Source organism: Microbulbifer jejuensis (assembly GCF_047289955.1).
In the GTDB taxonomy this organism is placed as follows: Bacteria; Pseudomonadota; Gammaproteobacteria; order Pseudomonadales; family Cellvibrionaceae; genus Microbulbifer.
Map to the genome: position 1 here is coordinate 57,672 of NZ_JBLBUB010000004.1, position 56,648 is coordinate 114,319.

59 protein-coding genes and 1 tRNA gene (2 of these 60 cut by a window edge) are annotated in these 56,648 nt (G+C 52.0%); 40 read left to right on the forward strand and 20 right to left on the reverse strand.

What is annotated here, in order from left to right; genetic code table 11:
• Positions 1-448 carry the 5' portion of an ATP-binding cassette domain-containing protein gene (locus ACL7TT_RS03635; protein ID WP_413393236.1) on the reverse strand. It extends 380 nt beyond the left edge of the window, so the window shows 448 of its 828 coding nt (coding positions 1-448); the start codon lies at positions 446-448; its stop codon lies off the left edge, out of view.
• A 215-nt stretch (positions 449-663) separates the two neighbouring features.
• Between ACL7TT_RS03635 and ACL7TT_RS03640 the strand changes: the two genes are divergently transcribed.
• Positions 664-1,449, forward strand: a complete 786-nt coding sequence (locus ACL7TT_RS03640) for a metal ABC transporter solute-binding protein, Zn/Mn family (protein WP_299940209.1) — start codon at positions 664-666, stop codon at positions 1,447-1,449.
• A gap of 88 nt (positions 1,450-1,537) precedes the next feature.
• On the opposite strand, the gene ACL7TT_RS03645 is transcribed toward ACL7TT_RS03640, so the two are convergent.
• Entirely contained in the window at positions 1,538-1,843 is a 306-nt protein-coding gene (locus ACL7TT_RS03645) for a hypothetical protein (RefSeq protein ID WP_413393238.1), read from the reverse strand.
• Between the two features lie 282 nt (positions 1,844-2,125).
• On the opposite strand from ACL7TT_RS03645, the gene polA reads away from it, so the two are divergent.
• From polA to ACL7TT_RS03665, 4 genes are all read left to right on the forward strand, one after another.
• Positions 2,126-4,864 (forward strand): DNA polymerase I, encoded by a 2,739-nt coding sequence (polA, locus tag ACL7TT_RS03650; protein ID WP_413393239.1) that lies wholly within the window; start codon positions 2,126-2,128, stop codon positions 4,862-4,864.
• Positions 4,865-5,593: 729 nt separating this feature from the next.
• Complete coding sequence (locus ACL7TT_RS03655) at positions 5,594-6,562, forward strand: ribose-phosphate diphosphokinase (RefSeq protein WP_413393241.1); 969 nt, start codon at positions 5,594-5,596, stop codon at positions 6,560-6,562.
• 617 nt (positions 6,563-7,179) lie between these two features.
• Positions 7,180-7,638 (forward strand): hypothetical protein, encoded by a 459-nt coding sequence (locus ACL7TT_RS03660; RefSeq protein ID WP_413393242.1) that lies wholly within the window; start codon positions 7,180-7,182, stop codon positions 7,636-7,638.
• A 4-nt stretch (positions 7,639-7,642) separates the two neighbouring features.
• On the forward strand, positions 7,643-7,852 hold the full coding sequence (locus ACL7TT_RS03665; protein ID WP_413393243.1) for a hypothetical protein: 210 nt from the start codon (positions 7,643-7,645) through the stop codon (positions 7,850-7,852).
• Between the two features lie 89 nt (positions 7,853-7,941).
• On the opposite strand, the gene yihA is transcribed toward ACL7TT_RS03665, so the two are convergent.
• Positions 7,942-8,601 (reverse strand): ribosome biogenesis GTP-binding protein YihA/YsxC, encoded by a 660-nt coding sequence (yihA, locus tag ACL7TT_RS03670; protein ID WP_413393244.1) that lies wholly within the window; start codon positions 8,599-8,601, stop codon positions 7,942-7,944.
• 121 nt (positions 8,602-8,722) lie between these two features.
• Here yihA and ACL7TT_RS03675 point away from each other — a divergent pair, with 121 nt between their 5' ends.
• From ACL7TT_RS03675 to ACL7TT_RS03705, 7 genes are all read left to right on the forward strand, one after another.
• Entirely contained in the window at positions 8,723-9,382 is a 660-nt protein-coding gene (locus tag ACL7TT_RS03675; protein ID WP_413393246.1) for a c-type cytochrome, read from the forward strand.
• Positions 9,383-9,572: 190 nt separating this feature from the next.
• Positions 9,573-10,259 carry a thiol:disulfide interchange protein DsbA/DsbL gene (locus ACL7TT_RS03680; protein ID WP_413393248.1) on the forward strand — a complete coding sequence of 229 codons (687 nt, stop codon included), beginning with the start codon at positions 9,573-9,575 and terminating at the stop codon, positions 10,257-10,259.
• A 392-nt stretch (positions 10,260-10,651) separates the two neighbouring features.
• Positions 10,652-11,116, forward strand: a complete 465-nt coding sequence (locus ACL7TT_RS03685; RefSeq protein WP_299940186.1) for an ecotin family protein — start codon at positions 10,652-10,654, stop codon at positions 11,114-11,116.
• 276 nt (positions 11,117-11,392) lie between these two features.
• Complete coding sequence (locus tag ACL7TT_RS03690; RefSeq protein ID WP_413393250.1) at positions 11,393-11,878, forward strand: hypothetical protein; 486 nt, start codon at positions 11,393-11,395, stop codon at positions 11,876-11,878.
• Positions 11,879-12,067: 189 nt separating this feature from the next.
• A complete protein-coding gene (locus ACL7TT_RS03695; protein ID WP_413393252.1) occupies positions 12,068-12,658 on the forward strand; it encodes a hypothetical protein in 591 nt (196 codons plus the stop codon).
• Between the two features lie 149 nt (positions 12,659-12,807).
• The gene (locus ACL7TT_RS03700; protein ID WP_413393253.1) at positions 12,808-13,218 is read left to right on the forward strand and encodes an ACT domain-containing protein; all 411 of its coding nucleotides are present in this window, start codon (positions 12,808-12,810) and stop codon (positions 13,216-13,218) included.
• Positions 13,219-13,230: 12 nt separating this feature from the next.
• Entirely contained in the window at positions 13,231-13,974 is a 744-nt protein-coding gene (locus tag ACL7TT_RS03705) for a hypothetical protein (RefSeq protein ID WP_413393255.1), read from the forward strand.
• A gap of 298 nt (positions 13,975-14,272) precedes the next feature.
• On the opposite strand, the gene ACL7TT_RS03710 is transcribed toward ACL7TT_RS03705, so the two are convergent.
• On the reverse strand, positions 14,273-14,998 hold the full coding sequence (locus ACL7TT_RS03710; RefSeq protein WP_413393257.1) for a 4'-phosphopantetheinyl transferase family protein: 726 nt from the start codon (positions 14,996-14,998) through the stop codon (positions 14,273-14,275).
• A 504-nt stretch (positions 14,999-15,502) separates the two neighbouring features.
• Between ACL7TT_RS03710 and ACL7TT_RS03715 the strand changes: the two genes are divergently transcribed.
• The 18 genes from ACL7TT_RS03715 to ACL7TT_RS03800 are packed head-to-tail and all read left to right on the forward strand — an operon-like array spanning position 15,503 to position 31,713.
• On the forward strand, positions 15,503-16,297 hold the full coding sequence (locus tag ACL7TT_RS03715) for a beta-ketoacyl synthase chain length factor (RefSeq protein ID WP_413393259.1): 795 nt from the start codon (positions 15,503-15,505) through the stop codon (positions 16,295-16,297).
• Positions 16,287-17,072, forward strand: coding sequence for a lysophospholipid acyltransferase family protein (locus ACL7TT_RS03720; protein ID WP_413393261.1), 786 nt, complete (start codon positions 16,287-16,289; stop codon positions 17,070-17,072). The genes ACL7TT_RS03715 and ACL7TT_RS03720 overlap by 11 nt, the downstream gene beginning before the upstream one ends.
• Positions 17,069-17,326, forward strand: a complete 258-nt coding sequence (locus ACL7TT_RS03725) for a phosphopantetheine-binding protein (protein WP_413393263.1) — start codon at positions 17,069-17,071, stop codon at positions 17,324-17,326. The genes ACL7TT_RS03720 and ACL7TT_RS03725 overlap by 4 nt, the downstream gene beginning before the upstream one ends.
• A gap of 10 nt (positions 17,327-17,336) precedes the next feature.
• The gene (locus tag ACL7TT_RS03730; RefSeq protein ID WP_413393265.1) at positions 17,337-17,591 is read left to right on the forward strand and encodes an acyl carrier protein; all 255 of its coding nucleotides are present in this window, start codon (positions 17,337-17,339) and stop codon (positions 17,589-17,591) included.
• Positions 17,588-18,139 (forward strand): COG4648 family protein, encoded by a 552-nt coding sequence (locus ACL7TT_RS03735; protein ID WP_413393266.1) that lies wholly within the window; start codon positions 17,588-17,590, stop codon positions 18,137-18,139. Before ACL7TT_RS03730 ends, ACL7TT_RS03735 begins: the two co-directional genes overlap by 4 nt.
• 8 nt (positions 18,140-18,147) lie before the next feature.
• Positions 18,148-19,854: an AMP-binding protein gene (locus ACL7TT_RS03740; RefSeq protein ID WP_413393267.1), complete on the forward strand. Its 1,707-nt coding sequence runs from the start codon at positions 18,148-18,150 to the stop codon at positions 19,852-19,854.
• Entirely contained in the window at positions 19,826-20,581 is a 756-nt protein-coding gene (locus ACL7TT_RS03745; protein ID WP_413393269.1) for a glycosyltransferase family 2 protein, read from the forward strand. The genes ACL7TT_RS03740 and ACL7TT_RS03745 overlap by 29 nt, the downstream gene beginning before the upstream one ends.
• A gap of 11 nt (positions 20,582-20,592) precedes the next feature.
• The gene (locus tag ACL7TT_RS03750) at positions 20,593-21,507 is read left to right on the forward strand and encodes an LpxL/LpxP family acyltransferase (protein ID WP_413393457.1); all 915 of its coding nucleotides are present in this window, start codon (positions 20,593-20,595) and stop codon (positions 21,505-21,507) included.
• Positions 21,504-23,063 carry an HAL/PAL/TAL family ammonia-lyase gene (locus ACL7TT_RS03755; RefSeq protein ID WP_413393271.1) on the forward strand — a complete coding sequence of 520 codons (1,560 nt, stop codon included), beginning with the start codon at positions 21,504-21,506 and terminating at the stop codon, positions 23,061-23,063. The genes ACL7TT_RS03750 and ACL7TT_RS03755 overlap by 4 nt, the downstream gene beginning before the upstream one ends.
• Positions 23,053-23,499, forward strand: a complete 447-nt coding sequence (locus ACL7TT_RS03760; protein ID WP_413393273.1) for an acyl-CoA thioesterase — start codon at positions 23,053-23,055, stop codon at positions 23,497-23,499. Before ACL7TT_RS03755 ends, ACL7TT_RS03760 begins: the two co-directional genes overlap by 11 nt.
• Complete coding sequence (locus tag ACL7TT_RS03765; RefSeq protein ID WP_413393274.1) at positions 23,487-24,098, forward strand: outer membrane lipoprotein carrier protein LolA; 612 nt, start codon at positions 23,487-23,489, stop codon at positions 24,096-24,098. Before ACL7TT_RS03760 ends, ACL7TT_RS03765 begins: the two co-directional genes overlap by 13 nt.
• A gap of 11 nt (positions 24,099-24,109) precedes the next feature.
• Positions 24,110-26,380, forward strand: a complete 2,271-nt coding sequence (locus tag ACL7TT_RS03770) for an MMPL family transporter (RefSeq protein WP_413393276.1) — start codon at positions 24,110-24,112, stop codon at positions 26,378-26,380.
• Positions 26,377-27,606, forward strand: a complete 1,230-nt coding sequence (locus tag ACL7TT_RS03775; protein WP_413393278.1) for an NAD(P)/FAD-dependent oxidoreductase — start codon at positions 26,377-26,379, stop codon at positions 27,604-27,606. The genes ACL7TT_RS03770 and ACL7TT_RS03775 overlap by 4 nt, the downstream gene beginning before the upstream one ends.
• A complete protein-coding gene (locus tag ACL7TT_RS03780; RefSeq protein WP_413393280.1) occupies positions 27,591-28,142 on the forward strand; it encodes a DUF3261 domain-containing protein in 552 nt (183 codons plus the stop codon). Before ACL7TT_RS03775 ends, ACL7TT_RS03780 begins: the two co-directional genes overlap by 16 nt.
• Positions 28,143-28,144: 2 nt before the next feature.
• Entirely contained in the window at positions 28,145-29,308 is a 1,164-nt protein-coding gene (locus tag ACL7TT_RS03785; protein WP_413393281.1) for a beta-ketoacyl-ACP synthase, read from the forward strand.
• Between the two features lie 3 nt (positions 29,309-29,311).
• Complete coding sequence (locus ACL7TT_RS03790) at positions 29,312-29,758, forward strand: ApeP family dehydratase (RefSeq protein WP_413393283.1); 447 nt, start codon at positions 29,312-29,314, stop codon at positions 29,756-29,758.
• Positions 29,759-30,487: a 3-oxoacyl-ACP reductase FabG gene (fabG, locus tag ACL7TT_RS03795; RefSeq protein ID WP_413393285.1), complete on the forward strand. Its 729-nt coding sequence runs from the start codon at positions 29,759-29,761 to the stop codon at positions 30,485-30,487.
• On the forward strand, positions 30,487-31,713 hold the full coding sequence (locus tag ACL7TT_RS03800; protein WP_413393286.1) for a beta-ketoacyl-ACP synthase: 1,227 nt from the start codon (positions 30,487-30,489) through the stop codon (positions 31,711-31,713). Before fabG ends, ACL7TT_RS03800 begins: the two co-directional genes overlap by 1 nt.
• Positions 31,714-31,896: 183 nt before the next feature.
• Here ACL7TT_RS03800 and ACL7TT_RS03805 read toward each other — a convergent pair whose 3' ends face one another.
• The 7 genes from ACL7TT_RS03805 to ACL7TT_RS03835 form a co-directional block, all read right to left on the reverse strand.
• Positions 31,897-32,295, reverse strand: coding sequence for an HlyD family secretion protein (locus ACL7TT_RS03805; RefSeq protein WP_413393288.1), 399 nt, complete (start codon positions 32,293-32,295; stop codon positions 31,897-31,899).
• A gap of 876 nt (positions 32,296-33,171) precedes the next feature.
• Positions 33,172-33,247 (reverse strand) — tRNA-Phe (locus ACL7TT_RS03810).
• 124 nt (positions 33,248-33,371) lie between these two features.
• The gene (locus ACL7TT_RS03815; protein ID WP_413393289.1) at positions 33,372-33,647 is read right to left on the reverse strand and encodes an oxidative damage protection protein; all 276 of its coding nucleotides are present in this window, start codon (positions 33,645-33,647) and stop codon (positions 33,372-33,374) included.
• Between the two features lie 16 nt (positions 33,648-33,663).
• A complete protein-coding gene (gene mutY, locus ACL7TT_RS03820; RefSeq protein ID WP_413393291.1) occupies positions 33,664-34,749 on the reverse strand; it encodes an A/G-specific adenine glycosylase in 1,086 nt (361 codons plus the stop codon).
• A gap of 69 nt (positions 34,750-34,818) precedes the next feature.
• On the reverse strand, positions 34,819-36,942 hold the full coding sequence (locus tag ACL7TT_RS03825; protein ID WP_413393293.1) for an AsmA family protein: 2,124 nt from the start codon (positions 36,940-36,942) through the stop codon (positions 34,819-34,821).
• 175 nt (positions 36,943-37,117) lie between these two features.
• Positions 37,118-39,241 carry a TonB-dependent receptor gene (locus tag ACL7TT_RS03830; RefSeq protein ID WP_413393294.1) on the reverse strand — a complete coding sequence of 708 codons (2,124 nt, stop codon included), beginning with the start codon at positions 39,239-39,241 and terminating at the stop codon, positions 37,118-37,120.
• An 85-nt stretch (positions 39,242-39,326) separates the two neighbouring features.
• The gene (locus tag ACL7TT_RS03835; protein WP_413393296.1) at positions 39,327-39,659 is read right to left on the reverse strand and encodes a hypothetical protein; all 333 of its coding nucleotides are present in this window, start codon (positions 39,657-39,659) and stop codon (positions 39,327-39,329) included.
• A gap of 83 nt (positions 39,660-39,742) precedes the next feature.
• Between ACL7TT_RS03835 and hisB the strand changes: the two genes are divergently transcribed.
• The 4 genes from hisB to hisF are packed head-to-tail and all read left to right on the forward strand — an operon-like array spanning position 39,743 to position 42,527.
• Positions 39,743-40,330 (forward strand): imidazoleglycerol-phosphate dehydratase HisB, encoded by a 588-nt coding sequence (gene hisB, locus ACL7TT_RS03840; protein WP_299940063.1) that lies wholly within the window; start codon positions 39,743-39,745, stop codon positions 40,328-40,330.
• Positions 40,330-40,980, forward strand: a complete 651-nt coding sequence (gene hisH, locus ACL7TT_RS03845; protein ID WP_413393298.1) for an imidazole glycerol phosphate synthase subunit HisH — start codon at positions 40,330-40,332, stop codon at positions 40,978-40,980. Before hisB ends, hisH begins: the two co-directional genes overlap by 1 nt.
• A gap of 54 nt (positions 40,981-41,034) precedes the next feature.
• A complete protein-coding gene (gene hisA, locus ACL7TT_RS03850) occupies positions 41,035-41,763 on the forward strand; it encodes a 1-(5-phosphoribosyl)-5-[(5-phosphoribosylamino)methylideneamino]imidazole-4-carboxamide isomerase (protein WP_413393299.1) in 729 nt (242 codons plus the stop codon).
• 2 nt (positions 41,764-41,765) lie between these two features.
• Complete coding sequence (gene hisF, locus ACL7TT_RS03855; RefSeq protein ID WP_413393300.1) at positions 41,766-42,527, forward strand: imidazole glycerol phosphate synthase subunit HisF; 762 nt, start codon at positions 41,766-41,768, stop codon at positions 42,525-42,527.
• A gap of 54 nt (positions 42,528-42,581) precedes the next feature.
• On the opposite strand, the gene ACL7TT_RS03860 is transcribed toward hisF, so the two are convergent.
• From ACL7TT_RS03860 to gpmI, 3 genes are all read right to left on the reverse strand, one after another.
• On the reverse strand, positions 42,582-43,940 hold the full coding sequence (locus ACL7TT_RS03860) for a S41 family peptidase (RefSeq protein WP_413393302.1): 1,359 nt from the start codon (positions 43,938-43,940) through the stop codon (positions 42,582-42,584).
• Positions 43,941-44,095: 155 nt separating this feature from the next.
• On the reverse strand, positions 44,096-45,223 hold the full coding sequence (locus ACL7TT_RS03865; protein WP_413393304.1) for a murein hydrolase activator EnvC family protein: 1,128 nt from the start codon (positions 45,221-45,223) through the stop codon (positions 44,096-44,098).
• Positions 45,223-46,770, reverse strand: a complete 1,548-nt coding sequence (gene gpmI / locus ACL7TT_RS03870) for a 2,3-bisphosphoglycerate-independent phosphoglycerate mutase (protein WP_413393306.1) — start codon at positions 46,768-46,770, stop codon at positions 45,223-45,225. The genes ACL7TT_RS03865 and gpmI overlap by 1 nt, the downstream gene beginning before the upstream one ends.
• 229 nt (positions 46,771-46,999) lie before the next feature.
• On the opposite strand from gpmI, the gene ACL7TT_RS03875 reads away from it, so the two are divergent.
• The 6 genes from ACL7TT_RS03875 to smrA all read left to right on the forward strand — a co-directional run bounded on the left by ACL7TT_RS03875 (position 47,000) and on the right by smrA (position 50,464).
• Positions 47,000-47,416 (forward strand): rhodanese-like domain-containing protein, encoded by a 417-nt coding sequence (locus ACL7TT_RS03875; RefSeq protein ID WP_413393308.1) that lies wholly within the window; start codon positions 47,000-47,002, stop codon positions 47,414-47,416.
• A 46-nt stretch (positions 47,417-47,462) separates the two neighbouring features.
• Positions 47,463-47,723 (forward strand): glutaredoxin 3, encoded by a 261-nt coding sequence (gene grxC / locus ACL7TT_RS03880; protein ID WP_299940043.1) that lies wholly within the window; start codon positions 47,463-47,465, stop codon positions 47,721-47,723.
• Positions 47,724-47,883: 160 nt separating this feature from the next.
• Positions 47,884-48,381 (forward strand): protein-export chaperone SecB, encoded by a 498-nt coding sequence (gene secB, locus ACL7TT_RS03885; protein ID WP_413393310.1) that lies wholly within the window; start codon positions 47,884-47,886, stop codon positions 48,379-48,381.
• A gap of 167 nt (positions 48,382-48,548) precedes the next feature.
• A complete protein-coding gene (locus tag ACL7TT_RS03890) occupies positions 48,549-49,001 on the forward strand; it encodes an acyl-CoA thioesterase (RefSeq protein ID WP_413393312.1) in 453 nt (150 codons plus the stop codon).
• A complete protein-coding gene (locus ACL7TT_RS03895; RefSeq protein WP_413393314.1) occupies positions 48,994-49,857 on the forward strand; it encodes an SDR family oxidoreductase in 864 nt (287 codons plus the stop codon). Before ACL7TT_RS03890 ends, ACL7TT_RS03895 begins: the two co-directional genes overlap by 8 nt.
• 19 nt (positions 49,858-49,876) lie before the next feature.
• A complete protein-coding gene (gene smrA, locus ACL7TT_RS03900; protein WP_413393316.1) occupies positions 49,877-50,464 on the forward strand; it encodes a DNA endonuclease SmrA in 588 nt (195 codons plus the stop codon).
• A 162-nt stretch (positions 50,465-50,626) separates the two neighbouring features.
• On the opposite strand, the gene ACL7TT_RS03905 is transcribed toward smrA, so the two are convergent.
• The 6 genes from ACL7TT_RS03905 to hemC all read right to left on the reverse strand — a co-directional run.
• A complete protein-coding gene (locus ACL7TT_RS03905) occupies positions 50,627-51,121 on the reverse strand; it encodes an META domain-containing protein (protein WP_413393317.1) in 495 nt (164 codons plus the stop codon).
• A 63-nt stretch (positions 51,122-51,184) separates the two neighbouring features.
• Positions 51,185-51,658, reverse strand: a complete 474-nt coding sequence (locus ACL7TT_RS03910) for an META domain-containing protein (protein ID WP_413393319.1) — start codon at positions 51,656-51,658, stop codon at positions 51,185-51,187.
• A 1,454-nt stretch (positions 51,659-53,112) separates the two neighbouring features.
• Entirely contained in the window at positions 53,113-54,363 is a 1,251-nt protein-coding gene (locus ACL7TT_RS03915; RefSeq protein WP_413393321.1) for a heme biosynthesis HemY N-terminal domain-containing protein, read from the reverse strand.
• On the reverse strand, positions 54,360-55,703 hold the full coding sequence (locus ACL7TT_RS03920; protein ID WP_413393323.1) for a uroporphyrinogen-III C-methyltransferase: 1,344 nt from the start codon (positions 55,701-55,703) through the stop codon (positions 54,360-54,362). The genes ACL7TT_RS03915 and ACL7TT_RS03920 overlap by 4 nt, the downstream gene beginning before the upstream one ends.
• 120 nt (positions 55,704-55,823) lie before the next feature.
• A complete protein-coding gene (locus ACL7TT_RS03925; RefSeq protein ID WP_413393325.1) occupies positions 55,824-56,594 on the reverse strand; it encodes a uroporphyrinogen-III synthase in 771 nt (256 codons plus the stop codon).
• Positions 56,595-56,607: 13 nt separating this feature from the next.
• Positions 56,608-56,648: the 3' end of a hydroxymethylbilane synthase gene (gene hemC / locus ACL7TT_RS03930; RefSeq protein WP_299940010.1), read on the reverse strand. 877 nt of this gene lie beyond the right edge of the window; only the last 41 of its 918 coding nucleotides appear in the window; the start codon falls outside the window, past its right edge — the gene reads right to left on this strand; the stop codon is at positions 56,608-56,610.

Here is a 56,648-nt window from a genome sequence, read left to right on the forward strand (position 1 = left end):
CACGGGCCAGCAGTACTCTCTGCATCTCTCCGCCGGAGAGGTTGGACAGGCTGGTATTTTTTAGCTGCCCGGCCCCGACTCTGTCCAGTGCGGCCTGCGCCTGGGAAGGCTTCAAATGCCGCTGACCCAATAATAAAAAGCGTTCGACCGACATAGGCATGGCGCTGTCAATGTGCAGTCGCTGGGGCATATAGCCGATACGCAGCCCCTGTTTGCGCCAAATGATGCCGCTGCTGGGTCTGGACAGGCCCAGCAGCAGTCGCAGCAGCGTGGTTTTGCCGGCACCGTTTGGGCCGATAAGGGTGACTATGTCGTCCTGTCTCAACTCTAAAGTAATGTCCTTTAGCAGTTGCCGACCGGCGAGCTGCAGAGAGACATTGTCGGCAGTAATGAGCGACTCAGAAGGGCTCAGGGTGAAATCTCCGGGGCTGGCATGGGCAAGAGGCATGGGTGTTCCGGCGTTGCTGCGAGCCCGTTGGGTTGGGAGTTGGCCAATCGGGCTGGCGGCTTAAAGCCGGTTGTGATTATATCGCAGTTTTGCGTTGCCATTTATCTTCCATGTTTCCCTCTACGCGTATTTTCCCTTTATCCGTTTTGGCCCTGCTCGGTTTTTGCCTCCTGGCCTGTGGTGATCCGAAACCTTCCCCTGGGGGGGAGCTGGTGGTGAGCGTGCGCCCGCTGGCTTTGATCGCACAGGAGATTACCAAGGGTGAGATACCTATTCGGATATTGATCGAGGGAAGGGATCCACACCACTATGCACCCAGTATCCCTGAACGGGCAGCTCTGGAGCGGGCATTATTGATCGTGTGGCTGGGCCCGCAGATGGAGGGTGTTATGGCCGGGCAGATGGCATCTCTACCCGCTGAGAGGCAGTTGCAGCTGTTGACCAATAGTACTTTTGAATATCAGGGCGCCAGCGCTGCGGACATGCACCTGTGGCTGCGCCCGCGCAACGCGGCCATTGCGGCGGCGCAAATTGCCGAGCGTCTGGCACAGCTGCGGCCGCAAAGCGCCGAGTTGTATCGACGTCGCGCGCGGGATTTCTCGCGCTCCATGGCCAACCTGCAGAAAGTACTGGATCGCGCCCTATGGGGCTATCGTAACGTGCCTATAGTGGTGACCCACGACGCCTACGGGCATTTCTTTGGTTCCGCCGGGATAGAGACACGCGCGCTGGCCTACGGCAGCGATAGGGGGTACGGTGCCAGAGCCATGCTTGATCTCTCTGGTGCGGGGGAGGGCTGTCTGTTTGGCGATGTCCCGGAAAACGCGCGCGACAGACAGCTGGCCAGGCACCTGGGCCTGCACTATGGGACCCTGGACTCCCTCGGTGCGCAGTTGGGCCCGGATGCCAGCTACCGGGATCTGATTGAATCCCTGCTGGCCCAGGCCCGCGGGTGTCTGAGCCGGATTCCCGACGCGTCCACCCGCGGCTCCCGGAATTGAATACAATTCGGTTGGTTTTGGATTTTTGATGGGAGAGGGCGCCCAGCGGTGTTGACGCTGGGCGAAGAGCTGTGTTGGTATGATCCGCTCAGTCGGGGGGATTGGCACTGCTCTTTAATTGTTGTAATTTTTTTGCGCGGTCGGCATCCCGTCTGGCCTGCTGACGCAGCTTTTCCAGTTGACGCATCTGGCGTTGAAACAGCCGCTTTTCCTGTGCCTGCCGGGCCTCCTTGAGCATCAACTCATGATTTGATGCGGTGGTGTGTTTTGAGGGAAACCCCTCTGTGTCCGAGTGCCTGTCCCGAGCCTCCTCAGCTTCACCGGCCAAAACAGCGCCTGCCGAAGCTTGTATGCAGGTGATCATTAATAGAGCGGTGCCGATCACTCCTCTCATGGTTGGATTCCTTCCTTCATCATCTGTTGGGTCCTATTTTCATGGGAATAAAAGTGCCTGTGCCGCCTGATGGCAGCCTGGCGCATTTGGTTCCCGGGGGAGTTAGCGAGCGGTGAAAGTCGCTATCGAGAAGACTAGCCCAGTGTGTGGTTCTGATGCGGTTGGTGCGCCAATAGTTGTTATGTGCAGGTTGAGCGGAAAATCTGCGTGAAGGGCGTTATCCTATTGGCCAGCCCGCCTCCTGTGGGTGCAAATAAAGCCCAACAACAGACCCCTTGACTTATGAGCAAACAAAGCCCCGATGCCGCCCCACTGATTTTGGTGGACGGTTCCTCATACCTGTATCGCGCCTACCATGCCCTGCCGCCGCTGACCACCAGCCAGGGAAAACCCACCGGTGCAGTTCGCGGCGTCATCAGCATGTTGCGCCGCCACTTGAAGGAGCACGTCGACAGTACTGTGGTAGTGGTCTTTGATGCCAAGGGCAAAACCTTCCGCGACGAGATGTTTGCTGAGTACAAGTCCCACCGCCCGCCGATGCCCGATGACCTGCGCGAGCAGATTCAGCCGATACACGACATTGTCGACGCTATGGGCCTGCCTCGTCTGGTAGTGGATGGGGTTGAGGCAGACGATGTGATCGGCACTCTGGCATTGGAGGCACAGCGCAGCGGCCAGGAGGTGATCATTTCCACTGGCGACAAAGATATGGCGCAACTGGTGCGTCCAGGGATTAGTCTGGTCAACACCATGTCCAATACTGAGATGGACAGAGAAGGTGTGGTAAAAAAGTTTGGCATAGGGCCGGAGCTGATTATCGATTTCCTCGCTTTGATGGGGGATAAATCCGACAACATTCCCGGCGTGCCGGGCGTCGGGGAAAAGACGGCGTTGGCGTTATTGCAGAACCTTGGCGGCCTTAAAGAGATTTACGCCGATCTGGGTGCCATTGCCACTTTGGGCTTTCGCGGTGCCAAGACCCTTGGCAGTAAAATGGCCGAACATCGCGCGGCAGCACAGCTCTCTTACAGGCTCGCCACCATCAAAACCGACGTGGAAATGCCCTATCACCCCCAGAACCTGCACAACTCGGCACCGAATACCGGGAAGTTGATCGAGTTATTCGAACAAAACGAGTTTCGCACCTGGCTGGAAGAGCTGACCAGCGACAAGGTCGAGGAGGCCATGGCCGAGGCGGTGGAACGGGACTATGTGGTTGTGACAGCAATGGCCGAGCTGGATGCCTGGCTGCAGCAGCTCAAAAAGTCAGAAATCTTTGCCTTCGATACGGAGACCACCAGCCTCAACTATATGCAGGCCAAGCTGGTGGGGGTGTCCTTTGCGGTTGAGCCCTACCGCGCCGCCTACGTGCCGCTGGCCCACGATTATATGGGCACACCTGAGCAGCTGCCATTTGAACAGGTACTGCAGAAACTAAAGCCGCTTCTGGAAGACGAGAAGCAAAGGAAAGTGGGGCAGAACTTAAAATACGACAGCCATATCCTGGCAAACTATGGCATTGGGCTGCGCGGTATTGCGCGGGATACCATGCTGGAATCCTATGTGCTCGACAGCACCGCCAGCCGTCACGATATGGACAGCCTCGCGCTCAAATACTTGGGAGAGCACACGGTGCATTTTGAGGATATTGCCGGCAAGGGCGCCAAGCAGCTGACCTTTAATCAGATAGCGCTGGACAAAGCCGGCCCCTACGCGGCGGAGGATGCCGATATCACCCTGCGCCTGCACCGGGCATTGAGCGATCGGCTGGCGCGGGAGCCCTCTCTGGTAAAGGTCCTCGATGAAATTGAGATGCCCCTGTTGCCGGTGCTTGTACGCATGGAGCGCAACGGTGCCTACATAGACGCAAAAATGCTCGCGGCACAGAGTGCCGAACTGGAACAGGAGATGCGTGAGCTGGAGCAGCAGGCCTACGCGGTGGCAGGAGAGGAATTCAATCTGAGTTCCACCAAGCAGCTGGGAGCGATTCTTTTTGAAAAGTTACAGATCCCGGTGATCAAGAAAACCCCCAAGGGGGCGCCTTCCACAGCGGAAGCGGTGTTGCAGGAGCTGGCCCACAATCACGAGTTACCGGCGCTGATCATGCAGTATCGGGGCTTGGCCAAGCTGAAAAACACCTATACCGACAAGCTGCCGAAAATGATTGATCCTGTCAGTGGCCGTGTGCACACTTCCTACCACCAGGCGGTGACGGCCACTGGACGCCTCTCTTCCAGCGATCCCAACCTGCAGAATATCCCGATTCGAACCGAGGAGGGCCGCCGAATCCGCCGGGCCTTCACAGCGGATCCGCGGTTCAATGGTGGCAGTAAGATCATCGCTGCGGACTATTCACAAATCGAGTTGCGCATTATGGCGCACCTGTCTGCAGATAAAGGGCTGGTGAATGCCTTTGAGCGCGGCGCAGATATCCACCGGGCCACTGCCGCAGAAGTGTTTGAAGTGGCTTTGGATGAGGTCAGCGACGAGCAGCGTCGCCGCGCCAAGGCCATCAACTTCGGCCTGATTTACGGTATGTCGGCCTACGGTTTGGCCAGGCAACTGGGCATTCCCCGCGCAGATGCACAGACCTATATAAACCGTTACTTCGAGCGCTATCCGGGGGTTCTGCGCTATATGGAGAACACCCGTAAACAGGCTGCAGAAAAGGGCTATGTGGAAACCCTGTTTGGCCGCCGCCTGTACCTGCCGCAGATCCACTCTCGCAATGCCATGCAGCGCCAGGCCGCCGAGCGCACTGCGATCAATGCGCCCATGCAGGGCTCGGCCGCAGATATTATCAAGCGCGCCATGATTGCAGTGGACACCAGGCTGACAGGGCAAAACCTGAACAGCAAGCTGATCCTGCAGGTACATGACGAACTGGTGCTGGAGGTCCCCGAGCCGGAAATAGAGACTGTTGCAACTGCTGTGACGGAATTGATGCAGGGCGCCGCGCAATTGCGTGTACCGCTGATCGTCGATCTGGGGCGCGGCAAGGACTGGGACCAGGCGCATTGAAGCCCCGGCCGTTAGAGGTTTTTTACGCCTACAGGGATGTTCAAGGCAGTGCCGATGTAAACAAGTGGTTTCCGTCGATGCCTGATTGGTGAAAGGCGCGCCAATATTTGTGTTTTTACTGCCATTTTTACAATCTTTAGCGAAATCCGTGGAACTGTTCCGGCGACAGCCTCTCTAAAATGGCAAGATTGTTGGAATGCGTCATCATCCCCCAAGGAAGTCAGATGTTTGCCCCGGAACTCCCCCAAGTCCGGGGCATTTTTTTGTCCCCCTCAAGTTGAATTTTGCTCGTCGGGCGTCCTTTTGCGGCTTTTTTCTTCTATTGCATAACACAGGCCCGACCGGCAGACCCGCCGGGCGTTAACTGGACTAGTCTGAGCACTGCGGAGACCCAATTCCCGCGGGGGCATTTTCAGGTGCCTGTACCCAGCTTCCACTAACCTGCGGTTTTACGTGTTGTGAAAAAAGAGAATATTTGGGTTTTGCTTGCCTAGTGAATATCGGTGCAGGCCCCGCCAAGTTGAGTAAGTCTTTCAAGGGCGCCGATCAATGGATGATGGAACCTCCATTGGGTTGCCGAGTTTATCAATAAAGAGACTTTGGTACGGATGCATAGGCTGAACGAGCAACAATCGCCCAGTATTCCCCGTGCTATTCACCAGCCTGAGGAGCCAGTTGCATGATTGATAGAGTCGGCCTGACTATCCGGCGGTTTTTGGCAGGTTGGCGATGAGCCGATTGAAACTTTTTAGCCTGGATATTGGCGCCGATTTTTGTGGACGCGTAGCCGCTGCCCTGGGAGAGCCCATTTCCCGGCACGAGGAACACAGTTTTGTCGATGGTGAACACAAAGTACGCCCCCTGGATGACGTGGAGGGGGCCGATGTGTTTCTTGTGCAGTCTCTGTATGCCGATACGTGTAGCAGTCTCGATGAAAAACTGTTGCGCAGCCTGTTTTTTATCGGTGCCCTCAAGGATGCTGGAGCGTCGCGTATTACTTCAGTGATGCCCTATCTGTGTTATGGGCGCAAAGATCGGCGCACAAAGTTGCATGACCCCTTACCGACGCGGTATTTGGCCAGCTTTCTGGAGGCAGCAGGTACCCACACGGTAATGACGATGGACGCTCACAACCTGTCCGCCTTTGAGAATGCGTTCCGCTGTCGCACCGTCCATTTGCTCGCCCGGCCTCTTCTGGTGGCGTTTGCCGCAGGGCGGCTGGCTGGCGAGCAGCGGCCACTGGTAGTGTTGTCCCCGGACGAGGGTGGCATCAAGCGCGCGGAGAGGTTGCGCCTGGCACTGAGTGAGCGCTTGCAAAGAGCGATCGGCAGAGTTTTTGTAGAGAAATATCGCAGTGGCGAGCAGATCAGCGGTGGCACCTTGATTGGTGACGTTCAAGGAGCGGTAGTGCTGATTGTGGATGATCTGATCGCCAGCAGTGCAACCCTCTGCCGGGCAACGCTGGCCGCTGAGGCTGCGGGGGCTGCGCGTATCATCGCACTCACTAGTCACGGCCAGTTCAGTGGAGATGCCAGGGCCCTGGTGTCGCGCCTTCCAGTGGAGGTCGTTGCCCTGACCAACTCCCTACCCCAGACAGACTTGCCGAGCAAGTGCGAACTGCTCGATTGTGCGCCCCTTCTGGCAGAGGGAATCCGCCGCCTTCACGACAACGGCCCGGTATGTGAATTGACGATTTGAAGGGCCTTTCCCCGTGAATGCCGGCTACAGACCCCGGTTATTGGAAAAAATCCATCGTTTACATTTATTTACTCAAACCCTGGGAACAAAAGAATCTTCAGGCGTATCCAAACGACCAGATCATTGTTACTCCCTAACCCCAAAGCGTTCAGCTTTTTCACCCCGGATTATCCCCAACTCCGGGGTTTTTTTCTGCCTGATAGTCTCTCGGGGCGCGGGTGGCAGGTCCCGGCCTCCAGGCATCAATCCGGATTGGTTGACGAGATTGGAATCTATTTCCGGAAATTCAGGGGCGGGCGAGTATAGTATTCACATTCCTCGGGCTATTTTGCCTGCCGGGTGGGAATGCCAACGGCAGCAACCTAAGCTTCCCGGTGTGGGAAGAGATCGCATTGAAGAGGAACCCTCAGGCGTACCCGTCCCCCTGGGTGCGCTTGGCAAGTGCCCCTCCCCAAAGGGCACTGACTCCTAGCCGGCAGACCCCATCTGCCGGCTTTTTTTATGTAGTAAAAAACCTCTTCAGGCTTCTTCAAACAAGGATTAAAAGTTTATTTTAATTATTTGCAAATGATAATTGTTCGCATTACACTAAATAGGTTTTAAGCAAGGGGGTTATCGTGAATTTACGTTACCTATGCGCAAACCACCGCCAGTGGTTGGTTGCTGACACGGATCGTGCAGAAAAGGCGTGGCTGGACTGGATAGAGCTTGGCAAGATCCTCTCTGAGGAGGGCAATGAGAAAGACGCGATTCCCTACTTGGGCTGCGCTTTTGACCTGGCGGGTTTTCTGCTGGCAAAGCAGTGGCCCAGCTATGCCGTGTCCGCGACACGCTTTAGTGAGAACGCCATCTGGCTGATGGCAGCCTACCGGGAGCTGGGGGATGAAAAATTACACCGCTATATTCTCGCCGGCGCCAGTTCAATCCTCGCGCGCCAACTTGGAGATGGCCACAAGCAGCGGATTGCCGCTGACTGTATCAGCGCCCTCTACCCAACGCATACCGGCGAGTCAGAGCAAAAACCCGCGCAAGCCAAGCAGCCCGTCCGCTTTGACAGAGACCTCCGGCTGCACTGAGAAAATGGGCGGTGTAAAGCCTGCAGAAACCCCGCGGCTGCTTACTATTGCCATTTGTGAGGACACCTTGGTCGCGCTATTGGCGCAACGCTGCCTGTGCATTGAGGAGCTGCATTGCCCGACGCTCCAAACGCGTCAGCAGTTGCGGCGGGTATTGTTGCGCTCCCTGCTGTCCTCGGGGGGGCCGGGGCGCGCGCCGGGCAAAGCGGGCTGATTTAGCCGGTTATTGCACGCCGGGTAGGCACCGTCCAACTTCAGTGCGGGCTGATAATAGTACCTTGGAGGGGGCTCCGGGGCGGGAGGTCAGTTGCCTGCAACGAGGGGCTCAATTCGCGGTGCGAGCCATTCATTCAGTTTGCGCTCCAGCGTGTCGATGCCTGTCTTTTTGGTGGAGGAAAACGTCTGCAGGGTAACGCCCCGGTCCAGACCCTGCTCCCTGAGGGCTTTCTCTATGGCAAAGCGGGTATTGTTGGCGGGGCCATTTTTCAGTTTGTCCGCTTTGGTGAGCAGGAGATGCACCGGCAGGCCCGCCTCAACTGCCCAGGTCAGCATATGAGTGTCGAATTCCTTGAGGGGCTGGCGTATGTCCATCAACAGCACCAGGCCGCGCAGGCAGTGGCGCTGCTCCAGGTAGACGGCCAGGTGGCGCTGCCACTCGTCCTTCATGGCGCGGGCCACCTTGGCATAGCCGTACCCCGGTAGGTCCACCAGGCGCTGCTGTTCGGACAGGCTGAAGAAGTTGATCAGCTGGGTGCGTCCGGGTGTCTTGGAGGTCCGCGCCAGCTTGCTGTTGCCGGTCAAGGCGTTGATGGCGCTGGATTTTCCCGCATTGGAGCGGCCGGCAAAGGCCACTTCGGCACCTGAATCCTCCGGGCACTCGGCCAGGGTGGGCGCACTGGTCAGAAACTGTATGGTACGGTAGTTCAGTTTTTGCGGCTGAGTATTAAGTTTGGCAATTGACATCGTTTAAGTCCGCTGATCCGGTACACTCGTTTGGCGCGCAAGTATATAATGCCGCAGTTTTCGCCTCGCGGGACTACCGGAGGCGCAGAACACCATATCACAGCGCGCAACGGGACGATGTATGAACAGCTTTTTCAAGAACATTGCTCTGGTACTTGGTTTGGTTATCGCCTTGGGAACCATACCCTTTGCTATGGCTATGGGTAATGCTGCTGAGGGCAAGGTGAAGGCCGTCCAGTGTGCAGCCTGCCACGGTACTGACGGCAACAGTCCGGTGTCTGCCTTTCCCAAAATCGCCGGTCTTGGGGAGAAATACCTGCTCAAGCAGCTTGAGGATATCAAAGAGGGCAAGCGCAATGTGCCGCAGATGGTCGGCCAGCTGGACAACTTCAACGAACAGGATCTGCAGGATATCGCCGCCTATTTCGCCGCCCAACCGATGCAGTTGACTGGCTCCGAAGCCATTGCAGTCAGACTCAATAATGGCGAAAGTGTCGATGGCCTCATCTTTGGGCAAAAATTGTACCGTGCGGGGAATATGGAAACCGGCGTGCCCGGTTGTATGGGCTGTCACTCCCCCACCGGTCAGGGCAATGCACCGGCAGGATATCCGCGACTTTCCGGTCAGTATCCGGAGTACATCGAAGTCCAGTTGAAAGCCTTCCGTGCAGGCACCCGCACAAATGACGGGGATACCCGCACCATGCGCACGGTAGCAAGTCAGCTGTCCGATGCCGAAATCACCGCTGTCGCCAACTATGTTGCCGGTTTGACGGAATAACGGGCTGGTCCCAGCAACAGGTGACCGGTCAAACAGAGGGGAATCGGGTAAAGTAGTAGCACTTTTGTCGCGTTCCCTTGCCTGGTGCAACGGGAACTTCAATAATCTGCGTTGTCTATTGTGCCTCTGTGACCCGGCAGCCTGCCGCTAACAGGCCTCGAACAATGAAGGTTTAAGCTGGAGAAGACTTATGAGAGCAGTTCTCGCCCCTATAACAATGGTTTTAGCTGTATTGTTCAGCCTTGCCGCCTGCGCACAGGAAAGCAGTGGGTTCAAAGCCGGTCAACACTATCAGGTGCTGCCCCAGGCGGTACCGCAGAAAGACGATAGCAAAATCGAAGTGACCGAGATGTTCTGGTATGGCTGTGCCCATTGCTACCACTTCGAGCCGACCCTGGAGCGCTGGAAAAAGAATATGCCTGGCGATGTCGCCCTGTTGAAGCTGCCCGCCATCTGGCAGCCGGTGATGGATGTCCATGCGCGCCTATTCTATGTGGCTGATGCGATGGGTGTCCTGGAAAAGATGCACACCCCCATCTTCAATACCATTTACAACCAACGCCAGATGCTCGCGGTTCGCGAAGGCCGCAACTGGAAGCCGGACCTGTCGGCCATTGAGGCTTTGTTCAACAAGCATGGCGCCGACGGCACCAGAGCTGCCAAATTGATGAACTCCTTTGCCATTAACAGCAGGGTCAAGCAGGGTGTGGCCAGCCAGCGGGCCTATAAGATGACCGGTACTCCAGAGGTGGTTGTAGCCGGTAAGTACCGCATCAGCGCCTCCCTGCCGGGCCTTAAAGGCAAGAGCAACGGCCAGGAACTGATGCTGCAGGTGGCTGACTACCTGATTGCCAAGGAGCGTGCTGAGCGCGGTTAATTTTCGCTGTATCTGAGCCGACCCCGCCTTGAGCGGGGTTTTGTATCCGGCTGTCCTGGCAGCTGCGGTAATTTGTTAGGGTTTTACGCCTACCCTTCCACTGGCAAATAACTGCCGAGGGTCAGGCGATCTTGCCACCGTTTTTTTTGTTCCGCCCTCCCTTCTCAAGCGCTTCCAGGCGCAGAAATCACCTGCGAGCGATAGCCATCGTGCCTGCCTGTGGTTTGTTAGCACGCGATAGCCTCAGGGCCTGGTGAGAGGCAGGTAAACGCTGTGCCGCTCTATCTTGGCGCGGTTTTCCCTTTTTTGGCGCCTGCTGCACTGGAGAAAGCTGACTAGACTGTAAAAAGGTTTATACGCCAGAAACGTGTTCCCGAGGTGAGCAATTCGCCATGAAAAAATCCCTCTTCGCAGCGCTGATCCTTTTTGGTATGACCTTCGTACAGGCGGCTGAGCCTCTCGACGCTTTTCCGACAGAAGTGGATGGCAATCAGCGCCACGTTATCCAACTGCCAAAAGTGAAGGATGAAAGTCGCTTTATGATTGAACTGGTGCCTGGGCGGCGTGAAATTGCTGACTGCAATTTGCGTAGCTTTACCGCCCCTTTGCATCGCGAAGTTTTAGCCGGTTGGGGCTATCCCTATTACGTCCTGTCCGACCTGAAGCCCACTCCCGGCACACGCAAGATCTGCGCCCCCGGTTCAGACTCCCGGCGTTTTATCCGTGTGCGCGGGGATAGCCTGATACTCCCCTACAGCAGCCGCCTGCCACTGGTTGTTTACCTGCCAGAGGGCGTGCTGCTCAAATACCGTGTTTGGCGTGCCGATAAAAATCTGTCCGACGCGCGTACCCAATAAACACAGCCAAAGGTGGCCACTACGTAGCTTGTCCTATTCCAGCAACTGCGCTGGCGCCTCTGTTAATATTTTTAATGCTTCTAATGCCACTGTGGGATTTTGTGTCTAGCCTTACTAACAGAGGATGTGAAAAAGAACGCCTGAGCAATTTTTCACGCCGGTTTCGGGGGCCTCAGCTCCGCACCGGACAGGAAAATTGGCGGTGCTTTCAGCCGCCTTCTACAGCAACCCGCGCCCGTGAAAATGGTTTCGGGAGCAGATACAGTAGAGCAGCGCATGAAGTATTTGTGTCAGTCCCTGCCGAAAGGTGTTATTGCTTCCTCCCTACAGGCTTATGCCGTCGTTCTTTTACTTTTTCTATCTGTCCCCCTGGCTGCCGCGGCGGAATCGGCGCAGGTGCAGTGGGCGGGCAACTGGCTGGTGGTCAGCGAGGGCGATGACCAGTTGGTTTGGCAGCTCAATGCGGACGGCTCCGGTTATGCCTATGGCTTTAATGACGGGGGACGATTGACACACGGTTTTGCTATCAACTGGCAGCTGGAGGGTGATCGCGTGCGGGTGCGTACCGGAGCCTCGGTACGTTGCAAAGGCGGTGTGGTATCGGTGGCATTCCGTGGCTGGAGCCGCTCCACACTGCTGTTTGCCGTTATTGACGGGCGTCACTGGCTGCAGGCCGGCGGTGGCCTGTTAAGTTTTCAGCGCCGCCTGAGTAACTGGAGAACGCCACAGGCCGGCAGCAATTGCCCGGATCTAGCCAGTTAAACTGGCCCCGTGCCGATGCCGTTCACAAATGGCAGAAATACCCAGGGCGCATGCCGAAAGGGGCAGTGCGCACTTTGTGCTCAAGCCGTAAAGCGGTGGCATTTAACACTTGTCCTGCTTTTTTTACTCACCTGTACCCCAGTATTGGCGGTTGAGGGCAAAGAAAAAAGTGGACATGATGGCTGGCATGTGCAATCGCGCCTTGATGCAAGCCAGTGGGTTGGTGCTTGGCTTATTTCCCGCGATGGTGAAGCGCGCCATGTCTGGAGCCTGAAGTCCGATGGTACTGGCCGCTCCTATGCATTTCTCAAGCGCAATGGAAAAATGCAGTTTGTGTTTGGCTATGATATTCACTGGTATTTTGACCCCTTCACCCAGATGGCAAACATCAAAACCGGGCGCAGGCTTATTTGTAGGCGCGGAAAAATATATCCCTATTTTCTCACCTTGAAATCCTATGAGAGCGATTATGCGGTGCGGGGAAAGTTTGCCTGGCAGACAACCTGGACAGAAGTCAGTATTGGACGTAACCGACTGCATAAATCCCTGGTGGTATTTGTGGCACCCCTCTCCGCTTGGCACGATCCCGGGCGCGATGCCCCCTGCCCGGAGTTCCCCAGCCTGCATCTGGAAAGGGATATTGATATGGCCCTGCAGCGTTGGAAAGAAGAGGAGTCGCCGGATTCTGAAATGAATAATACATCAGCACCGGGTGAAACAGAGTCCAGTGAATTAATGGAATCGAAAAAAAAAGGCGTGAACAAGCGCAAGCGAAATTAAAATAAGTGGCCGGTAAGGCAGAGAACTTTCTCAATATACGGCCTCAGCTTTGGGCAACGACCACCTATTCTCGGCGGCAGCCGCAAGAGAATGGTTGGTCAACCTCGGCGTCCCTACTGTGGATAAGGTATTTTGTATGGCAATAGGGTATGAGCGCTGAATCCCCTTCCGCAGAGATTTTGTGGAATATGTACCCCAGGCTGCAGGAGGAAACCTACGTTTTTTGCCAGGTGGCGGATGCCCGCCTAACGGATGTGATTGCGAACAGCCTGTGTATTTTTCGCGAAGGTGAGGGTATGTGTGTAATTTTGCCCCAGTATCTGGCCCGACAACACGGTCTCGCTGCCAGCATACCGTTTCGTCAAATCACGCTGCAGATATTATCTGGCTTTAGTACGATTCAATTGACAGCGATTGTCACTGGAGCGCTGGCTGATGCCGGTATCGCTGCCAATGTGATAACTGCGCTGCGCCATGATCATATCTTTGTGCCGGAAGACAGTGCCGAACGCGCGCTGCAACTTCTGTGCGGTATCAGCAACCGGGCGCACTACACCTGAGCTGCAACGGTTGTGCGCATTGATTATCCACCACCTCAGCCCCACGGAGAAATCCGTCAGCTCCTGCCCGATCTGTTCTATGTACCCGGGACGGTGGCGCTGGTCCCAGCAGTCACAATTAATCGCAATATGGCCATAGTGCGTTGGGGAGGGGATCTTATTCTGGTTAACCCGATGCGTTTGCGCCCACAGCAGGAAGAGAAATTACGGGATATGGGCAGGGTTCGCCACGCAGTACGCCTGGGTTATCACCATGGCCAGGACGACCTCTACTACCGAGATCATTTCGATCTCACCTTCTGGCGGCAGGCGGGATCTGATTTATATCCCCCCAGCGCGGATCAATTGCTGGGAGAGGGGGGGGAATGTCCGGTACCTGGAGGCCGCTTTCTGGAGTTTTCCTGCAGCCGATTCCCAGAAGCGGTACTGTGGTTGCCCTTCAGTGGTGGTCTGCTATTGGGCTGCGATGCACTCCAGTACTGGGGCAATTGGCGAGGCTGCAACTGGAGTGGCCGGTGCCTGTTGCGATTTGCCGGGATGCGCTCTGGTATGCAGGTGGTACCGGCCTGGCGCGCGCGCATGAGTCCCCAGGGAAAAGATACATGGCAGGGGCTGCAGAAGGATTTCGAGCGCCTGTTAAAGCTGCCTTTCCTACACCTCCTCGCCGCCCATGGCGAGTTTTGTGCCGATAGTGCCCACGAAGCCGTAGTCGCCGCAGTGGGCAGGGCTTTCCCGGAACTTGGAAGAGCAGCATAGACAGGCTCCTGATTACCGGTCGCGAGGCCCAGGATACGGTTAATGATGGCATCGCGAAACAGGAGGCTTTTCTACGTAAACGCTACCATAAGCCTGGAGGTTCTGCGGATGCGGGTATCGACTATGTAGCAGCCAGGCAGTTTTGAACTATCTGATTGACAGAAAAGTAGGGGGTACGCTGGATAAGCCCTTCTGGTATACGGGAGACTTCTTTGGTTACGGCTTGGGCGGGAATGAGTGCGATTCGTGCTATGACCTTAGAGCATGATAAGCAACGAACCTGATTGTATAGTGATAGCTAACTCAAATGTGAGGCACCAAACCTGAACAGCCGGACTTCCCTGCCTCCTGAATCGTTGAAGTTGGCTCTGTAAGTACCGTTCAAGTGAGAGGATGGCGGGGGCGGCCCGTCCTTACCAACCAGGGCAAGATAGGCTCCTCCTTCAATCCCGCCTCTCCAACAGTGAAATTCCGCAAGCCTTGTCGGCCATGGACAAACATCATTGATAATGGAAGTGGTGTTTAATAATTTACCAAGATCCTCTCCTGAGCACTTGGAGAGCGCTTCCTTGGCTGTCCAAATACGTAGAAACGCCCGAGTCAATCCAGACTTGGGCTGTTTTTGCAACCAGGAAATTTCCTCATTATGGAAGTAGCTTTTTGCTATTGCCAGCCAATCCCTTGATGGGTATTCCAACTCGCAGTCGATGCCAAGCATATCTTTGCCTATAGCGACAGCCAGACAATCAGCCGAGTGGCTGAGTGAAACATTCACAAGATGATAACCTCCGCATGAGGCAAATGTCGGTGCCACAGCGGCAAGATTCACTTTTCTGGGCTCACAAGCAAAGTGCTCAGAAACAAAGGCACGGACGAGCAATCGTCCTGCTAAGAATTGTGTTTGTCGCCTTGGGCTGCGCATCTGGTTTAAGCGTGAAAGCTCCTCTTTGCTTAATAAACTGATTGATGTGGACTGCCAGTCATTGGACCAATGAGAAGAAGAAGAGCAAGTAAAGTTAAGCATGAAATCCTATCTAACCGATTGTTCTATTGCCCATCAAAAGACAATCGTAATGATAGGCTGTTATCCCTCTTATGCAATTGTCGATGGAGGGTATATCCAGATTCCTTGTGTAGCGGAGCAAGTACCCAGGGGAAAAGCTACAAAAGAGCGGATTTGCCTCAGTGAGGAAAAGTGACTTAAAACTGCGGTAGATCCAGCATCCAAATCTCGATAAACAGGACTTTTTCCCATTAAAAGAGGATTTTAAGAATTATAGACTCAATAAAGGATTTAAAATATGCTTTTTATGCTTGAAGACTCTCTATAAGTAGTGACTAAGCAAGAATAAAACTGAACAATGATACGAAAGGGTGTTCTTTATGGAAAGGATCTGTGCTCACTTGTAATTTAACCGGCCTTCCAGCTCCAAATTACTTTCTCTTTTGCTAGCGGGGGTTGATCATTTTGTGTACCATTCCCGCCCTGTTACTAGTCGCGCAATGCCCAAAAAGCCAGATTAAAGCAATGGCAGAGTTGGTTGGTTGCAGAGAATGGATATTGGGGGGTGGAGCGCAGCTCCATGATTGTTGTTTGTCTATCGAGTTTCTAATCACCGCTTGGCGAGCATGGTATTCGGGGATATCAGAGCTTTCCGATTGGCAACGTTGGCGTTGTGAGAAAGTATTGCCCGCGGGTGAAGGCCAGGCCGATGTTTCCTTCCTTACCGCTATGCAACGTCGTCGCTTGAGTCCATTGTCTAAAGCGGCACTTCATGCTGCTTATCCGCTTATCAAGCATCGAGATATACCCCTGCTTTGTTGTTCTGTACACGGTGAGTCGGTGAGAACTCACTCCCTGTTAAAGAGCGTTGCCGCTGGCGAGGATTTATCACCCACCGCCTTTGGACTCTCTGTTCACAACGCGGTTGCTGGCCAACTTTCAATCCTATGCTCAGTACAATCCCCTGCATTGGCTTTGGCCGGCGGTGACTTTCCACTGCTTGCTGGCTTATTGGAGGCTGCTGGTATATTGCGAGATGGAGCTGAGGAGCTGTTGCTGATATTTTATGAAGAACCGTTACCGGAAATGTATCAGTCCAGTGCGCAGAGTCCAACCCATATCTGTGTAACTACTATGCGCCTATCTAAAGGGACAAATGCGCAGGGTAAAAAATCCGCTCTGGTGTCATCTACAGGTACTAAGATTGAATCGGCATTTGAGGCGCCAGATTATCAGCTCCCGCTAATTAGTGCGCTTATAGAGGGAAGTGGAGTTGTCCCGCTGGGGCAAGGGTGGGAGTTACACTTAAATGCAGCCTAAATTTCTTTCTACCGAGCGAAGGGATAAATACTGGTTGAGGTTGTTGGCTACTGCTACAGCCTTTAGCTTGTTTGGCCTTGGCGGGTTAGTTTTAAGGTTTATTGTTTTTCCGCCTCTCAAAATAATTTATCGGGATCAGGAAATGCGTAAAAGAAAGGCAAGGTTTTGCATTCATCTTGCTTTTCGTATGTTCATTGGTTTCATGCATAAGGCAGGCATTTATACATATAATTTTCAAGATCAAGAGAAGTTATGTATACCCGGCCAGCTGATATTGGCTAACCATCCATCTCTCATTGACGTTGTTTTCCTGATATCTCGTATTCCTAATGCAAACTGTATTGTAAAAGCAAACCTGTTTCGTAATCCGTTTATGCGTGGAGCAGTAAATACCGCCGGCTATATTCCCAATGATGATCCAGAAAAAATGATAGAAATGGCTGCAAAGTCACTAGAAAATGGCGAGTCAATAGTACTGTTCCCTGAAGGTACGCGCTCTGTACCGGGAAGACCTCTTAAGTTCCAACGTGGTGCCGCCTATATGGCACTGCGCTCCGGTGTTACTCCTACGCTGGTTACAATCCGCTGTAATCCGCCGATGCTGATGAAGAATCTTCCATGGTATAATATTCCATTTTCCCGACCTCATTTCCAATTTAATATCACTGAATCTGGTAGCTTTCTACAAGTTGGAGAAAAAGAGGAGACTCCTTTAGTGGCTCGTAAAATTATTCAAGAATTAAAAGCATTTTTTACCGAGGGGTATACTGCGTGAGTGAATTAATTAAAGAACTTAAGGTTCTGATTATAGAAGTTCTTAATTTGGAGGATGTTACACCTTCGGATATCGCAATTAATGAGCCACTATTTGGAGATGGGCTCGGTCTTGATTCCATTGATGCCCTTGAATTAGGTCTTGCGCTACAGAAAAAATATAATATCTCGATAGATGCAGAAAATGAAGATACAAAGCTATATTTTTCCAGCGTGAACAACCTGGCAAAATTCATCGATAGCGGTCGTACTTAATGAGGTAGCTATGTTGAGTAACAAAGATGAGATTCTGCAAAAACTAGCAGAAATTATGGCAGAGATGTTTGAAGTTGACGAGGAAGATGTTAAAGAAGACGCACATCTCTCTGATGACCTGGATATAGATAGTATTGATGCCATTGATTTGATCGTTCGTTTGAAAGAACTCACTGGAAAGAAAATTGCTCCTGAAGAATTCAAGAGTGTTAGAACTGTTGGTGATGTGGTAAAAGCTATTCAAAAAGTTATGGCGAAACAATGAAACGCTTCGCGAAACTGTTAGTTACAGTATTATTGATTCTGTATCCTCTGGCGGTTTACTTCGGTATCCAGTACCTACCTTTAAATAGCATTCTGATATTATTACTCTTTATTATAATAATGCGGTTAGTGTTCAGTGGTGTTAATGGAAAACAAGTGGGAAGTATGGTTACTCTCGCTCTGGCGATAGTGCTCGCCCTTTCATGGCTCCGTGATGACCCAAAAGGATTACTCTGGTATCCAGTCCTTTGCAACCTAATTTTATTTTTCTTATTTGCTTACAGCCTTAAACAGCCCAAAAGTATAATAGAGCGTATCGCTCGGATAAAAGAACCTGACTTGCCTTACAAAGGTATAGTATATACCAGGAAAGTTACAAAAGTATGGTGTATCTTCTTTTTGATTAATGGGTCTTTAGCCACAGCAACAGTAATTAGTGGAAATATGCAAGTCTGGGTATTTTATAATGGCTTGGTTTCATATGTGTTAATGGGAATGATAATAGCTGCTGAATGGCTTGTACGCAGCCGTATTTATCGCGAAGTGTGAATGTTACTGTGAGTGAAGTCCAATTTAATAATATATTTGGATACCGAGATGATCATGAAATAGTGAGTTATAGGCTTACTGGTAAAGTTAATTTTCGGCAATTCAAACTAGAGCTTGCTTGGGTCAGTCATCAATTAAGAAATATAATAATTAAAAAAGGGGTATTTCGGGTTGCTATCTTCTGTGAGGATAGTTATGAATTTTCTCTTTTATTCTTTGCGGCCTTATCTTGTGCAAAAATTGTTGTCATACCCGGCAATAACAAAAGAGTTACTGCCAATTCTTTGGAAGAACCGATATTGCTGCTCGGTGAGTGGAATAAAAAAAATGCAATAAAGTTGGAGAATTTACTCACCGATATTGAGGAGCAAAAACTACCACAGTTTTTTACTGGCGGTATTCAGTTATTTACCTCTGGTAGTAGCGGAAAACCGCAAGTCATATCCAAGAAAATTGAACACCTACTTAGAGAAGTTGAGGAACATGAACAAAAATGGAATTCATTGAATCGTAAAATCACTACACTGGCTACTGTCAGTCATCAGCATATTTATGGTCTCTTATTTAAGTTACTGTGGCCTTTAATGGGGGGGCGAACCTTCGTCAGTAAAACCTATGCTGATATTGCTAAGTTACTGGAAGATGCGGCTAATTGGGCTCCCGTAATGTGGATTGCAAGCCCGGCTCAGTTGAGTCGCAGAATGCCAACCTGGCCTTGGCACCTTGGCAAGGCTTTTACTGACATCTTCTCATCTGGAGGGGCGCTACAACTAGAGGACGCTCAGGCTATTGAGAGACTCTGCGGAATTTTACCAACAGAAATTTATGGCAGTACAGAAACAGGGGGAATTGCCTGGCGTTGCCAACAAGCTGAACCAAGTTGGACCCCATTGACCAAAGTCAATCTATCCGCAACAAGTCAAGGGCTACTGAGGGTTATTTCACCTTGGCTGGATTTCCCATTTATCTGCCATGACAGGGTAGAATTTCTTCGAAACGGAAATTTTAAACTTCTAGGCAGGATAGATCGCATTGTTAAAATTGAAGAAAAGAGAATTTCTCTTTCTCAAATTGAATCCATGTTAATTTCTCATGATTATATTATTACAGCGAAGGTCTTAATTGTTGAACGTAAACGAAAAAGCATTGCTGTAGTAGCCAAGCTTTCCGAGACAGGACTAAAGCTACTAAAAACAGAGGGCAAAGCCCGACTTATAAGAAAGGTACGTGAATGCTTGGCCTTAGACCTGGAAGGAGTGGCCTTACCACGGCTTTGGCGTTTTGTTGATGAAATTCCAACCAATCAACAGGGGAAGACAGCAAGAGAGACATTAATGCGAATTTTTGATGCAACACCAGACGCTATGGTACCTCGTGTAGAAAAGCGTGAACAGATAGGCAATATGGGTAAAATTGTGTTCAAAATTAATCCAGACTTGCCGTGTTTACCAGGTCATTTTTCTGAAGCGCCAGTTGTGCCCGGCGTTGTTCAAATAGATTGGGCAATGCACTTTGGTAGGGAACTATTTGGGATTAGTGATATATTTTCACATATGGAAGTCATCAAATTTAAACAGTTAATGCTGCCTGAAGACTTGGTTTCATTAAATATTGAATTTAATTCAGATAAAAATAAATTGACCTTTTGCTTCCATGATTTTAATAAAAGAAATAAAGAATATAGTTGTGGAAAACTGTGTTTCCGTCATGACTAATTATTGCTTTGTGATCCCAATCTATAACCATGAAATAGCTATAGCTAAAACGCTTGCGTCCCTGGATTCATTTAAGATTCCGTATATTTTAGTGGATGATGGTAGTAATAAAGAATGCCAGGAAGTACTTAAGGCTATAGAAAAAAAATACGGTGAGCAGGTTCGTTTGATTGTGAGAGAAGTAAATGGTGGAAAAGGTGCTGCAGTAAAAACTGGATTAAGGGCTGCTAGAGAACTTGGGTTTAGCCACGCCATACAAATTGATGCCGATGGGCAGCATTGCCCGACCGATATTCCCCGGATACTTGATGAAAGCCGAAAGCAACCTGATGCTTTTATCTGTGGGTATCCGGTTTATGATGAATCGGTGCCTAAAATTCGGCTTTGGGCCCGATATCTGACTCATGCCTGGGTATGGATTAATACTCTTTCCCTGGAAATTAAAGACTCAATGTGTGGACTGAGATGTTATCCATTATGCACAATTGTAAAGCTTTTAAATACAGAATATGTGGGTAATCGTATGGACTTTGATCCTGAAATATTAGTGCGATGGTATTGGCAGAAAAAACAGTTAAAGCAAGTACCTGTTATGGTCCGTTACCCAGAAGATGGCATTTCCCACTTTAGAGGCTTTAAGGATAACCTGCTAATTTCCGCCATGCATACAAGATTATTTTTCGGGATGATTTTACGTCTATTCCGGATTAATAAAATGGAGAACTGATCTTGTTTAGTTTGCATTGGTCCCAGTATAGAGAACAAGGTTTTTTCCTGGGTATCCGTCTTCTATTTTGGGTACATCATAGGATTGGACCTTATGCTTTTAAGGTGACAGTGTATCCCGTAGTCCTTTTTTACTATTTGAAGAATCGAAGTGGCCGCAAAGCAGTAAGGGAATACCTGGAATTTTTTTCAAGGCGCTTTCCAAACAGTAGTACTCGATCAAACTGGAAAACTGGATTTCAGATTTTTTTGAATTTTGCGAATAGCGCAAGAGAAAAGCTCGAGGCATGGTTTGTAGGAATTCCAGATAATCTAGTAAATTTTCCCGACAGATCAGAGTTACATCAATTGGTTTCAAGCAGACAAGGCGGACTGATTATTGGCTCGCATCTGGGAAACCTGGAAGTTTCCCGTGCACTAGGAAGCCTGACTGAAGTGCGTGTTAATGTCCTTGTGCACACCAAGCATGCAGTGAAATTCAATAAGATGATGAAAATGTTGAACCCTCTCAGCCAAGTGCGGCTGATACAGGTAACGGACATTTCACCAGCTTTGATAATTCACCTTTCAGAGGCGATTGAAGATGGAGAGTTAATTGTTATTGTAGGTGATCGAATACCGATTAACTCTGTTGGGAGAACCTGTGATGCTGATTTTCTCGGCAGGAAAGCACCCTTTCCCCAAGGACCATATATCCTTGCGTCATTGCTAAAGTGCCCAGTCTATACGCTTTTTTGTCTTAGCAGTCCAGATGGTTACGATATATATATGGAAAAGCTTTGTGATCGTGTTTTGATGAAGCGTGGTGATAGAGAAGGCCATATTCATTTTCTGGTATCGGAATTTGCTAAGAGGTTGGAGCGCTACTGTCGTATGGCGCCTCTACAGTGGTATAACTTCTACCCATTCTGGGATCAACAAAAATGAATTCAGCAGTGTTACAGGGTACCCAAGTAATTTTTGATGGTACTGATTTAACAATTGACCAGATAAATAGCATTGCTAAGCGTCGTGTGGAAGTCTGTCTGTCAGAGGAAGAGGAATTTATTTCCAGAATCAACCGTGGATCTGAATTTCTAGATAATCTCTGGAAAAAAGAAGGTGTTATCTATGGTGTTACCACTGGGTATGGCGATTCATGTACTGAAAGTATCCCCACTGACTTAGTAGAAGAACTCCCCTACCACTTATTCACCTTTCATGGTTGTGGGATGGGAGAAATGTTCACCCTCGAGCAGAGTAGAGCGATTTTGGCTGTTCGTATCGTGAGTCTTGCAAAAGGCTTCTCAGGTATTCGTTACAAGCTGCTTCAACAATTGGTTTATCTTCTGCAGAAAGATGTGATCCCGGTAATTCCCCAAGAGGGATCTGTTGGAGCGAGTGGGGATTTGACTCCTTTATCCTATGTCTCTGCAGTGTTGTGTGGTAAACGCAAGGTATGGTATCGAGGTCAACAGGCGTATACAGAAAAGATCTTTGATGCTCTTGAAATAGCGCCGCTAAAGCTACGTCCTAAAGAGGGCTTGGCAATAATGAATGGCACAGCAGCGATGACAGGCCTTGCATGTTTAGCTTTTAAACGTGCTGAATACTTGTCGCAGATAAGTGCTCGTATCACTTCAATGATGTGTATTGCATTACAGGGTAATGCTTATCATTATGATAATTCCTTGTTTTCTGTAAAGCCTCACCCAGGCCAAAACCAGATTGCCCAATGGATACATGATGACCTAAATGTAGGAACGGCACCTAAGCACAACAACCGCCTACAAGATCGCTATTCACTACGCTGTGCTCCTCATGTTATAGGTGTTCTTCAGGATTCTCTACCTTGGTTAAGTCAGTTTATTGGTAACGAGCTTAACAGCGCAAATGATAATCCGATTATTGATGGTGAAAATGAAAAGGTTCTACATGGTGGACATTTCTATGGAGGTCATATTGCCTTTGCCATGGATAGTCTGAAAAATACTGTGGCTAATCTTGCAGACTTACTTGATCGGCAAATCGCTCAATTATCCGATGTGAAATTTAACAATGGGTTGCCCGCTAATTTGTCTGGGGTAGTGGGAGTGCGAAGTTCAATTAACCATGGGTTCAAGGCTGTACAAATTGGTGCCAGTGCCTGGACAGCTGAAGCATTAAAACAGACTATGCCTGCCAGCGTATTTTCAAGATCAACTGAATGCCACAACCAGGATAAAGTCAGCATGGGAACAATTGCTGCAAGAGATTGCCTCAGGGTCCTACAATTAACTGAACAAGTTGCTGCTTCGGCGTTAATGGTAGCCTGGCAAGGAATTCAACTCCGCTTACGTGATAGTTCTGTATTGTGGGATAGCCTTTCTTCTCCACTGCAAAACACAATAAAGCAGGTTTCTGGTCAATTCACTCTTCTCGAGGAAGATAGAGAGCTTGAAGATACTCTGAGGGAATTTGTAAGCTTAATCCAGAAAAGACACTGGAGATTATATGAAGCCTAGTAAAAATAAAATACCAGAGAAGTGGCGTGCTAAAACAGAAATACAGATACCTTTTCACGACGTTGACGTAATGGAAGTTGCCTGGCATGGGCATTTTACCAAGTATTTTGAAATTGCCCGTTGTGCCCTCTTAGATCAGCTTGATTACAATTATCCACAAATGCGTGAATCAGGTTATGCTTGGCCGGTTATTGAATTAAAAATCCGATACATAAAACCGCTGATGTTTCGACAATGGATTGTGGTACATGCTGAGATTTCAGAATATGAAAATCGTCTGAAAATAAAATATACTGTGAACGACAGAGATAGTGATACACGCCTTAGCAAGGGCCACACAATACAGGTAGCAGTGGAAATGAAGAGTGGAGAAATGTGCTTTGTATCGCCTTCATTACTACTGAAAAAACTCGGGATTAATAAATGTCAGCGTTAAACTGTTTGCTGCTTTATGTGGCTATGTTCCTCATGCCAACCCATCTACTTGCTCTCAATCCAGAACAACGCCAAATACTGGAAATGATAGAAAATAAAATAGAGCCAACAGCGCAAATGATAGGAAGTTTTTCTCAAAAAAAAACAATTCCACAGTTGCCACGTCCTTTGATTTCTAAGGGCATAATGGCAGTTTCTGAAGATATGGGGGTAAGCTGGAGAATAGAAAGCCCTGTAGACTCTCACCGAATTTTTTGGAATCCTGATTATGATAATAGAAAGAATTACTCAACAAATCCAATAGACAGTCAGATAGCTTACCCGCTTTTACAGATTATCAAAGGCAAATTCTCTACTCTAGAAGATTTCTTCTTCTTGAATGCACAGATAGATCAAGAGCACTGGCAAGTTCGCCTTCTACCTAAGAAGAAATCTTTTAGCAAGATTATAACTTCAATAGAGATTTTTGGTGATGACCATATCAGGAGAATTGTATTAGCAGAAGCCAATCAATCGGTGACAGAAATGGAAATCTATAATTTTCGTCCAGTTAGCCAAGAGAACAATAAGTTTTTGTCTGAATTTTCGAAGAGTAAATAGGAATAGGCCTAATGAAACTTCGAATCGTATCTTGGTTATTGTTGGTTATCTCTATATCTATTTTGACAGTTTCCCGCTATCACAGTGAATGGATTCAAACAGATATTTTATTATTGGCTAGTAATGATGGGTTTCCAAAAGACATAGAAAAAATTCAAAGCCAAGTAAACCAGAAGCTGCAAGGTGCTGTACTGTGGGTACTGGTAAGCCCTTCAGAAGAGGCTTCTACTTTGGCAAAGGATACACAACAGCTAGCAGGAAAACTAAAGAATAGTAGTGTTTTATCATCCGTAGAGTTTCGCTGGGCTAATGATAAAAGCTTAAGCAGTGAATGGAACTTTCTCTATCCGTTTAGATATCAACTGCTTAACTCGAATGATAGAGCTTTGTTATACAGGGAGCCAGAGAAGTTAATTCAGCAACAGATAAATGCTATTTATGGGCCTGGAAGCGTGGCTATCGATTTAAATGGAGACCCTTTTTCTATTTTTCGTCGCTATTTTACCTTTCCCATAGATTCTCAAATCGAGATATTTGACGGTATACCGATAAATAAAGTGGGAGAAAAAAAATATACCATAATTTATAGCGTTGCTACGCCTTTTGATCTTGGAGGGAACGCTAATACACCGCTGTTATCTTTACAAAAGAAATTGAAAGATTGGGCTGGAAATAATGGATACCATCTACTCATTGCAGGCTCACCTTTGCATACAGAATATGCTGCCAGTAGAGCGCAACGAGAAATTCGTATTATAGGAGGGATCTCTATAATTGCTATTTGTGCTTTATGTATTTTCATGTTTCGCTCTTTATTTCCGCTACTGGCATCGATGTTTTCAATCTTATTGGGAATATTTTCTGGTATAGCCGGGGTGATTATTGTTCTTGGACAGATGCATATTCTTGCCTTTGTATTTGGAACAGTCGTATCTGGATTGGCAATTGATTACGCATTTCATTTCATTTGTAATAGATTGCGTCCAGGCCCCCCTGGGGACAGTGATATTTTTCATGGGCTTTTGCTTGGACTAGTGTCGAGTTGTTTGGCATTTTTTTCTTTATGTTTAACTCCGTTTCCATTATTAAAGCAAATTGGCGTCTTCGTCGGCTTCGGATTATTAGGCGCATGGCTTACTGTTTTTTTACTATTTCCTGCTATTATAAAACTGGATTCCAGGCCCGTAACCTTTTTTGATAATATCCCAAAAATAAACCCAAAAATATATTATTTGATAATATCTGGAATTCTCATACTTGCGACTGTGGTTATTCCGCAAGTAAAATTTTCACATGATCTTAATTTATTTTACCAGGCACCAGAATTTCTTGTGTCGGATGAGAAAGCTCTGAATACACTGGTTCAGTCCCGCCCTGAGTCAAGTTATTTTCTTGTTTCGGGTAATACTGAGCAACAGGTCTTATCACGTGAGTGGATGTTACGAAGCTATCTTGAAAAATTGAAGAAGCAAAATATTATAAAAAATTTTCGAGGAGTCACTGACCGATTTCCACCAAACAAAGTTCAATTGAAAGATTGGCAACTTTTAAAAGATTTTTATAAAAAAAATTTAGTAAAAGACTTCTACCATAAACTTGGATTCAAAGCGGATGAGGTTAGTCATAAAATCAAGGAAACGAACCAGCCATTTTACACGGCAAGTTTAATGGAGTGGTCAGCAGTGGCGGGGAATTTATTTAAGGGATTTTGGCTGGGCTGCGATGGAAATAGATGTCACTCTGTAGTTCGTATCTACGGTTTGAAAAGTACTATGCCTGATCTAAAGGAAATTCCCGGAGTTATTTATATTGACCCGACGAGTACTATTGCTGAAATTATTTCACAGCAAAGGGATCAATTGATAAGTCTTTTACCTATAATATTAATTGTTGTCTTGGCTGTTACAGTATTACGGCTCGGTCCGATGCAGGCGATAGGCGTAGTGATTCTCCCTTTGAGCGCAGTTTTTGCGACAGTATCAATTATTATTTTAATGGGATACTCAATAAACCTTTTTCACGTTGCTGCTTTATTACTTATTTTTGGCATTGGCATGGATTATGCAGTTTTTAGTCATACAAGCCATAGGAAAGAACAACATTATACGCAACTTTCTATTACAATGGCTGGATCAACAACTCTCTTGGGATTTGGATTATTGGCATTATCGGATACACAGGCAATAGCAGATTTTGGCTTGGTTTTGACCATCGGATTATTATTAAGCTTAATTTTGACATTTTTATATTTTTGCACTAGAGGCGAAAGTAAAAATACATGAAAAGAATCATCTCAGACGTTTTAATAATTGGTGCAGGCCCGGCTGGAGCTATTGCTGGAGCTTTGTTAGCAAAACGAGGTTGGGCCGTTAATGTGATTGAGCGAGAAGAGTTTCCCCGTTTTTCTATAGGTGAAAGCTTACTGGCACAATGTATGAAATCACTTGAGCGTGCGGATATGTTAAAGGCTGTGAAGTCTGCTGGATTTCAGATAAAAAATGGGGCTGCATTTGAATGGAATGGTGCAAGAACATCATTTGAATTTTCCGATAAATTCTCTACTGGTCCGGGAACAACTTTTCAGGTGCAAAGAGCATATTTTGATAAAATTTTAGCAGATGATGCAGAGCGTCAAGGTGTAAAAATATATTATAAACACACAATTAAAACGGCTGAAGTCTATAAACAGGAAGTAAGATTAATTGCAAAACATGAAGGTAAAAGCTTGGTTTTTCAGGCTCGATTTGTGTTGGATGCGAGCGGATTTGGTAGAGTTTTACCGAAATTACTTAAGCTAGATATACCCTCAGAATTTCCTGTGCGTGAATCGGTATTTACTCATATTGAAGATAATATCAAAGAGAATCGGTTTGATAGAAATAAAATTTTAATCACAGTTCATCCAAAAGAAAGAGATATATGGTACTGGTTAATACCTTTTTCCGATGGCCGTGCTTCAATAGGTGTAGTTGGAGATAAAAATAAACTTGCGTTATGGGGTGATGCTCCTGGTGATATTTTAAGCAATGCAATTTTATCTGCTCCAACACTTGCAAAAACTCTTGTTAATGCAAAATTTGATATGCCAATTCAAAGAATCCATGGTTATTCAAGTAATGTATCCAAGCTTGCTGGACCGGGCTTCGCCTTGTTAGGCAATGCAGGTGAGTTTCTTGATCCTGTTTTTTCATCTGGCGTCACTATAGCTATGAAGTCATCTGAGTTAGCTGTAGATTGTTTGCATAAACAACTATCAGGTGAAACAGTTGATTGGGATAAAGAGTTTTCTACACCTCTCAAGGAGGGTATAGAGGTTTTCAAAACTTTTGTAAAAGCCTGGTATGACGGTAATTTTCAGGACGTTATATTTTACCAAACTGAGAAAAAAGAAATTAAACGCATGATCTGCTCTATTCTAGCTGGCTATGCCTGGGATAAAAGTAATCCCTTTGTTGCTGCTCCTGAGCGAAGGTTAAATGCGCTGGTGGAAATATGTTCGATAGATTAGTAATTGTTCTCTGCCTAATATTGTTTACCGGTTGTACAAATATTTCTTTGACTAAAGGAAAATATAATACCTTACCTTTGGTACCCTTATTGGTTGATCATAAACGACAATTAAGCCAGCATATTAAAATAGATTACCTTGGCGAACACTATGATATTATCGCAGCATCTTTGCTTTCACCTACTGAGGTTAGGATAAGTATTCTGAGCCTTGAAGGCATAAATTTACTGGATGTTTCTTATGATGGGCATAATGTAAATGTGCAATATTATTTAGAAAAATCTATTCAGATACCACCCGAAGTATTATTGACAAATATCCAACTTGTCTATTGGCCCATTGACAAACTGCGTAGACAGTTACCGTCAAATTGGACGTTAAATGAATTATCGGCTGATAATACCTATCAGCGCCAGTTAATCATCGATGGGAAAGTAAATTCTGAAGTTCACTATAGTACTGCTGATATTTGGAGTGCCAGCGTTCAGCTTGAGCATATGGTATTTGGTTATAAGCTGAGTATCAGGAATTTATAGCTATGAATAAATTTTTCCTTAATTGTATGGGCTTGATCTGTGCACTTGGGGGGGCGGAGAAAGAAATTATACAGCCTTTGTTTAAGGGTAATAATTCCTTTATGCAGCCAGATCCTGATCGAATGCCGGGCTATCAAGGATGTTTTGGCATAGTGGATTTTCCACTGCCAGAGATACCTAGTTTATATAAGGCTTACGATTGCCGTAATAATCGGTTAGCTTTGGCTGTTTTACAGCAGATTGAAGCTGAAATTGCCAATTCCATTACCCGTTACGGTGCTAATCGTATTGGTGTGGTTATGGGAACTTCAACCTCGGGGATTGCTGCTGGAGAGAATCATCTTAAGGGCCTTGAAGGTGATAACTTTAATTATCGATTTCAACAGCAGATGGGCGGATTGAGTTCATTTATAGCAAAGTATCTGGGAATTTATGGGCCTCAGATTACTGTTTCCACAGCCTGCTCATCCAGTGCCAATGCTTTTGCCTCTGCGCGGCGCCTTTTATCTTTGGATATTTGTGATGCAGTAATTGTTGGAGGGGTTGACTCCCTGTGTGATATGACAATTAGAGGGTTTCGTAGCTTAGGAGCTCTAAGCACTGGCCAAACCAACCCATTCAGCATTAATCGAGATGGTATTAACTTAGGAGAAGCTGGTGCGGTTTTTTTGATGAGCAGAGAACCGGGTGAGGTTTCCTTATCGGGTATTGCCGCCTCATCAGATGCCTATCACATGTCAGCACCTCACCCTGAGGGACGCGGTGCTGAAATATGTATGCGAAAAGCACTAATCGATGCTAGTCTAGATTCTTTTGCGATAGACTATTTGAATCTCCATGGCACGGGCACTCATCACAATGACTCAATGGAAGCAACTGCCGTTTGGAATGTGTTTGGCAGAAATATTCTTTGTTCTTCTACAAAATCCCTGACAGGACATACATTAGGTGCGGCTGGAGCTCTTGAAGTGGCCTTTTGTTGGTTGGCGCTCAAGTACGGTCGAGTCTTTCCCCATTATTTCGATGGTAATTTTGACCCTCATATATCACCTGTACAGCTATGTCGATACGGGGGAAATAGCAAGAATGTACGCTATGTTATGAGTAATTCTTTTGCGTTTGGTGGCAATAACTGCTCAGTGATTCTCGGCAAATGGGAGGTTTAATAGATGCAGAAGTATACAGCTGAAGAATTGGTTCCACACAGCGGAGACATGTCACTTCTGGATGAGATTGTTTTGGTCGAGGAAGACAAGCTAATGGCTAAGCTAAGGGTACGTGATGATGGATTATTTTCACGTGACAAGCGAGTTCCAGCATACGTTGGCATTGAGTATATGGCACAGGCAATTGCGGCTTTTTCTGGTTACCATGCAAAAGAAAAAGGTGAGGATGTTCGCTTGGGATTTCTGCTTGGGACCAGGAAATTTCTAACTAACTTTGAAAATTATCAATGTGGGGAAGAAATCACTGTTCAGATTGAGCGTCTGTTGCAGGCTGAAAATGGTATGGCTACATTTGAATGCTGGATAAGCGGTTCGGGAGTGGAACAGAATGCACGCCTAAACGTATATCAGCCTGATAATGTAACAGCATATTTGAAGGAAACAAGCTAAATGTCTAAGTGGGTTTTAGTTACAGGTTCTAGTCGTGGTATAGGTCGGGCGATCGCAATTGAGTTAGCTAAAGATGGTTTTAATATCGTTTTGCACTGTCGTAGCCGCCGTGACCGGGCAGAAGAAGTCGCTGAAGAGATAACCAGGTTAGGGCGTAGTTATCGGATACTGCAATTTGATATATCCGAACGTGAATCCGCAAGAGAGAGTTTACTGGCAGATGTTGGAAGCTACGGTTGCTGCTATGGTATTGTGTGTAATGCCGGGGTCACTTCCGACAATGCATTTCCTGCTATGCCAGGTAAGGATTGGGACAATGTAATACATACTAATCTGGATGGCTTTTATAATGTCTTACAGCCATTGACCATGCCAATGGTACGGCGGCGGGCTCCTGGTCGAATAGTGGTCATGACATCAGTATCCGGAATTATAGGCAATCGGGGACAAGTTAATTACTCTGCTTCTAAAGCCGGGCTGATTGGTGCAAGTAAAGCTCTGGCCCTGGAATTGGCAAAAAGAAAAATTACGGTAAACTGCGTTGCTCCCGGCCTTATTGACACTGATCTGTTGAGTGAAGAATTGCCGATAGATGAAATCCTGAAGATGGTACCTGCTAGGCGGCTTGGTAAACCTGAAGAAGTCGCTGCAACCGTATCTTTTCTTATGCACGAGCGTGCTGAATATATTACTCGACAAGTAATTTCTGTAAATGGTGGTCTCTGCTGATGAAGCGTGTAGTTATTACCGGTATGGCAGGAATTAGTCCTATTGGACAGGGGTGGGACGCAGTCAATAATTCCCTGCGTAATCGCCTCTCAGGCGTTACCTACATGCAAGATTGGGACAAATATGAAGGACTGGAAACCCGTCTTGGAGCACCTGTAGCAGGCTTTAAAAAACCGGCTCATTATGGACGAAAGCGTATCCGTAGTATGGGGCGGGTATCTTTAATGGCTGTCTTTGCCAGTGAGCTGGCCCTGATAGATGCGGGCCTTTTAGATGACCCAGTATTGAAGGGTGGTTCTGTAGGTATCTCCTATGGATCTTCGGCGGGTACACCAGCGGCAATGGCTGATTTTGGTAATATGCTCCTCAATTACCGTACCGATGGTTTAAATGCGACTAGCTACATTAAAATGATGGCCCATACTGCAGCGGTAAACATCGGTGTTTTTTTTGGGGTGTGTGGGCGTATATATACTACCAGTTCTGCTTGTACCTCTGGTAGCCAAGGAATTGGTTACGCCTATGAAGCTATTCGAAATAATACACAAAAAATAATGATTGCTGGTGGTGCAGAAGAACTTTGTGCAACAGAAGCTGCCGTTTTTGATACCCTCTATGCAACATCTACCAGAAATGACTTCCCAGAGACTTCTCCTCGACCGTTTGATCGAAGCAGGGATGGGCTTGTTATTGGCGAAGGGGCGGGTACTCTAATTTTGGAAGAGTATGAGCATGCGATTGCCCGTGGAGCCAAAATTTATGCGGAAGTCGTTGGCTTTGGTACGAACTCTGATGGCAGTCATGTAACCCAGCCTCAGTCCGCCACGATGCGGGTTGCTTTACAACAGGCGATGTCACAAGCGGGAATCGGCGGGAATGAAATTGGTTATGTAAGCGCACATGGTACAGCAACGGATCGTGGTGATATTGCTGAAAGCCATGCAACCTATAATGCGTTTGGAAGGGCTGTTGCAATTAGTTCATTAAAAAGTTACACCGGCCATACTCTTGGAGCCTGTGGGGCCCTGGAAGCTTGGGCTAGTATACAGATGATGCGCGATGGATGGTTTCACCCCACTATGAATCTTAGTGAGGTCGACTGTGACTGTGCCGACTTGGAATATATAACTGGCAATGGGCGTAAGATAGATACTGAATATGTGATGAGTAATAACTTTGCATTTGGAGGAATAAATACATCTCTTATATTCAAACGCCTGGAATAACGTAACGACTATATTGTTTTGGGTATTGCTCATAAGGGTGAGAGAGAAATATATTAAACTGTGAATATTTAAAACACTAAAATTTAGAAAATTACTATAGAGAAAAACTTGTCTAGATTCAACTTAGAATAATTTATTTTTTAATTGGCCCAATTAAATAATAAGTTGAGCCATGGGCCAGGATTAACGTGACATTTCTTTAATTATCGCGCTGTTAAGGTTGTTTATCCAGCGGTTGTAACTTCTGTGGATGGTATTTTGTTGACCGTTATAGTCAAGCATTTTGCTATCTTTATAGGTGATACTATAACTATCATGATCGTAATTGATGTTAGCCTCAGCATGATGTTTTCGTACATCAATTGAAGCTAAAATTTGGCCTGGAGCAACTTCCTGGCAAGCCCACCCTTTAACAATACAGCCAGCAATAATTGATTGTGTAACCGATTCTCTAGTTTGCGGCGAACCATCTAGACGACTGGGGACAACCCGGTCTTGAATACTTAATAGTGGATAGCTGGTGCATGCTCCTAATGTTACAGCGATTAAAGATAAAAAAAGTGCTTTTTGTATAAGTTTCATACAGTTTCCTGATTATAGTTAGGGTAGAACACCGATTGATGAATAGCTAGGATAGTTTTTTCATGCTTTGTCATTGCCAAGTCTAAATGAAATGTCAACGACATTGACAGTAGATTTAAAAATCTGTACAGAAGTCACGGGGAGCACTCCTCACAATATCAAAACTATCTAATAGTTTTTCAGCTTTGTAAAGCTGGGATTTCAAAAGTCACTGTCTTTGCCCTCACGCAACGCCTTGACAGCGGCCGCCATATCGAAGGTAGGTTTGGTCATGGATCATCTCTTTTTTGCCAATGGTAAAGAAATGGCACAGAATTCTGAACACTGCCAATCCCTTGCTACTCTCCTGCGAATAATTTATTGATAAAATTCTCTCTTCCCTTGAAGTTGCTTTAAAGCCTTTAGAGTGTAAATCACGTACATTTATTAAACTTCAAAACCATTCAAAGCTATTTAGGAGTGGGAAGCCTTCCCATACCTCGCTAAGCTTCGAATTTCTAGGGTTTTCCAAGCAATTCGATCATAAAACGTACTAAAAAAGGATCGCGAGTCATTCCTCCCCACGCCTGCCGGTTTTGGCCCTTTCTTTACCCAGTGAAATGGGAAAACACCGCAAGCCCTGGGCTTGAGTGAGTTTTGGGATTTCACAAAATGAAGAGTTTTGAAGCAATGCGAAGAGATTTTTCACGGGCCAAAATAGCTGGGAGCTAGAGGCCACGGGGTTTTTTGCAAGGGGAGGAAGTTGTGGAGCAAATCTGTTCAGAAGGTAAGGAGTGAATGTTGCGTTGACACTTTAGCGTTTTTTAACGCCAAGAGAGAGGTCTACTCCAAAATTGAAAAACCCACGAAAGCTAGCGCTTGCGCGGGTTTCAGGGGTGGTGCCCAGAGGCGGAATCGAACCACCGACACGGGGATTTTCAGTCCCCTGCTCTACCGACTGAGCTATCTGGGCATTGCAATCATCACGGGCTTCCCCGAGTGTCGCGAGGCGCGTATTAAACCCGCTCCCAAGGGCTGAGTCAATCCCTTGATTGTAAAAAGTTTTTCCCTTGCCGGGGGCGGTTTTCGCGGCCCGCTCAGGGGCTTTCCGGTGGGGCGTAGCCTTCCACCGAATCGTATTCCCCACCGCTTAGAAACTTCTGCATCTGCTCGCTGAGATAGGTACGGCTGGAGGGCTCCATCATGTTCAGGTGCTTTTCATTGATCAGCATGGTCTGGTGAGACAGCCATTCCTGCCAGGCTTTTTGGGAGACGTGTTCAAAAATGTCCATGCCTTTGGGGCCGGGGAAGGGGGGCGCATCCAGTCCCTCCAGCTCTTGTTGGTATTTGCGGCAGAATACGGTCCTGGACATGGATTTCTCCGGGTTGTCAATCGGCAGTGGTTGGGGTAAGCAGGGGGGCCTGCAGTGCGAGTAACTGCTTTGCCAGCTTTACAATTGGAGCGGGCAGCCCCACCTCCTGAGCGGCGCGAGGGCGATTCAAGCTGCGCAGTTTATACCAGCCGGCACCGCACTTTGCTACCTGCGCGGGGGCTCTGGCGAGCTGTACCCACACCGGGGAAATATCCAGGTGGAAGTGGGTGAAGGTGTGGCGCAGCGGTGGCAGTGGTTGTATTTTGCCGGCGCGCCAGCGCCGTTGCTTGAGCCAGGACTGGGTGCTGTCGGACTGGGGCGGGCACCAGAGGCCACCCCAGATACCTTTGGTAGGGCGCTGTTCCAGGTAGATCTCGCCTGCGTATTCCAGCAGCAGCATGGTGGCGCTGCGTGTGGGCTTTTGCTGGTGCGGTTTCTTGTGGGGATACTCCTGGGGGTTGCCCTGGGCATGGGCCTGACAGCATTTTTTTAGCGGGCAGTCGCGGCAGCTTGGCTTGGAGCGGGTACAGAGGGTGGCGCCCAGGTCCATGATCGCCTGAGTGTAGAGGTTACCCTGGGTGTCCGGGGTATAGGTCTCAGCCAGTTGCCAGAGTTTGTTGGCGACTGCTGTGCGGCCGGGCCAGCCCTCCACAGCGTGACAGCGGGCCAACACCCGTTTCACGTTTCCATCCAGAATCGGTGCCTTCAGCCCCATGCTGATGCTGGCAATGGCACCGGCGGTAGAGCGGCCGATACCACTGAGCCCGGTGAGGGCTTCCAGGCTGCGGGGGAATTCACCATCGTACTGATCCATTACGGTCTGCGCGCATTTGTGCAGATTGCGGGCGCGGGCATAGTAGCCGAGGCCGCTCCAGTGGGCCAACACTTGTTCCAGGGGCGCGTGGGCGAGGGCTTCCAGGGTGGGGAAGCTGTTCATAAAGCGCGCAAAATAGGGAACCACTGCGCTGACCTGGGTCTGTTGCAGCATGATTTCCGAGACCCAGACACGGTAGGGGGTGATGCCCTGTTGCCAGGGCAGATCCTTGCGTCCGTGTTTGTGAAACCACTTGAGAATGGCGTTTTGGAACTGTTTTGGTGTCATGAATTACTGTGCGGTTGGGCGGAGTGAGTGCCTGGCGTGCGCACCGGGTGGGGCCCGGTGCGGTTGCAATCAGCGACCGAAGAGATTTTTCAGTTTTTCTTTCAGTTCGTCGACCTTTTCTTCCACCTTATCACCGTATTTCTTTTTGGCCTTGTACTTCAGCTCTTCGCGCAATAGATCGTCCAGGCGACGGCTGTCGGGTTTGCAGGTGCCGATATCAATATCGTCGAATTGGCCCTTGCAGCGCAGTGGCAACGGGCGATTGCGCAAGCGCTGATTTTTTACCGCACAGCCGTCAGCGGAAGTGCTTTGGCCCACCAGGGCGAGGCCCAGGGCGAAATCGAAGTTCTGTCTTTTCAGGTTTACTTTGCCGTCGCCGGTCAAGGCAATATTCTCAATGCCGGCGAGTATATCGTCCACTTTCACCTCCTGCCCTTTGATCGTGATAGTAGCGCGCAGGTTCTGCAGCTGGGTTTTGGCGGGCCAGTCCCGGTTCGGTATCGGGGTGTTTTCTGCATAGCTGAAAAGCTGGCACAGGCCCTTTTCCAGATTGAATGGTGCAATGGACAGCTCCCTGCTGGAGAGAACCGCAGAGGCGCGCAGGTTGTGCTGCAGACTTCTGCTGGTTTTGCCCTTCGTGAGTGCGTCCCAGTTGAGGCTGGCTGCGCCGGCCAGCTGCACTTTCCTGGCGGGGAAGAGTGCCTGCTGTACCTTGTCGAGATCCACCCCGGTGAGGCCGCCGTGCATCTGAGCTTCGGCGGACTGTGCGCGGGCATTGAGCTCACCATTGGTGCTGAGTTGGCCGCCGTAAATATTGGCGCTGAGTTTCTGAAGCCGGTAGAGACCGTTGTCCACCGTGAGTTGCAGCTCGGGGCTGTCCAGTTGCAGACCGGCGGCATGCAACTGGTCGAGGGCCAGGCTGATATTGGCGGTAAAGCCGCGCAGGGCGCTGAAAGGCAGGGGCTCTGCGGAACCCTGCCGGGTTCCTTTTCCGGTGTTGGCTGACTCAGCTGGCTGTACCGTGCGAGTCTCAGGGGCGGGCTGAATTGGTTTGGTCGGCCGGGAAGCCTCGGCCGGCTGTGTCTCCCCGGCATTTTCTTCTGGGGAGGATGGCAGGTAGTTATCCAGGTTAAAAGTTCCGCCGCGCAGGCTCAGGTCGAGTCCCGGCAGTTCGGCATTGCGCACCTGAGCACTGCCACTGAAAGCAGTGCCGTCAAGCTGCAGTTGTAGGGGCGTCAGGTCCAGTTTCTGTTCCGAGCCCTCGATACTGGTTTCGAGGTTGAGTTTTTGCAGCACGGTATCGTCACGGGGGGCAAATTCAGCTCCGGCCAACGCCAGCCAGGGGCGCAGGGGGTCGGCGCTGGCGTTGAGGTTCATTTGCACCCGCCAGGGCTGGTTGGTGTTGTCGCGGCGCAAGTAACCGCGCAAGTGTACCGTGGCTTTGGCACCGTTGTCGGCGGCAAAACCCAACTGCAGGGGTTGCAGGCGCAGTCCGTTGAGGCCCTCATCCAAGGCGAGGGTGCTCTCCAGTTGCAACTTCAACGGAGCTTGCAGGCTGCTGCTGCGCACCTCGGCGTCGGCGTTGAGTTGTCCCGGCCCACCCCCGGGGATTAGGTTGTCGGCAGCGACGTGCAAATCTGCCACTTTGAATTCCCTGCCCGTGCGGGCATCGTGATAGGCGAGGAGGCCCTGCTGGATGCGCAGTTTTTCGAGGCTGAATTGTATCCTCTGCTGGGCGGGCTGCTGTGTAGGTTTGGGGATATCCAGCTTGGGCGGCAGCTTGCGCTGCGCCTCTATCGCCTGGCTGACCCGCTGCCAGTTACTGCGTCCTTCGCTGTCCACGGAGAACTCGATTTGCGGTGCCACCAGCACAACTTCCCGGGCCTCTATGCGGCGCTGCAGAAGGGGTTTAAGGGCGACACCCACGGCAATACGCTCTGCACGCACCAGTGTCTCCCGGGGAAGTTGCAGGGGGGCCAGTTGTACCTTGCTCAGTTGCAGGCCCAGCTGCGGCCAAAGCTGCCAGCTGATATCCCCGTCGAGCCTGAGGGCGATGCCCTGTTTGGCGGCGAGCTTCTCAAATTGTGGCTTGTATTGGTTCACATCGAGTCCCACCAGCAGCCAGGCGACTGCGCCGGCGAGTAACAGGAAAATGATCAAAAGAGCGATAAAGGTGCGCTTGATCCAGGCCATGGAGAGGGGTGTCCCTGTTTGTTCAGTAGAAGGCGGGTCGCGTGTACCAACCGTGCGGGTGTTGCGGCGTTGGCTCGGGGTTCCCGCGCCCTCTGCAAAGAGCTTATGCGGGAAGTGTAGGAGATACAGCCCCGCGGGGCTGAGCGCGCCGCAGGGCCATTGAAGCAGTTGTCTTTTAGAAAATAAACCGCACGCCCGCTTCAAAGCTGCGGCCCGCAGCTGGCGCGTAGTCCCGCAACAGGGAGGTGGAGTACCGTATTTCCTCATCGAGCAGGTTGCGCGCGTTGGCAAAGAATACCGCATCGCTGCCGCCGATAGTGAAATTGTAATGGGTGCTCAGGTCCATACGGGTGTAGCCATCGGTAGGCTCCTCGAAGGCGCCAACACGATCCTGGTCGGCGGCCTGTACTGTGCGCCATTCCCAGCCCCACCGGTCGTAGTCCGCACCCAGGGCCAGCCCGGCCCGCAGAGGTGGCATGCGCGGCACATAGGAACTCTCGCCGGCAATAGTGTTGTCAAAGCGGGCACGCACCATATCGCCGAACAGGGTCAGGTAGAGTGTCTCCCGCAGGGGTAATGTGGCAGACACCTCTGCGCCGTAAAAAATTGCATCGCGGTTGGTGTATTCGTAGATCGGTAACCCCTCTTCGCTATCCACTCCCCCAGTGTTCTGCGCGTAGATGTAATCACCGATACGGTTGTAAAAAAGATTGGCCTCAAACCGTAGGGCATGCCAGCCGTTGGCTTGTTCATTGTGGTGGTGGTAGCCCAGTTCAAGGTTGACTGCAGCCTCTTTGTCCAGGTCGCTATTGCCCAACACATACTGACCTGCGGCCAGGTGGGCGCCGTTGGCGAACAGTTCTTCTGCTACCGGTGCGCGCTCCGAATGGGTGGCACCGAAACTGAGGTGCTGGTGTTCGGCGAAGAAGTATTGAAGCGTGCTGCTGGCGCTCAGCAGCGTGTAGTCGCGCTCACTGGCGGCCTTCGGGTCGATGTCCACCCGCTCCAGGCGCGCGCCCAGGTCCAGGTGCCAGTTGCCCCAGGCGCGCTCCTTCATTGCGAAGGCGCCGGCACTGCGGGTGCGTGAAGGCTGGATAAATGCCTCGTCACCCACGGCGGCAAAATCTTTGTCCAGCAGTTGCAGCCCGTAGGCGCCGCGCCATTCGCCGTCGCTGTCGTGGGTCAGTTCCACGCGCCCCTCCCAGGCCTGGTTGGTAAAGCGGGTGCCGGGCGCACCGTCCTCCAGTTCCGTGTGTTGGTAGTCGTTGTAGCCGACACGCACGCGCAGCTTGTCCCAGTAATCACTGTCGAAACGGTGCTCCCCTTTCAGGTCGTAGCGGGTCTGCGCCAGATCGATACGCACCGATTCCGGTCCGCTGTGCTCGTCGTGCCCCTCAAGTGCGTCGTGATCCTCGCCCTCGTGCTCCTCCTCTTCTTCGTGGTGCTCGTGGGTGCCGAGCGGGATGCCATAGTTGTTTCTGAGGCGGTTTACCGACAGGCCGATATAGCCGCTGTCGGTGATGCGGGAGACACCGCCGCTGTAACTGTGGGCGCGGGCATTGGTATTGCCCACAAATCCGTCGGTATTGAACTCCTCCTCGTGCTCGCCTTCTTCATGCTCACCCTCTTCGTGCTCCTCATGGGCATCGCCGTGCTCGAGAATAGCAAGGCCGGGAATCTCCGTATCGCCATTTTCCCGGTAAACCCCATCCAGATACCAGGCCAGCTGCCCGGCACCGCCACCCAGGCGAAAGACGGAGGCATCCTGGCTGTCGGCAGTGTTGTGGCGCAGTTCCAGCGCACCCTCAAGTTCCTGGGGTACCACTGTGGGGATACGTCCGTCGATAACATTCACCACACCGCCGATCGCACCACTGCCATAGCGCAGGGCGGCGGGACCGCGCAGGATTTCGATACGCTCAGCCAGTAGGGGCTCGATACTGGCGGCGTGGTCGGAGCTGGTGTTGGAGGCGTCCGCCACATCCAGGTTATCGCTGAGGATCTTCACCCGGTTGGCGCTCTGGCCACGGATCACCGGCAGCCCCACGCCGCTGCCAAAGGAGGCATTTGCCACTCCGAGTTGGTCCTGCAGGGTCTGGCCCAGTGTGGCGGAAGCGGCACTGCGCAGGGCGTTGCCCGAGAGGATGGAGACCGGCGCTGCCACGGCATCTGCGGGCTTGTCCAGTGGGGACACGGTAACATTGACCTCTTCCAGGGGGGCACTGTTTTCTTGTGCGGCATAAACCGCGGGCGTAGCGAGGCTGGCGATAGCCAGGGCCAAAGTATTGAACTTCATCATTGGTTTTATTCCTGTCACTGGAGGATGCTGCTGCACACGGCAGAGGGTGCCTCCGTCAAGCAAAGTAAGCGGTGAACTTGGTTGATTAGCTGAGCGACAGGAAGGGGGGTGGGGCGCGTGCGTTCTGGTGCTCCGGCTGGCGATTTTGTGGCATTGCCAGAGAGGGCTGGCTATCGTGGCTTTCGGGCTTTGCCTGAATGGGTGCGAACTCGCTGGCAAGTGCTGCGGGCATTTGCATACAGCACAGGTCACACACCTCTACCTGGCTGTTATCCAGGTGAAAATGTTCCGCCCACAGCGGCTGCGCTGCCACCAAAGCGAGTAGCAGAAACAGGCTGGCCCAGTAAGGGGAGTGTTGGCGTTTGTGAAAAACCATGGGGCCTATGATATTGGGACGGCGCTGTGAATCAAGTTTCATTTGTCACCAGTGGGCCACAGAGGTCGTCATTCGTCCTATAATTTGCCCCCTTCGTCTTAACGCTCAAAATAGGATCGCCCTCAATGCGCAAGGCAAGCGTCACCCGTGACACCCTGGAAACCAAAATACGAGTCAACCTGAATCTGGATGGCCAGGGCCACGGCCGGTTTGTCACCGGGGTTCCCTTCCTGGAGCATATGCTCGATCAAATTGCCCGCCACGGAATGGTTGACCTGGACATCACCTGTGACGGCGATACGCATATTGACGATCACCATACGGTGGAGGATATCGGTATCACCCTCGGCAAGGCCGTTACCGAGGCGTTGGGGGACAAAAAAGGCATTACCCGCTATGGCCACAGTTATGTGCCTCTGGACGAGGCCCTCTCAAGGGTGGTGATCGACTTTTCCGGGCGTCCCGGTCTGGTGATGGAGGTACCTTTTACCCAGGGACGTATTGGTCATTTCGACACGGAACTGTTTTACGAATTTTTCCAGGGGTTTGTAAACCACGCCCTGGCGACGGTACATATTGACTGTCTGCGTGGTCATAATGCCCACCACCAGGTGGAAACGGTGTTTAAGGCCTTTGGCCGCGCCCTGCGCATGGCGCTGACCCCGGACCCGCGCATGGCCGGCACCCTGCCCTCAACCAAGGGCGTGTTGTGATGGGGAAAGTTGCGATACTCGATTACGGCATGGGCAACCTGCACTCGGTGGCCAGTGCCCTGAATAAAGTGGCACCGGATACCGAGGTGGTGCTGGCAACCACACCCGAACAGGCTCGGGGTGCCGGGCACCTGCTGGTGCCCGGTGTGGGGGCCATCCGCGACTGCATGGCAGGATTCGAGGAAGCGGGTTTTGCGCCCCTGTTGAAAGATGCCATCTGTGCCGGTAAACCGGTGCTGGGTATCTGTGTGGGTATGCAAATCATGATGCGTCACAGCGAGGAAAATAGCGGGGTTGACTGCCTGGATATTTTTTCGCAACCGGTAAGATTTTTCGGCAGCGACCTGCCGGAGATTCCGGAGGGGGGGCATGTCAAGATCCCGCATATGGGCTGGAACCGCGTGCAGCAAATCCGCAAGCACCCGCTGTGGGAAGGCATTGTCGACTGCAGTCGCTTTTATTTTGTGCACAGTTACTATGTGCCCGCAGTGGATAACTCGGATATTGCCGGGCAAACGGAGTACGGTATCCCCCTGGCTGCTGCCGTGGCGCGGGGAAATATCTTTGCGACCCAGTTCCACCCGGAAAAGAGCGCCGACGACGGCCTGCAACTGCTGAAGAATTTTGTCAACTGGGATGGCCGGGCCTGACAGCCACGGCTTTTTTCGGACCACCAACAACGACTGCCGATGTAAAGACAGAACATGATTGTAATTCCCGCGATTGACTTGAAGGATGGCCAGTGCGTGCGCCTGCGCCAGGGTGAAATGGATTGTGCCACGGTATTTTCTGAGGACCCTCTGGCCACTGCGCAGCACTGGGTAAACGAGGGGGCGCGGCGTTTACATCTCGTGGACCTGAATGGTGCCTTTGCCGGTAATCCGGTCAACGGAGAAGCTGTCACCGCCATTGCCAGCCAGTTCCCAGATCTGCCGGTGCAGATTGGCGGTGGTATCCGCGATCTGCATACCATAGAGCGGTACCTGGATGCCGGGGTCAACTGGACCATTATCGGCACTGCCGCGGTGAAAAACCCCAAACTGGTACAGGAGGCCTGCCGCGAGTTTGAGGGGCATATTATTGTTGGCCTCGATGCCAAAGATGGCCTGGTGGCCACTGAGGGTTGGGCCGAGGTATCCGGGCTGCAGGCCGTCGAGCTGGCCAGGCGTTTTGCCAATTCCGGTGTCAGCTCGATCGTGTACACGGATATCGCCCGCGATGGCATGATGCAGGGTGTCAATATCAAGGCCACTCTGGAGGTGGCGCACGCGGTACAGGTGCCGGTCATTGCCTCCGGCGGTGTCAGCAGCCTTGAGGACATCCAGCAACTGCTGGATGTGGGGGAGATCTACGGTGCAATTACCGGTCGTGCCATCTATGAAGGCAAGCTCAACCTGTGCGAGGCGCAGCGGCTCTGCAATCGGGGGGAATAACAGTGGCACTGACGAAACGCATAATCCCCTGTCTCGATGTCGATGCGGGCCGTGTGGTCAAGGGGGTGAACTTTGTCGATATCCGCGATGCCGGCGATCCGGTGGAAATCGCCCGCCGCTACAATGCGGCCGGCGCCGATGAAATCACTTTTCTGGACATTACCGCTACCCATGAGCGGCGCGATACCCTTCTATACACGGTGGAGAGGATAGCCCGCGAAATCTTTATTCCACTGACGGTTGGCGGTGGGGTTCGCACCTTGCAGGATATCCGCAACCTGCTCAATGCCGGTGCTGACAAAACCGCGATTAATTCCGCTGCGGTGCGCAACCCCGAATTTGTGCGCGAGGCTGCCGAGCGCTTCGGCAGCCAGTGTGTAGTGGTTGCTATCGACGCTAAGCAGGTGGGTGACTCTCGCTGGGAGATCTTCACCCATGGCGGCCGCCGGCCCACGGGTATTGATGTAGTGGACTGGGCACGGCAGATGGCGCACTTTGGTGCCGGGGAGATACTGCTCACCAGTATGGACAGGGATGGCACTAAAAACGGTTTCGATTTGTCGCTGACCCGGGCGGTCACCGAGGTTGTGCCTGTGCCGGTGATCGCTTCGGGTGGTGTGGGCAGCCTGGATCATTTGGTGGAGGGGGTGTTGTACGGCGGTGCCGATGCAGTGCTGGCAGCGAGTATCTTTCACTTTGGCAGATACAGTATCGCTGAGGCCAAAGCGTTTATGCGGGACGCAGGGATAGAAGTGCGGCTGTGACCCTGTCGCCCGTCGGGAGTAGTCACCGGGGCTTTTTTCTGCTTGCCGCGCCCGTTACGGCCTTCCGTCTGCACGGGCAATACGCGCGCGCAGAGCCCTGTCCTGGTGCGCGTAGAGATTCAGGCCCTTGAGCAGGTTGAGCGCCTCAAAGATCTGGTTGTCACGGTCCAGCCAGCTATCGCCTGCGTCTTCGCTGCGGGCGCGCTCTTCGGCATTGCGATCGGCACCGCCGTTGCCATTGCCCAGGTGTCGGGCCAGATCCGCCTCGGTCGGGCGTGCCGTATCCTCCAAGCGGGTCACTTTGACCCGCTCTACGACAATGTCGGGGGTGATCCCCTGGGCCTGGATAGAGCGGCCATTGGGGGTGTAATAGAGCGCGGTGGTCAGTTTGATGGCGCGTTCGCTGTTAATGGGGATCACGGTTTGTACCGAGCCCTTGCCGAAACTGCCTGTCCCCATGATCACTGCGCGGCGGTGATCCTGCAGGGCACCGGCAACAATTTCCGCCGCCGAGGCGGAGCCGGCATTGATCAGTACCACCAGCGGCGTGCCTTCGGTCAGATCGCCGGGTTCGGCAGAGTAACTCAGGCTGGCGGCCTCGCTGCGACCCTCTGTGTAGACTACCAGGCCCTCTTCCAGGAAGGCATCGGCCACCTCCACCGAAGATTGCAGCACACCGCCGGGGTTGTTGCGCAGGTCGATAATCAAGCCTTTGAGCTTGCCCTTGTTTTGCAGTTTGATCAGTGCTTCCGCCACATCCGTACCAGTATCCAGTTGGAACTGGCTGATACGCAGGTAGCCGTAGCCCTCATCGAGGATTTTGCTGCGCACACTGCGCACGCGCACGGTATCCCGTTTGAGAGTGATGTCAAAAGGCGTTCTGTGGCCCTTGCGTGCGATCGTCAGGGTGACGCTGCTGCCTTTGGGGCCGCGCATCCACTCCACTGCTTCGTCGAGACTGATGCCTTTCATGGATTTGCCGGACAGGCGCAGGATCACATCACCGGCCTTGAGACCGGCCCGCGAAGCGGGGGTATTGTCCATCGGGGTCACAACGGTGATGTGGTCGTTCTCAATGCCCACCTCAATGCCGAGGCCGGCAAACTCACCGGTGGTATTGACTTGCAGGTCGTCGAAGGAGCGGCGATCCAGATAGGAGGAGTGTGGGTCCAAGCCTTGTAACATGCCTTTAATGGCGTGCTCCAGCAGGGTGCGATCATCCACCTCCTCGATATACCCCTGGCGAATTTGTTCGAAGACCTTGGCGAAGCTGCGCAGGTCCTCGAGAGGCAGGCGTGCCGCATTCTCGGCAGTAATTTTGTTTTGGGTATCGGGCTCACACAGCCCCATCAAAGGCAGAACGGTGAGGGTGGCCGTGCAGAGAAACGTGGTCAGCGCCTTGGGGGTGGACATATTGTTGTGACCTCTGCCTTGTTTCTTCGCCGCTTTGCGAAAGTGTAGACTGCAGATGTTGGCGGGTATTCCAAGTGGGCGCCAAATTCTACTGTGCCAGGGGATTAGTCGCGATGCGTCCAACTGCCTTACAGGGAGCCTTGAGCGCAGTGGCGTCAGCTGCGACACCAACCAGTGGGGTCCAGCGCTTTGCCGCGATAGCGGATTTCGAAGTAGAGGCCGCTGTGGGCGTTACCGCCGCTGTTGCCTACCCGAGCAATAGTGTCACCATTTTCGACCCACTCCCCAAGGCTGCGGGTGAGGGACTGGTTGTGAGCATAGAGGCTCATATAGCCATTGCCGTGATCGAGAATCACCAGCATGCCCTGGCCGCGCAGATAGTCCGAGAACACCACGCGGCCCCGGTGTACGGCGCGAACAGGCTCGCCCTCGGCGGCGCGAATGGTGACCCCTTTCCAGGTAATGCCGTTGGTGCGGCGCCCGCCAAAATTGTTGGTGCGATGCCCTTTTACTGGCCAGCGCATCCTGCCGCGCTGGCGCGCAAACGGCTTTTGCTCACCGGGGCTGACCAGAGAGGCGATGGCGCGGCCCACCTCGTTGATCAACTTCTGCAGTCTTGCGCGGTCGCCCTGTAGTTGCGTCATCTCGCCGTCGCCATCGGCGATCCTTGCTGCCAGTTTGTCCAGAGTGCGTTTGCGGTTTTGCTGGGCACTGCGCAGCCTGCGCTGGCGTTCCTGCAACTGCTTGCGTTTTGCATCCAGGGTCGCCCGCGCGCGCTCGATATCACCGGCTACCGCCTTGAGGGCGGTGAGGGTTTGCAGATAGGTATCGATGATGCGGGTGCGTTCTTGGAGGAAGTAATCGTGGTAGTGAAGTTGGCGGGCGACGTTTTGTGGGTCGTGCTGGTTGAGGAGGAGCTTGATCTGCTCCTGCCGGCCCAGTCGGTAAGCGGCGGCGATCTCCTGCTCGACCCGCCGCTGCATACTTCGTCGGGTCTCCTGCAGTTGCAGCTGCTCTCGCTGGAGTTCGCGCAGCTTGTCCGAGCGACTGCGTAACTCCCGTTTGATCTGGTCTATGCGCTGATGGAATCCGGAAATGCTTTTTTCGTTTTCTTCCAGGTCCTTGAGCAACTGGTCGCGCTGGTCACGCACCTGGTTGAGTTCCTGTTGCAGGGACTTGATGCGCTGCTTGATTTCCGCGAGACGTGTCTGCTGATCCCCCTGTGCCTGGCACCAGGCGGGCAGTGACAGCAGGGCGATCAGAAAGAGGGCGAGTGTTTTCATCAGTCCATTTTTACCAGGCTGCGGCCAGTCATTTCCGCCGGCTGTGGCAGACCCATCAACGCTAACATGGTTGGCGCTACATCCGCCAGACTGCCGCCGTCACAGAGTTGTACATTGCGTGCGCCGATATAGACAAGCGGTACAGGCAGGGTGGAGTGCTGGGTGCTCACCTGTCCCGAGTCAGCGTCGAACATCACCTCTACATTGCCGTGGTCGGCGGTGATCAGCACCTCGCTACCGGCGGCCAGAGCCGCATCCACAACCCGGCCAATACATTGGTCAAGCGCCTCCACCGCCTTCACTGCGGCTTCGAAGACACCGGTGTGGCCCACCATATCGCCATTGGCATAGTTACAGATAATGGCGTCAACCCCTTCACTCTGGATCGCCGCCACCAGTTTGTCGGTCACTTCCGGTGCGCTCATTTCCGGCTGCAGGTCGTAGGTAGCCACATTCGGGGACTTGATCAACTCGCGGGTCTCGCCGGGGTAGGGCTCCTCGCGACCGCCGCTGAAAAAGAAAGTCACATGGGCGTATTTTTCCGTCTCGGCGATACGCAGCTGGGTTTTACCCCGGGCGGAAAGGTATTCGCCTAGGGAATTCACCAGTTTCTCCGGTGGGAAGGCACAGCTAGCATGGATGTCAGAAGCGTATTCGGTGGTCATAACAAAGTCTGCCAGTACCGGTCTGGCTTTGCGCTCGAAGCCGTTGAAGTCTTTATCGGTAAAGGCGCGGGTCAGCTGGCGGGCGCGGTCCGGACGGAAATTCATAAAGATCAACGCGTCGCCAGGACTGATGGGGGCCGGCTCGCCAATACGTGTGGGGGAGACAAACTCATCGTTCTCACCGCGCGCATAGGCGGCGCTCAGCCCCGCCAGGGCATCACTGGCCTTGTGTTCTGCGGTGCCCAGGGTCAGCATGTCGTAGACCGATTCGGTGCGTTCCCAGCGCTGGTCGCGGTCCATGGCATAGTAGCGCCCGGCCAGGGTGGCCAGGCGCGCATTGCCGAGGGTGTCACAGACCTGCATCAGGCGCGCAATAGACGATTCGGCACTGCGCGGCGGTGTATCGCGGCCATCGAGGAAGGCGTGCACGTAAATGGCTCGGGCACCGCGCTGGGCGGCCAGGGTCACCATGGCGACGATGTGGTCCTCGTGGCTGTGCACGCCGCCCTCTGAGAGCAGGCCCATAATATGTACGGCGCCGTCGCTGGCAATGGCCTTGTCCACCGCTCCGGTATAGGCACTGTTGCGAAAGAATTCGCCGTCCTTGATGGCCTTGTTGATACGGGTGTAACTCTGATAGACCACGCGGCCTGCACCCAGGGTCATATGGCCCACTTCGGAGTTGCCCATTTGCCCATCCGGTAGACCCACAGCCATGCCCGAGGTCTGGATCAGTGTCTTGGGACGGTTCTCCCAGAGATTGTCCCATACCGGCGTATGAGCGGCGTGAATCGCATTGTGCCGGGGATTGTCGCTGTGGCCGAAGCCGTCCAGAATCAGCAGGACTAGAGGGCGCTTTTGCGGAGCTTGCGAAACGGCCATAGCGACGGGTTTCCTGTTCTGAAAATTTGCACTGTGGGCGCGGATTTTAACCTGTTCGGACCGCCTTTCACTATGTCAATTTGCGCAAGTATGACTTTGTAAAGTCTATGTGAGGGCAGCAGTAATACCGTTTAGCTGGTTAGAATTTCGCCAGGATCGTGTATACTCCCGCCACCCTTGGCGCTGGCGCGCCATCTCGATAACTACCTTTAAGGATTTTGGGGGCGAAGTGGACTTTTTCGTCTTTTTGAGTGAACAATGGCTGCTGGTTGGCCTGCTTGTGGCACTGCTCTACGCACTGGCCGTAAGCGAGCGCTTCAGGGCTGGCGTACCGGTGTCACTGCACGAAGTGACCAGACTGATTAACAGTGATGGGGCGCGGGTGTTGGATGTGCGTGATCACAGTGAATTTATCGGCGGTCATATCGTCGATGCCGTGCATATCCCACACGGAGAGCTTTCCGATCGCCTCGGCGAATTGGCACCTTTGAAGGACAAGATGCTGATTGTAACGGACAAGCTGGGCCAGCACGCGGGTCCCGCGGGGCGTCTTTTGAAACAAAAGGGCTTCCAGGTGCGCCGCCTGCAGGGTGGCATGAGCGAGTGGAGCAACCAAAACCTGCCCCTGGTCAAGGGCCAGGACTAGGGCTAGGTCGGCGCGTGGCATTGATGACATTTGATGGAATTCAGTGATGCAAGAAGTAGTCATCTATACAACCCATTTCTGCCCCTATTGCATCCGCGCCAAGCGATTGCTGAGCGGCAAGGGTGTGACCTATCGCGAGATTGCTGTGGATAACAAACCAAACTTGCGTGCACAGATGGCGGCCATGGCCGGGCGACGCTCGGTGCCGCAGATCTGGATCGGTGATTGCCACGTGGGTGGTTGCGATGATCTGATGGCCCTTGAACGCGGACGCAAGCTCGACGACCTGCTTAAAGCCGCCAGTTGACAAAGGCTGGCGCCGCCCGCCACTTGCACCCGCCAGTGTTTGCTTATTATCCATTCCGGGGCTTGAAACGGTATTTGCAGGCCCCATCTGGAGGCTTACTTACACGGAGTCTTTCTCATGGAAGGCATCAATAATTTTTATATAAAGAACAGGCGGTAACATGGCTGAAGAACTAAATGGCGCGGCGGCAAATGCAGAGGCTCCGAAAGTGCAATTCGCGATGCAACGCATCTACCTGAAAGACCTCTCCTTCGAGACCCCAATGGGTGTTGAGGTGTTCAAAAAGCAATGGAAGCCACAGGTTAACCAGGAACTGAACACCAAGACCGCCAAGATTGATGAAGACCTGTACGAAGTGGCGCTGACCCTCACTATTACCGTCAAACTGGAGGAGGAGACTGCCTTTCTGGTGGAGGTGAAGCAGGCTGGCCTGTTTGGTATCAAAGGACTGGAAGGCCAGCAACTGGCTCAGGCACTGAATACCGCCTGCCCGCAAATTCTGTTCCCCTACGCCCGTGAAGTGATCGACAACACCGTCGTTAAAGGCTCTTTCCCGGCTCTGATGCTGCCGCCGGTCAACTTCGATGCGCTGTTCGCAACAGCTTTGAACCAGGCGCAAAAGCAGGCTGAGGGCACCCAGGCGCAAGCGGATGCTTAACGGCTGATGGCATGATAAAAAGGCCCTGAGGGGCCTTTTTTTATATCCGTTATTCGTTTTAATCAGGGGAAAAGCCCAGTGGGATACTTTCTCCACTGCCTCAGTCTCACGATCAAGCGAGTTTCTTGTGGAGTAAATAATTGCTGATAATGAGTCGGGAGTTGCCTGTGCAATGGGATTTACCGAACCCCTTTGTGCGAAAAGTGCTTGTGGGCGCACACCATGTGGATGGTCTGCGCCATGCCAACAACGCTGAGTACGTGCACTGGTGTGAGGCCACCGCCTGGGCCCACAGCGCAGCACTGGGGCTGGATGTCACGAATTACCAGGAACTCGACCGCGGAATGGCCATCCGTCATAGTGAGTATGATTATATACTGGCGGCGAGAGAGGGGGATGCACTGGTATTTGGCACTTGGTTAACCGATGTAGACGGGGGGCTGAGGGTGATCCGCCGCTTTCAGGTCTTTCGCGCCGCCGATGGGGCAGAGGTATTGCGGGCCCGGTGGCAGATGGTGTGCATTGCGCTGTCCAGTGGCAGGCCGAAGCGCATGCCGGCGATCTTCAAGAAAATCTACGGTTCCGTAGTGACTGCCCGGGAGGCTGAGAAAAGTGAGTGAAGAGTTTATTACCCTGACCGAGAACACAGGGACCCTGAGGGACAAGACCATTTTTATCACTGGTGCCAGCCGCGGCATAGGGCGCGCTATAGCGCTCAAGTGTGCTGCTGACGGCGCTAATATCGTGATTGCCGCCAAATCCGCACAGCCCCATCCCAAGTTGCCGGGTACCATCTACTCGGTGGCTCAGGAAGTGGAGAACGCTGGGGGTAAGGCCCTTGCCCTGCAAGTGGATGTACGCGATGTGCAGCGGGTAGAGGAAGCGATGGTAGAGGCTGCGGACAAGTTTGGCGGTATCGACGCGGTGGTCAACAACGCCGGCGCCATCAGCTTGACCAATGTGGCGTCCACTCCCCCTAAACGTTATGACCTGATGCAGAGCATCAACAGTCGCGCGGTGTACCTGACGGCACACCTGGCGCTACCCTATTTAAAAAAATCGGACAGCGCCCATATCCTCAGCCTGTGCCCGCCACTGAATCTTCAACCCAAATGGCTGGGCCCCTTTGCCCCCTACGCCCTGTCAAAGTTTGGCATGACGATTCTTAGCCTGGGCTTGGCGGAGGAGCTGCGCGAGACCGGTGTGAGTGTGACCACCCTGTGGCCGCGCACCCTGGTGGCCACCGCAGCTATTGAATTCGCTGTGGGCAACCGCGAGATGTTTGAGCAGAGCCGCAACCCCGCGATTATGGCGGATGCTGCCTACGAAGTACTAGCCACAAAAGACGCCGCACTCACAGGGCGTCAACTGATTGATGAAGAGTTACTGGCAGAGCGCGGTGTCAGGGATTTCGTTGACTATGCCCACAATCCGGCCAACGCGGACAGTTTGACCAGGGATTTGTTTCTCGATTGAGACTGGTGGGAGCTATTGTGTGAGCAGCGACAGCAAACTGTTTAAAGACGCCCTCGGTGAGCTTGGGGGTGTCCAGCCTCTGGTGCAGGAGTGCCGCGTTGTCCTGCGCAGGGAAAACATGCCCACGGAATTGGTGTCGCGGGAACGCCGCGCTGCCGCCACCCGCCAGACCGGGTGCGAAATGAACCCCCTCTCCGGCGAGTATCTCGAACCGGTGGCCCCCTGGGATCCACTGGCATTCAAACGAGATGGGGTGCAAAACGGGGTGTATCGCAATTTACGCCTGGGCAAATACACGGTGGACGCACGCCTCGACCTTCACCGCCACTCCGTGGAGATGGCGCGTACTGCCGTAGTGGAATTCGTGCGGGACTGTATCGAGGCAGATGTGCGTTGCGCTCTGATTACCCACGGCAAAGGTGAGGGCCGCAGGCAACCGGGCCTGCTGAAGAGCTGTATTAATCACTGGTTGCCTCAGTTGGAAGAAGTCTTGGCTTTTCACAGTGCCCAAAAGCAGCACGGTGGTATGGGGGCTAGCTACCTATTGCTGCGCAAAAGTACGCGCAAGCGACAGGAAAATCTGGAAAGACATCAGCGGCGCTGCTGATGTTTTCTTTGTCATTTATTTGTCACTTTCGCCGATTAAGATACTGAGGCAAGGCTCCCCTTATGTGCTTGCTTCTCTTTTTGTTACCTCTTGATTGTGTATTGACGACCCACTGGGTCGTTTTTTTTGGCCGTTGCCCGCACACAAGGCCGATAGGGTAACCTAACGCATAATGTCCTCGACGCGCTCGAATTCGAGCAATGTGGTCTTGTCGCCGTTGCGCAGGATCAACTGGTCGCCCACCACTTCGAGAAAACGGGTTTTTCGCAGTGCCCGCAAATAATCGGCTTCCAGCGTGTCACTGGGATAGACTTTGCCTATGCGCGAGATGTCCGGGAGGCGCGGCCAGGACAGTTCGCCATGGCTTGCAAGAGAGAACCGGCCCAGATAGGGATTGATACCGCCACTGCCACGCACATACCCAAAGCGGTCACAGGTAAAGAAGGGGCGGTCCCGCCAAAATTTTCTCCATAGAAGCCGGTACTGATAGGTGTGCTCGCCATCCATCATATTTGACAGAATCCACTCGTGATCGCATGCGGACCAGGCGGATTGCCCGAGGGCCTGTCCGGGATTGTCAGAGGTCATACACCCCGAAAATAAAAGGGGGAGCACTATTGTGAGGATAAGTTGCAGGCGCTTTGGGGATTGCAGCATAGGGGCGCTCTTATTTTTTAATGGCATTTAACCTCGAAAACTACCATCCGTCTGTGCGGATGTTCAAGGTCCGACATTGACATATTCTATGTAGGTTTCACCCGATACGTCGCGCAGAATCAAGCGCTTGCCCCGGGATTTTGTGAATGCCTGGCGCGTGCCGGCGAGTGCGCGTAAGTAGGTGTTCTCCTGTTGTAGCAACACTGCCGGACCGCTCATCTTGGTGGAAGCGAAGCTGGAGGTATCCCACAGGAGCTGGCCATTGTCGGTGACCTGTAATACCCCACGATAGGTATTGATGCCACTGCGGCCCACCACGTTGCCGTCGCGGTTACACACGAAAGTGAAATTTGCAGGCCCTTGTACTGCAATGGCAGTGCCGTTGATCCGGAGGCGCACAAGCTGCCACTTCTTACCGCATACTGCGTCCATATTACCTGTCGACTGGACGACCCTGGCTTCTTCCACACCACTTGTCAAGCATCCGCCAATAGACAGTAGGATTCCCAGCAGCCACAGTTGCACCAACCTGCGCATCGGCGATTGACTCCTTTATCGCTGACCCTGCCCCCGCTTTTCTTAGCTTAGTTGTTGCGCACTATGATGAGTCGATAAGGGTGACAAGCTATGCTTCCCCTGTGACGGGGAAAATTGCCCAATGAAGACGGTTTGGCATGAACAGACGCACAAAAATTGTCGCCACGCTCGGGCCTGCCACCGATAGGGCGGATATCTACCGCAAGGCTGGAGCGTTATCGAAGCCTGGGAGCGGCTTGATACCGAATGGCAATACTACGTGAAGCTGCTGCAACAGGAATGCCGGCACCTGATCGAAGCCATCGAAGAGGCGGCACCACCGCTCTAGCCAATCACCAAGAGGGGCAAACGCCCCTCGGGTTTAGCCGCCTGTCGGCGGCCAGGCGCTGGCGCGCCTGCGCGGCTAAACAGAAGGGGCCGTTGCCTCTGGAAAAACATCCGGCTGAGGTAAAATCCGCGTCGGGGCAAAAAAATGGTGAAGAGCCAGTGGTGCCGGGAAAAATGGTTGCTAACTCTTTGATTGCGCTAGGGAAAATGGAAAGTTAAGGTACGACTGGCCTCGGGGTGATGTCTTTGCACAAAAGGTGAATACAGTCGGCGGCAACTTTGAGAAATTGAAATGTTATTCCAATTTGTGCGCAATGCGCTCACAAACATTCACAACTCCAGATCAGATTGCAGAGCACCGGTCATTGAACAATATGCGTACCGCGGTAAAGACTACTTTATAAGCTTCATTTGGCGGTGGGGTAGGCGGGATTGCAGGCTCAATAATAGGTGGCGCGGTTACAGCTAAAGGAATCCTTATTGATACTCAAGTTGGTTATGCTTTGCAGGTAGGGGACACAATTATCCAGGAGGTTAGAGTTGATTTCGTAACAGCGTTCCACAATGATAGTGGTCTTGAGAACCTTATTATTACGGAAACTATAGTTAATGGTGAGGGGATTATCGTCAGAAGGCGGCAAGGTCCACCGGGATTTTAATTTAGTATGAAATCTGTATTATTTTATTTGAAAGAACTTTTTTCATATCGATTTTTCTTGAGTGATTTTTTGGGTTGGTAGCGTATTCAACCTATTTTTTAGAGTGGAATTGGGAAAGTTCGGCTGGGTTCCTCTCGTAATTTTGGTGGTGTGGGTAATCTCTAGCATAATTTTTTTGTAGCCAAAAAAGCAAAGTCTATGTGAAGCTTTGGAAGAGTCACAAAGGGCATGCAGATGCTGTGTGTCTGGGTACATCAAAAGGATCGAATCCGGTGCTATGCGATCATCCGAGCCCCACTTTATGGGTTGCAGTGATCCAGTCTTGTCGTTAGGTACGGGACAATTTCTTGATTGACAACAACAATACTGTGCCCTTTGGAGGTATATTTTCCAGCACAGGTAAAAAGGCCATAGAAGGCCCTTTTTCAACAGCCTGGTAAAGAGTTGGACCCTATGAGGAATGGGCAATTAGGCCTGCGCACCCAGCAGCGGTGAATCCCGGCTGGGCATTGGCAATTGCGGCAGGTTGCTGACGGCCTGCATCAGCCCCTCCTCATAAAGCTGTGCGGCTTTGTCCTTGTCCCCCAGTGCCCCGAGCAGGCGCGCCAGTTCCGCAGAGGTAACCGGGTCCTGGCGCAGTAGCAGACTCTTCTCGAAATACTGCTGGGCCCTACCCCACAGTTCGTTGCGCATACTCAAACGGCCGAGGCAAGTCAGCAGGTCTGCGCTTTCGCCGTACTCCTTGAGCCAGCCCTCGGCGGTGGAAAGCTGTGCTGCGGGATTGACCCCGGTGAGGCAGCCGTACAGGTCGCACAGCTCGGCATTCCATTCCCGGTTGAGCAGCCAGCGCAAATGCTTTTCCGCTTCGGTGTCGTCACCAATCTGGTGTAGCTGTCTCGCGTAGAGGCTGCGCAATGCCATATTGCGCTGCCAGCGTCCGTTCAGACTGTGCCAAATACTCAGGAGTCTGTCTCTGTCGTTACGACTGACAGCCTCATCCAATTGGTGTTGATAGATCTGCAATTCCAGCCGCTGCAGCTCGTCATTGCTCATACTGGCGTGCTTTTCCAGCTCCGGCAGCAGCTCGCGCAGGCTGCTCCAGTCCCCCAGCAGGTAGTAAGCCTGTTTGAGTAGCTGTAGCAGAGCCGGGTGTTTGGGTTCCAGTTGCTTGGCGCGCTTAAGACTGGCGATGCACTGTTCATAGTGCTTGTCCTGCAGCTGCATACGCGCTTGGTTCAGGGCCACGGCGAGGCGGGTATCTTCACTACAGGCCTCAGCTTTCGCCAACAGCTCATTGGCCTCTTCGCGAAAGCCCAATTCAAAAGCACTGCGTGCGGCTGCCAAATAATTGATCAGTGGCGCCTCTGAGCGGGGGGCACTTTTCAACAACTGGCGCCGTGCGCGGGACCAGTTGCCCTCCATAAACTCCACCAGTCCGCTGGTGAGACGCCGGCGCGCCACGCGCTGGCGGCCGAAGCGCAGGCGGTCAACACTGCCTTTGATTGCGCCCACCAGGCTGAGTACCAACCAGATCGCCAGGAACAGGGCGCACAGTATTGCCAGCAATGCAACGAAGGCAAACCAGAGGTTCATTTCGTAGCCCTTATTGAGTTCGCCACCAAACCCAATCACCAAATAGCCGGGGTAATTGTTACTGACTTGTGGAAACAGAGCGCCCAGTAGCAGTAGTACCAGGGCTGCAAAAAGAACTTTCCTCACTGGGCGCCCTCTCCCTGCGTATTGGCATCTTGGCCAGAGGTTTTGTGCAGTCGCTCAATGTAATTGTACAGTGCCACCTGTGAGGTATTCAGGTTGGGCATCTGCGCCTGGATGCGCTGCTCGCTGAGTTCGGCCAGTTGCCGGGCGAGGGTATCGCGTTGCGGGTTGGGCGTGCCATAGGTGAGCAGCAGCTCACGGGCGCTGCCCAGGGCATCCTTGTACACTGTGGTGTCGCCGCGCAGCAGTGCCAGCTGCGCCTGTTCCATATACAGGCGCAGGGTCTGGCGGAAACGCGCTTCGCTTTGTGGGGAAAGCATGACCGGGTTGATATCGCCATCAATGGGGCGCACTGAATCCCGCAGGAAGCGGGTAAATTTCTGCCAGCCCCGTTTCCAGGGGGGCAGGGGTGCCTCTTCGGGTTGCGCCTGCTCCCCCTTCTCCTCTGGCTGGGGTTGGGCCATATCAAACTCCGGCTGGATTCGGGCGCGGATCAGCGCGTCTTCCAAAGCGCGCAACCGCAGGAAGAGCCCCTCGCGGTCGATATTTTGAACCAGCTTGAGCGCGGTGATATCCTGGGCCAACTGCTGGCGCACACCGTACAAATCCGGCAGGTCCACTCCTCGCAGGATACTGTCCACTTCTTCCACCAGTCCCAAAGCGGCGCGGCTGTCATCCTCAAGCATCAAGCGTTGATTGGCCATGCGCAGCAGATAACCGGCCTCCGCCAGCTGCCAGTCCTTCCTGGTCACATTGCCCAACTCGTTCAAGCGGTTGCCCTGGGCGGTGACACTGCGCTGCAAACCGGCCAGCTTTTGTTGCAGTTCTGCGATTGTGCGGGCCTGTGACTGTATTTGGTTGCCCAGGTTGGCATCCGCCTGTTGATGCCGGTCGGGTTGCTGGTTCCGGGCCGGGGTTGCCGGTTGTGAGGGCGGCCGGGAGGACTGCGCAAGATCCGGCTCGGGTTCCGTTTGCGGTGGCTGTTCGGTTGGAGCCGCGGACACACGGGTGGCGTCTGCCTGTTCCCGAGCATCTGCGGCACTCTGGGTTGGTCCACCTTGTTTGGCGGGCGGCAAATCCAATTGGCTACTGATGCGGGTACGCAGTTGTGGCCAGCTGAACCAGGCAAAGGCAATCAGGGCGATCAGTAGCAGAAAGAACACCAGCCACCACCAGTGGCCGCTCCTTTTTCCGGACTTGGCAGGGTCTGGCAACTTCTTGCCCGCCGGGTTTGCCTGTGCTGCCTTGGCGAAGTTTTTTTTCTGCTCCGCCCTGTCTGTACAATCACTGGCCGGCGCGGTGGTTTTTGCGCGAGGGCTGTCCTTGGTTTTTTTGTCGGTCATGGCATAACAGCGCAGATGGAAATTGTCGTCGAATTATAGCGAGTGGCGCCAACCTTTATAGGAAGGGTGGCGCTCTTTGTAAGACTTTCATCCCAATACGGCGGAGAATTCGATAGCAATTCAATCCAGAGCACTGTGCAGTGCGTCCAACATGGCCTTGCCGCCGGCATTCTGGGCACCGTAAGGGCGTTTGAAACCCAGTGCGCGTGCCTGCTTGGCAACCCGCACACTGGGGCAAATAAGCGCAGCATACTGCAATTGCCCTCGCGCGGATTGCACAATACAGTGCGCCAAGTTTGCCAGGGCTTCACCACTGTGCACACTGATGGCATCCGGGGTTGCCGGATAGCTGGCCAGTGTATCTGGAGCGCCGGGGGGTAAAGTGCGCCGGTACAATTCACAATAGGTTACCATGGCGCCGCGGGCGCGGAGAGTATCGCCAATCAGAGTGCGTCCACCGACCCCGCTGAAAATCAGGATACGGTGTCCGGCCACCTGTTGCAGGGATGGCAGTGCGAGCAGGTCTTCGGATGTCATGTGCCCACTATCTTGCGCGCAGGGAATGCCGCGCTCCAGCAGGGCATTTGCCGTTGCGCTGCCAATCGCATAATAGCGCGGCCCCTGGGGTAATTGCGGCCAGTAGTCCTCCAGCCATTCCACGCCATAGTAGACGGCATTCTGAGACACAAAGATGGCTTCTTGCACCTGATCGAAACCGAGGGTATGGGTTTTGATGGCCTGCAACGCACTGGCCTCCCGGAGGGGTTCGATGGCCAGCATGGGAATATTGTCGACCTGTGCGCCGGCAGCCCGCAGCTGTGCGCACCAGTTGGCGGATTGGTGGGCCGGGCGTGTCGTGAGTATGCGTTTGCCGTGCAGTGAACCTGGCATGCTGGTATCAATCTCAGATAGCCGCGAGTATTTTGTCGGCGCCGTCGGCCAACA

Coding starts and splice junctions, on each gene's coding strand:
- ACL7TT_RS03710 (WP_413393257.1), bottom strand. CDS start 14,998: ATGCTTAACTTTACTTGCTCTTCTTCTTCTCATTGGTCCAATGACTGG.
- ACL7TT_RS03720 (WP_413393261.1), top strand. CDS start 16,287: ATGCAGCCTAAATTTCTTTCTACCGAGCGAAGGGATAAATACTGGTTG.
- ACL7TT_RS03785 (WP_413393281.1), top strand. CDS start 28,145: ATGAATAAATTTTTCCTTAATTGTATGGGCTTGATCTGTGCACTTGGG.
- mutY (WP_413393291.1), bottom strand. CDS start 34,749: ATGACACCAAAACAGTTCCAAAACGCCATTCTCAAGTGGTTTCACAAA.
- ACL7TT_RS03780 (WP_413393280.1), top strand. CDS start 27,591: ATGTTCGATAGATTAGTAATTGTTCTCTGCCTAATATTGTTTACCGGT.
- ACL7TT_RS03825 (WP_413393293.1), bottom strand. CDS start 36,942: ATGGCCTGGATCAAGCGCACCTTTATCGCTCTTTTGATCATTTTCCTG.
- gpmI (WP_413393306.1), bottom strand. CDS start 46,770: ATGGCCGTTTCGCAAGCTCCGCAAAAGCGCCCTCTAGTCCTGCTGATT.
- ACL7TT_RS03905 (WP_413393317.1), bottom strand. CDS start 51,121: ATGCTGCAATCCCCAAAGCGCCTGCAACTTATCCTCACAATAGTGCTC.
- ACL7TT_RS03730 (WP_413393265.1), top strand. CDS start 17,337: ATGTTGAGTAACAAAGATGAGATTCTGCAAAAACTAGCAGAAATTATG.
- ACL7TT_RS03805 (WP_413393288.1), bottom strand. CDS start 32,295: ATGAAACTTATACAAAAAGCACTTTTTTTATCTTTAATCGCTGTAACA.
- yihA (WP_413393244.1), bottom strand. CDS start 8,601: ATGTCAATTGCCAAACTTAATACTCAGCCGCAAAAACTGAACTACCGT.
- ACL7TT_RS03800 (WP_413393286.1), top strand. CDS start 30,487: ATGAAGCGTGTAGTTATTACCGGTATGGCAGGAATTAGTCCTATTGGA.
- ACL7TT_RS03770 (WP_413393276.1), top strand. CDS start 24,110: ATGAAACTTCGAATCGTATCTTGGTTATTGTTGGTTATCTCTATATCT.
- ACL7TT_RS03645 (WP_413393238.1), bottom strand. CDS start 1,843: ATGAGAGGAGTGATCGGCACCGCTCTATTAATGATCACCTGCATACAA.
- ACL7TT_RS03865 (WP_413393304.1), bottom strand. CDS start 45,223: ATGAAAACACTCGCCCTCTTTCTGATCGCCCTGCTGTCACTGCCCGCC.
- ACL7TT_RS03860 (WP_413393302.1), bottom strand. CDS start 43,940: ATGTCCACCCCCAAGGCGCTGACCACGTTTCTCTGCACGGCCACCCTC.
- ACL7TT_RS03675 (WP_413393246.1), top strand. CDS start 8,723: ATGAACAGCTTTTTCAAGAACATTGCTCTGGTACTTGGTTTGGTTATC.
- ACL7TT_RS03815 (WP_413393289.1), bottom strand. CDS start 33,647: ATGTCCAGGACCGTATTCTGCCGCAAATACCAACAAGAGCTGGAGGGA.
- ACL7TT_RS03665 (WP_413393243.1), top strand. CDS start 7,643: ATGGGCGGTGTAAAGCCTGCAGAAACCCCGCGGCTGCTTACTATTGCC.
- ACL7TT_RS03685 (WP_299940186.1), top strand. CDS start 10,652: ATGAAAAAATCCCTCTTCGCAGCGCTGATCCTTTTTGGTATGACCTTC.
- ACL7TT_RS03910 (WP_413393319.1), bottom strand. CDS start 51,658: ATGCGCAGGTTGGTGCAACTGTGGCTGCTGGGAATCCTACTGTCTATT.
- ACL7TT_RS03790 (WP_413393283.1), top strand. CDS start 29,312: ATGCAGAAGTATACAGCTGAAGAATTGGTTCCACACAGCGGAGACATG.
- grxC (WP_299940043.1), top strand. CDS start 47,463: ATGCAAGAAGTAGTCATCTATACAACCCATTTCTGCCCCTATTGCATC.
- polA (WP_413393239.1), top strand. CDS start 2,126: ATGAGCAAACAAAGCCCCGATGCCGCCCCACTGATTTTGGTGGACGGT.
- hisA (WP_413393299.1), top strand. CDS start 41,035: ATGATTGTAATTCCCGCGATTGACTTGAAGGATGGCCAGTGCGTGCGC.
- ACL7TT_RS03735 (WP_413393266.1), top strand. CDS start 17,588: ATGAAACGCTTCGCGAAACTGTTAGTTACAGTATTATTGATTCTGTAT.
- ACL7TT_RS03715 (WP_413393259.1), top strand. CDS start 15,503: ATGGCAGAGTTGGTTGGTTGCAGAGAATGGATATTGGGGGGTGGAGCG.
- ACL7TT_RS03680 (WP_413393248.1), top strand. CDS start 9,573: ATGAGAGCAGTTCTCGCCCCTATAACAATGGTTTTAGCTGTATTGTTC.
- ACL7TT_RS03920 (WP_413393323.1), bottom strand. CDS start 55,703: ATGACCGACAAAAAAACCAAGGACAGCCCTCGCGCAAAAACCACCGCG.
- ACL7TT_RS03690 (WP_413393250.1), top strand. CDS start 11,393: ATGAAGTATTTGTGTCAGTCCCTGCCGAAAGGTGTTATTGCTTCCTCC.
- ACL7TT_RS03925 (WP_413393325.1), bottom strand. CDS start 56,594: ATGCCAGGTTCACTGCACGGCAAACGCATACTCACGACACGCCCGGCC.
- ACL7TT_RS03775 (WP_413393278.1), top strand. CDS start 26,377: ATGAAAAGAATCATCTCAGACGTTTTAATAATTGGTGCAGGCCCGGCT.
- hisB (WP_299940063.1), top strand. CDS start 39,743: ATGCGCAAGGCAAGCGTCACCCGTGACACCCTGGAAACCAAAATACGA.
- fabG (WP_413393285.1), top strand. CDS start 29,759: ATGTCTAAGTGGGTTTTAGTTACAGGTTCTAGTCGTGGTATAGGTCGG.
- ACL7TT_RS03700 (WP_413393253.1), top strand. CDS start 12,808: ATGAGCGCTGAATCCCCTTCCGCAGAGATTTTGTGGAATATGTACCCC.
- ACL7TT_RS03760 (WP_413393273.1), top strand. CDS start 23,053: ATGAAGCCTAGTAAAAATAAAATACCAGAGAAGTGGCGTGCTAAAACA.
- secB (WP_413393310.1), top strand. CDS start 47,884: ATGGCTGAAGAACTAAATGGCGCGGCGGCAAATGCAGAGGCTCCGAAA.
- ACL7TT_RS03755 (WP_413393271.1), top strand. CDS start 21,504: ATGAATTCAGCAGTGTTACAGGGTACCCAAGTAATTTTTGATGGTACT.
- ACL7TT_RS03765 (WP_413393274.1), top strand. CDS start 23,487: ATGTCAGCGTTAAACTGTTTGCTGCTTTATGTGGCTATGTTCCTCATG.
- hisH (WP_413393298.1), top strand. CDS start 40,330: ATGGGGAAAGTTGCGATACTCGATTACGGCATGGGCAACCTGCACTCG.
- ACL7TT_RS03655 (WP_413393241.1), top strand. CDS start 5,594: ATGAGCCGATTGAAACTTTTTAGCCTGGATATTGGCGCCGATTTTTGT.
- ACL7TT_RS03835 (WP_413393296.1), bottom strand. CDS start 39,659: ATGAAACTTGATTCACAGCGCCGTCCCAATATCATAGGCCCCATGGTT.
- ACL7TT_RS03830 (WP_413393294.1), bottom strand. CDS start 39,241: ATGATGAAGTTCAATACTTTGGCCCTGGCTATCGCCAGCCTCGCTACG.